This is a genomic window from Pseudomonas sp. DP-17 (genome assembly GCF_022380625.1).
Lineage (GTDB): Bacteria > Pseudomonadota > Gammaproteobacteria > Pseudomonadales > Pseudomonadaceae > Pseudomonas > Pseudomonas nitroreducens_A.
The window spans coordinates 1-56,215 of sequence record NZ_JAKSXG010000009.1 but is presented as its reverse complement, the minus strand read 5'-3'; the positions used below and the strand labels follow the sequence as shown (position 1 = coordinate 56,215).

General features: G+C 65.5%; 54 protein-coding genes. 41 read left to right on the top strand and 13 right to left on the bottom strand.

Going from position 1 to position 56,215, the window contains the following annotated elements; translation table 11 throughout:
• Window positions 1-400 precede the first annotated feature (400 nt).
• The 4 genes from MJ122_RS14715 to MJ122_RS14700 all read right to left on the bottom strand — a co-directional run bounded on the left by MJ122_RS14715 (window position 401) and on the right by MJ122_RS14700 (window position 3,335).
• Entirely contained in the window at window positions 401-991 is a 591-nt protein-coding gene (locus tag MJ122_RS14715) for a YigZ family protein (RefSeq protein WP_088420440.1), read from the bottom strand.
• Window positions 988-1,659: a TetR/AcrR family transcriptional regulator gene (locus MJ122_RS14710; RefSeq protein WP_088420442.1), complete on the bottom strand. Its 672-nt coding sequence runs from the start codon at window positions 1,657-1,659 to the stop codon at window positions 988-990. The genes MJ122_RS14715 and MJ122_RS14710 overlap by 4 nt, the downstream gene beginning before the upstream one ends.
• 161 nt (window positions 1,660-1,820) lie before the next feature.
• On the bottom strand, window positions 1,821-2,306 hold the full coding sequence (locus tag MJ122_RS14705; protein WP_239744655.1) for a hypothetical protein: 486 nt from the start codon (window positions 2,304-2,306) through the stop codon (window positions 1,821-1,823).
• A gap of 192 nt (window positions 2,307-2,498) precedes the next feature.
• On the bottom strand, window positions 2,499-3,335 hold the full coding sequence (locus MJ122_RS14700; RefSeq protein ID WP_017517835.1) for an outer membrane protein OmpK: 837 nt from the start codon (window positions 3,333-3,335) through the stop codon (window positions 2,499-2,501).
• Between the two features lie 571 nt (window positions 3,336-3,906).
• Between MJ122_RS14700 and MJ122_RS14695 the strand changes: the two genes are divergently transcribed.
• From MJ122_RS14695 to siaD, 16 genes are all read left to right on the top strand, one after another.
• Window positions 3,907-4,704 (top strand): helix-turn-helix transcriptional regulator, encoded by a 798-nt coding sequence (locus tag MJ122_RS14695; RefSeq protein WP_026078898.1) that lies wholly within the window; start codon window positions 3,907-3,909, stop codon window positions 4,702-4,704.
• A 407-nt stretch (window positions 4,705-5,111) separates the two neighbouring features.
• Window positions 5,112-6,419 (top strand): MFS transporter, encoded by a 1,308-nt coding sequence (locus MJ122_RS14690; protein WP_239744654.1) that lies wholly within the window; start codon window positions 5,112-5,114, stop codon window positions 6,417-6,419.
• A gap of 146 nt (window positions 6,420-6,565) precedes the next feature.
• Window positions 6,566-7,249: an SDR family oxidoreductase gene (locus MJ122_RS14685; protein ID WP_239744653.1), complete on the top strand. Its 684-nt coding sequence runs from the start codon at window positions 6,566-6,568 to the stop codon at window positions 7,247-7,249.
• A gap of 151 nt (window positions 7,250-7,400) precedes the next feature.
• On the top strand, window positions 7,401-8,759 hold the full coding sequence (locus MJ122_RS14680) for an 8-oxoguanine deaminase (protein ID WP_239744652.1): 1,359 nt from the start codon (window positions 7,401-7,403) through the stop codon (window positions 8,757-8,759).
• Between the two features lie 384 nt (window positions 8,760-9,143).
• Window positions 9,144-10,331 carry a methyl-accepting chemotaxis protein gene (locus tag MJ122_RS14675; RefSeq protein ID WP_239744651.1) on the top strand — a complete coding sequence of 396 codons (1,188 nt, stop codon included), beginning with the start codon at window positions 9,144-9,146 and terminating at the stop codon, window positions 10,329-10,331.
• A gap of 185 nt (window positions 10,332-10,516) precedes the next feature.
• Window positions 10,517-10,882 carry a response regulator gene (locus MJ122_RS14670; RefSeq protein WP_239744650.1) on the top strand — a complete coding sequence of 122 codons (366 nt, stop codon included), beginning with the start codon at window positions 10,517-10,519 and terminating at the stop codon, window positions 10,880-10,882.
• Between the two features lie 11 nt (window positions 10,883-10,893).
• Window positions 10,894-12,747: a chemotaxis protein CheW gene (locus MJ122_RS14665; protein WP_239744649.1), complete on the top strand. Its 1,854-nt coding sequence runs from the start codon at window positions 10,894-10,896 to the stop codon at window positions 12,745-12,747.
• Window positions 12,734-13,219: a chemotaxis protein CheW gene (locus MJ122_RS14660; protein ID WP_017517827.1), complete on the top strand. Its 486-nt coding sequence runs from the start codon at window positions 12,734-12,736 to the stop codon at window positions 13,217-13,219. Before MJ122_RS14665 ends, MJ122_RS14660 begins: the two co-directional genes overlap by 14 nt.
• Window positions 13,220-13,257: 38 nt before the next feature.
• Complete coding sequence (locus MJ122_RS14655; RefSeq protein WP_239744648.1) at window positions 13,258-15,282, top strand: methyl-accepting chemotaxis protein; 2,025 nt, start codon at window positions 13,258-13,260, stop codon at window positions 15,280-15,282.
• A gap of 211 nt (window positions 15,283-15,493) precedes the next feature.
• On the top strand, window positions 15,494-16,336 hold the full coding sequence (locus tag MJ122_RS14650) for a CheR family methyltransferase (RefSeq protein WP_239744647.1): 843 nt from the start codon (window positions 15,494-15,496) through the stop codon (window positions 16,334-16,336).
• Window positions 16,336-16,929: a chemoreceptor glutamine deamidase CheD gene (gene cheD / locus MJ122_RS14645; RefSeq protein WP_017517824.1), complete on the top strand. Its 594-nt coding sequence runs from the start codon at window positions 16,336-16,338 to the stop codon at window positions 16,927-16,929. Before MJ122_RS14650 ends, cheD begins: the two co-directional genes overlap by 1 nt.
• A 15-nt stretch (window positions 16,930-16,944) precedes the next feature.
• Window positions 16,945-17,997, top strand: a complete 1,053-nt coding sequence (locus tag MJ122_RS14640) for a chemotaxis response regulator protein-glutamate methylesterase (protein ID WP_088420462.1) — start codon at window positions 16,945-16,947, stop codon at window positions 17,995-17,997.
• Between the two features lie 190 nt (window positions 17,998-18,187).
• A complete protein-coding gene (gene siaA / locus MJ122_RS14635) occupies window positions 18,188-20,176 on the top strand; it encodes a biofilm regulation protein phosphatase SiaA (RefSeq protein WP_088420464.1) in 1,989 nt (662 codons plus the stop codon).
• Between the two features lie 10 nt (window positions 20,177-20,186).
• Window positions 20,187-20,729 (top strand): biofilm regulation protein kinase SiaB, encoded by a 543-nt coding sequence (gene siaB / locus MJ122_RS14630; RefSeq protein WP_026078895.1) that lies wholly within the window; start codon window positions 20,187-20,189, stop codon window positions 20,727-20,729.
• Window positions 20,730-20,754: 25 nt separating this feature from the next.
• Entirely contained in the window at window positions 20,755-21,135 is a 381-nt protein-coding gene (siaC, locus tag MJ122_RS14625) for a biofilm regulation phosphoprotein SiaC (RefSeq protein WP_017517820.1), read from the top strand.
• Window positions 21,136-21,140: 5 nt separating this feature from the next.
• Complete coding sequence (gene siaD / locus MJ122_RS14620) at window positions 21,141-21,929, top strand: biofilm regulation diguanylate cyclase SiaD (protein WP_206780669.1); 789 nt, start codon at window positions 21,141-21,143, stop codon at window positions 21,927-21,929.
• 55 nt (window positions 21,930-21,984) lie between these two features.
• On the opposite strand, the gene MJ122_RS14615 is transcribed toward siaD, so the two are convergent.
• Window positions 21,985-22,542, bottom strand: a complete 558-nt coding sequence (locus MJ122_RS14615) for a hypothetical protein (protein WP_088420466.1) — start codon at window positions 22,540-22,542, stop codon at window positions 21,985-21,987.
• A 190-nt stretch (window positions 22,543-22,732) separates the two neighbouring features.
• Between MJ122_RS14615 and MJ122_RS14610 the strand changes: the two genes are divergently transcribed.
• The 5 genes from MJ122_RS14610 to MJ122_RS14590 all read left to right on the top strand — a co-directional run bounded on the left by MJ122_RS14610 (window position 22,733) and on the right by MJ122_RS14590 (window position 26,689).
• Entirely contained in the window at window positions 22,733-23,539 is an 807-nt protein-coding gene (locus MJ122_RS14610; protein WP_088420468.1) for an NYN domain-containing protein, read from the top strand.
• Between the two features lie 74 nt (window positions 23,540-23,613).
• Entirely contained in the window at window positions 23,614-23,931 is a 318-nt protein-coding gene (locus MJ122_RS14605) for a DUF2845 domain-containing protein (RefSeq protein WP_239744646.1), read from the top strand.
• A gap of 105 nt (window positions 23,932-24,036) precedes the next feature.
• On the top strand, window positions 24,037-24,462 hold the full coding sequence (locus MJ122_RS14600) for a GNAT family N-acetyltransferase (protein WP_017517815.1): 426 nt from the start codon (window positions 24,037-24,039) through the stop codon (window positions 24,460-24,462).
• A gap of 1,035 nt (window positions 24,463-25,497) precedes the next feature.
• Window positions 25,498-25,878, top strand: a complete 381-nt coding sequence (locus tag MJ122_RS14595; RefSeq protein WP_239744645.1) for a BRO family protein — start codon at window positions 25,498-25,500, stop codon at window positions 25,876-25,878.
• A gap of 283 nt (window positions 25,879-26,161) precedes the next feature.
• A complete protein-coding gene (locus tag MJ122_RS14590) occupies window positions 26,162-26,689 on the top strand; it encodes a transposase (protein WP_239744644.1) in 528 nt (175 codons plus the stop codon).
• 127 nt (window positions 26,690-26,816) lie between these two features.
• On the opposite strand, the gene MJ122_RS14585 is transcribed toward MJ122_RS14590, so the two are convergent.
• The 3 genes from MJ122_RS14585 to MJ122_RS14575 form a co-directional block, all read right to left on the bottom strand.
• Complete coding sequence (locus tag MJ122_RS14585) at window positions 26,817-28,313, bottom strand: CoA-acylating methylmalonate-semialdehyde dehydrogenase (protein ID WP_239744643.1); 1,497 nt, start codon at window positions 28,311-28,313, stop codon at window positions 26,817-26,819.
• Between the two features lie 176 nt (window positions 28,314-28,489).
• Window positions 28,490-28,801 (bottom strand): cupin domain-containing protein, encoded by a 312-nt coding sequence (locus tag MJ122_RS14580; protein WP_054910633.1) that lies wholly within the window; start codon window positions 28,799-28,801, stop codon window positions 28,490-28,492.
• A complete protein-coding gene (locus tag MJ122_RS14575) occupies window positions 28,802-30,148 on the bottom strand; it encodes an aspartate aminotransferase family protein (RefSeq protein ID WP_239744642.1) in 1,347 nt (448 codons plus the stop codon). It lies immediately after the preceding gene.
• A gap of 153 nt (window positions 30,149-30,301) precedes the next feature.
• Here MJ122_RS14575 and MJ122_RS14570 point away from each other — a divergent pair, with 153 nt between their 5' ends.
• The 6 genes from MJ122_RS14570 to argE all read left to right on the top strand — a co-directional run bounded on the left by MJ122_RS14570 (window position 30,302) and on the right by argE (window position 36,189).
• Entirely contained in the window at window positions 30,302-31,222 is a 921-nt protein-coding gene (locus MJ122_RS14570; protein ID WP_239744641.1) for a LysR family transcriptional regulator, read from the top strand.
• Between the two features lie 162 nt (window positions 31,223-31,384).
• Window positions 31,385-32,074 carry an NYN domain-containing protein gene (locus MJ122_RS14565; protein WP_239744859.1) on the top strand — a complete coding sequence of 230 codons (690 nt, stop codon included), beginning with the start codon at window positions 31,385-31,387 and terminating at the stop codon, window positions 32,072-32,074.
• A gap of 233 nt (window positions 32,075-32,307) precedes the next feature.
• On the top strand, window positions 32,308-33,636 hold the full coding sequence (locus MJ122_RS14560; protein WP_088420484.1) for an NAD(P)/FAD-dependent oxidoreductase: 1,329 nt from the start codon (window positions 32,308-32,310) through the stop codon (window positions 33,634-33,636).
• Window positions 33,637-33,639: 3 nt separating this feature from the next.
• Window positions 33,640-34,050: a RidA family protein gene (locus MJ122_RS14555; protein WP_015474916.1), complete on the top strand. Its 411-nt coding sequence runs from the start codon at window positions 33,640-33,642 to the stop codon at window positions 34,048-34,050.
• Window positions 34,051-34,149: 99 nt separating this feature from the next.
• The gene (locus MJ122_RS14550; RefSeq protein WP_017517807.1) at window positions 34,150-34,824 is read left to right on the top strand and encodes a DUF1028 domain-containing protein; all 675 of its coding nucleotides are present in this window, start codon (window positions 34,150-34,152) and stop codon (window positions 34,822-34,824) included.
• A 213-nt stretch (window positions 34,825-35,037) separates the two neighbouring features.
• Window positions 35,038-36,189, top strand: coding sequence for an acetylornithine deacetylase (gene argE, locus MJ122_RS14545; RefSeq protein WP_239744640.1), 1,152 nt, complete (start codon window positions 35,038-35,040; stop codon window positions 36,187-36,189).
• Window positions 36,190-36,358: 169 nt separating this feature from the next.
• Here argE and MJ122_RS14540 read toward each other — a convergent pair whose 3' ends face one another.
• The 3 genes from MJ122_RS14540 to MJ122_RS14530 all read right to left on the bottom strand — a co-directional run bounded on the left by MJ122_RS14540 (window position 36,359) and on the right by MJ122_RS14530 (window position 38,992).
• Entirely contained in the window at window positions 36,359-37,003 is a 645-nt protein-coding gene (locus tag MJ122_RS14540) for an HAD family hydrolase (RefSeq protein ID WP_239744639.1), read from the bottom strand.
• Window positions 37,004-37,088: 85 nt separating this feature from the next.
• Window positions 37,089-38,228 (bottom strand): hypothetical protein, encoded by a 1,140-nt coding sequence (locus MJ122_RS14535; RefSeq protein WP_239744638.1) that lies wholly within the window; start codon window positions 38,226-38,228, stop codon window positions 37,089-37,091.
• Window positions 38,229-38,446: 218 nt separating this feature from the next.
• Window positions 38,447-38,992 carry a gamma carbonic anhydrase family protein gene (locus tag MJ122_RS14530; RefSeq protein ID WP_239744637.1) on the bottom strand — a complete coding sequence of 182 codons (546 nt, stop codon included), beginning with the start codon at window positions 38,990-38,992 and terminating at the stop codon, window positions 38,447-38,449.
• Window positions 38,993-39,068: 76 nt separating this feature from the next.
• Here MJ122_RS14530 and prlC point away from each other — a divergent pair, with 76 nt between their 5' ends.
• The 6 genes from prlC (at window position 39,069) to MJ122_RS14500 (ending at window position 47,111) form a co-directional block, all read left to right on the top strand.
• Window positions 39,069-41,114, top strand: coding sequence for an oligopeptidase A (prlC, locus tag MJ122_RS14525; protein WP_239744636.1), 2,046 nt, complete (start codon window positions 39,069-39,071; stop codon window positions 41,112-41,114).
• Window positions 41,114-41,383: a YheV family putative zinc ribbon protein gene (locus MJ122_RS14520; protein ID WP_088420490.1), complete on the top strand. Its 270-nt coding sequence runs from the start codon at window positions 41,114-41,116 to the stop codon at window positions 41,381-41,383. Before prlC ends, MJ122_RS14520 begins: the two co-directional genes overlap by 1 nt.
• Before the next feature lie 248 nt (window positions 41,384-41,631).
• Entirely contained in the window at window positions 41,632-43,236 is a 1,605-nt protein-coding gene (locus MJ122_RS14515; protein ID WP_239744858.1) for an inorganic phosphate transporter, read from the top strand.
• Between the two features lie 88 nt (window positions 43,237-43,324).
• A complete protein-coding gene (locus MJ122_RS14510; protein WP_239744635.1) occupies window positions 43,325-44,383 on the top strand; it encodes a PA0069 family radical SAM protein in 1,059 nt (352 codons plus the stop codon).
• A 279-nt stretch (window positions 44,384-44,662) separates the two neighbouring features.
• Window positions 44,663-45,379, top strand: a complete 717-nt coding sequence (locus MJ122_RS14505) for a carbonic anhydrase (RefSeq protein WP_088420494.1) — start codon at window positions 44,663-44,665, stop codon at window positions 45,377-45,379.
• A gap of 196 nt (window positions 45,380-45,575) precedes the next feature.
• Complete coding sequence (locus MJ122_RS14500; protein ID WP_239744634.1) at window positions 45,576-47,111, top strand: SulP family inorganic anion transporter; 1,536 nt, start codon at window positions 45,576-45,578, stop codon at window positions 47,109-47,111.
• A gap of 3 nt (window positions 47,112-47,114) precedes the next feature.
• On the opposite strand, the gene MJ122_RS14495 is transcribed toward MJ122_RS14500, so the two are convergent.
• Window positions 47,115-47,759, bottom strand: coding sequence for a hypothetical protein (locus MJ122_RS14495; RefSeq protein WP_088420498.1), 645 nt, complete (start codon window positions 47,757-47,759; stop codon window positions 47,115-47,117).
• A 417-nt stretch (window positions 47,760-48,176) separates the two neighbouring features.
• On the opposite strand from MJ122_RS14495, the gene coxB reads away from it, so the two are divergent.
• The 4 genes from coxB (at window position 48,177) to MJ122_RS14475 (ending at window position 52,458) form a co-directional block, all read left to right on the top strand.
• Entirely contained in the window at window positions 48,177-49,301 is a 1,125-nt protein-coding gene (coxB, locus tag MJ122_RS14490; protein ID WP_026078882.1) for a cytochrome c oxidase subunit II, read from the top strand.
• Window positions 49,302-49,311: 10 nt separating this feature from the next.
• Complete coding sequence (ctaD, locus tag MJ122_RS14485; RefSeq protein WP_017517728.1) at window positions 49,312-50,907, top strand: cytochrome c oxidase subunit I; 1,596 nt, start codon at window positions 49,312-49,314, stop codon at window positions 50,905-50,907.
• Window positions 50,908-50,990: 83 nt separating this feature from the next.
• Window positions 50,991-51,548, top strand: coding sequence for a cytochrome c oxidase assembly protein (locus MJ122_RS14480; protein WP_239744633.1), 558 nt, complete (start codon window positions 50,991-50,993; stop codon window positions 51,546-51,548).
• A gap of 22 nt (window positions 51,549-51,570) precedes the next feature.
• Window positions 51,571-52,458, top strand: a complete 888-nt coding sequence (locus MJ122_RS14475; protein WP_088420500.1) for a cytochrome c oxidase subunit 3 — start codon at window positions 51,571-51,573, stop codon at window positions 52,456-52,458.
• 39 nt (window positions 52,459-52,497) lie between these two features.
• Here the strand turns inward: MJ122_RS14475 and MJ122_RS14470 are convergent, their stop codons facing one another.
• Window positions 52,498-52,707: a twin transmembrane helix small protein gene (locus tag MJ122_RS14470; RefSeq protein ID WP_015474903.1), complete on the bottom strand. Its 210-nt coding sequence runs from the start codon at window positions 52,705-52,707 to the stop codon at window positions 52,498-52,500.
• 44 nt (window positions 52,708-52,751) lie between these two features.
• On the opposite strand from MJ122_RS14470, the gene MJ122_RS14465 reads away from it, so the two are divergent.
• The 4 genes from MJ122_RS14465 to cyoE all read left to right on the top strand — a co-directional run bounded on the left by MJ122_RS14465 (window position 52,752) and on the right by cyoE (window position 56,150).
• A complete protein-coding gene (locus MJ122_RS14465) occupies window positions 52,752-53,516 on the top strand; it encodes an SURF1 family protein (RefSeq protein ID WP_138519952.1) in 765 nt (254 codons plus the stop codon).
• Window positions 53,494-54,057, top strand: a complete 564-nt coding sequence (locus tag MJ122_RS14460) for a hypothetical protein (RefSeq protein WP_239744632.1) — start codon at window positions 53,494-53,496, stop codon at window positions 54,055-54,057. The genes MJ122_RS14465 and MJ122_RS14460 overlap by 23 nt, the downstream gene beginning before the upstream one ends.
• 42 nt (window positions 54,058-54,099) lie before the next feature.
• Window positions 54,100-55,173 (top strand): COX15/CtaA family protein, encoded by a 1,074-nt coding sequence (locus tag MJ122_RS14455; RefSeq protein ID WP_239744631.1) that lies wholly within the window; start codon window positions 54,100-54,102, stop codon window positions 55,171-55,173.
• 74 nt (window positions 55,174-55,247) lie between these two features.
• Entirely contained in the window at window positions 55,248-56,150 is a 903-nt protein-coding gene (cyoE, locus tag MJ122_RS14450; protein WP_239744630.1) for a heme o synthase, read from the top strand.
• Window positions 56,151-56,215: the final 65 nt, after the last annotated feature.

Genomic DNA, 56,215 nt, shown 5'->3' with positions numbered 1-56,215 from the left:
TGCCTTTTCGCCATGGCTGGTGGGCGGTGACGGCCGATCAGCGCACGAGGTGTCTCGCCGGCGAGACACCTTGCCCACAAGTTGCCCACAGATTGTCCAGAGACTTGCCCCCAGTCCTTCGGTCATTGCCCGCGCATTCACTGAAAAGTCCGAGCCCAGGCGCTGCAAGGCCTGCATCAATCCGATGAATAACTCACCGAAGGGTCAGAAGTGGAGCCTGAGGATATTTTGAGGAAATTTCACCCACACCTTTTCCACAGCTTGTTCATATTTTGCTCAACAGACTCACGGCCAATTGATCAGAAAATGAGCGACGCGCTGAAGCCTGCGGAGCACCTGGGCAGGAGAAGTCCGGCCACAGGTTATCCACAGGCGGTTCCACGAGGTTTGGGGGGAAGAATCAGGCGTCCAGCCGTTGCGCCTGCACGCGACCCCGGCTGAGGTCGCCCAGCAGCTTCTGCAGCGGCTCGACCTGGGTGGTTGGCAGGTTCAGCGTCATGCGCACGCCTTCCGCGCCAAAGGATTCGTCTTCGACGCTGGCGCCGAGCGTCAGCACCCGTGCCTTGAACAGCGCGTGTTCGGCGAAGCTGCAATCGAACGCCAGCCGGCTGCTGGGCACCAGTTCGATGCGTTCGGCGTCCTGCAGGCATTTCGCTGCGCAGCCGCCATAGGCGCGGGCCAGGCCACCGGTGCCAAGCTTGATGCCACCGAACCAGCGGCTGACCACGACCACCACGCGGTCCATGTCCTGCCCCTCGATGGCGACCAGCATGGGACGGCCGGCAGTGCCGCCGGGCTCGCCGTCGTCGCTGAAGCGGTACTGGCTGCCCAGCTTCCAGGCCCAGCAGTTGTGCCCTGCGCTGGGGTCGCGGTGTGCAGCGAGAAAGGCCTGGGCCTCGGTCTCGCTGGCGATGGGCGCGGCGACACAGTAGAAACGGCTCTTGCGGATGTCTTCCTGGTAAACCGCGGGGCCGGCGAGGGTGAAACTCATGCCGGAGTCGGCGGCGGCGTCAGCCCGCAACCCTTGAGGATGATGCGGATGAGGTTGTCGCTGGCCTCGCTGAAGTCCTGCTTGGACAGGCGCTTGCGGCCAGTGACGAAGCCGATCTGGGTGGCGAAATCGGCGTAGTGCTGGGTGCTGCTCCAGATCAGGAAGATCAGGTTCACCGGGTCCACCGCGTCCATCTTGCCGGCGTCGATCCAGGCCTGGAACACCGCGGCGCGGCCGGCGAACCAGCTGCGGTAGTCCTGGCTGAAATGTTCGGACAGGCATTCGCCCCCGCTGATGATTTCCATGGCGAAGACCCGCGAGGCCTGCGGGTAACGGCGGGAGAATTCCATCTTGGCGCGGATGTAGGTGGCCAGCGCAACGGCCGGGTCATCGTCCACGGTCAGGTGGTTGAAGGTGCTGTCCCACAGTTCGAGGATGTTGCTCAGCACCGCCACGTACAGCCCCAGCTTGTTGCTGAAGTAGTAATGCAGGTTGGCCTTGGGCAGGCCGACGCGCTGGGCGATGGTGTTCATGCTGGTGCCCTTGAAGCCGTGGCGGGCGAACTCCTCCTCGGCGGCGGCGAGGATGGCTTCCTCGTTCTTCTGGCGAATGCGACCGGCGGGCTTTTCGCCGTTGGGCGCCGTATGGGCGGGTACCTGAAGGGTCATGCGGGATGTCCGTGCATTGAGCGGTGGCGCTGCATGGATAACCCAGGCGGGTAGCGGGATTCAAGCACGATGCGTGAAAAAGGGCAGGAACCGGGTTCGCCAGGCGATCCGGCTCCCGCCCCCCTCACAACAGCCCCCGGAAGTGGGACGGGGGCAAGGCATCACTTGGTGGTGCCGGTGGTGCCGGAGCTGTGGTGGCCACCGCCGCCGCCGTGGTTGCCGATGGCAACGCCGGCAGCCACGACGGCGGCGCCGATGCCGACAGCCTCACCGACGGTCAGCTGGCCGTACAGCGGAGTGGCCAGGCCCATGCCGGAGCAGGTCGGCGGGAGCGGAACGATGGCGCCGGCCCGATCCTTGTCGTCCTTGTCGGCGGCATTCGCGGCCTGTGCCTGATCCTTCTGGTCCTTGGTGCCACCGCCCCACAGCGGAGCGCAGTCGTTGGTGGCGACCACGGCCTTCTCTTCCTTTTTCGGCTCCTCTTTCACGGGTGCCGGCTGGGAACGGGTGATGACATCCTGATAGAAGCCCCCCGCGTGGGTCTCATCGTGAACTTCGGTCGACGGAATGCTGTGGTGCCCGAGGGGCGCCGCCAGCACCGGGGTGCCCAGGCTCGCGGCGATGGCCGCGATCAACAGTTTCTTCATGGCTCACATCTCCTAGGTGAAGCAAAAGAGATGCAAAGCTAGAGGCGGCCAAGGGTTCGGCCAATGGGCAGGGAGCCGGATAGACTGTCGGCAATTTCCGAAAGATTTGCCGACATTGTCATCAGCTCACGAAATTGCCGTACGAAGCCTGAAACGACCGACCCCGCCAGGTGGCGGGGTCGGTGGTGAACATCAGAAGTGGTACTTGACCAGCGCGCTGACGGTGTTCTGGTCGGTGGTGAAGTACTGCGAATCCTTGATGCCGTACTTGTCGGACCAGTAGTCGTATTCGATACCCACGTACAGGTGCTTCGCCTCGTAACCCAGGGACTTGCCCAGGTCGTACTTGACCTGCGGGTTGAAGTGCAGGTTGGCGTGGTAGTCCGACTGGTTGCGGTGGCTGGAGCTGGCATCCTTGTTGTTCACGACCCAGTCCATGAAGCCGTCGAACAGGATGTCGGAATTGCCCACCGGGATGGTGATGGCCCAGGCCGGGGTGATCTGCCAGGCGCCGGACGGCACGCGGTTGCCGTCGGGCTTGCGGTAGTAGAAGTTCAGCTGGAAGTAATCGAAGCCCGGCAGCGCCAGGTCGAAGCCCGGGCCGACCAGGTAGGACTCGACGTCGCCTTCGCCAAACTCGTAGGTGGTTGCCAGCAACACGTCCTTGACCGGGCCGAAGGACAGGTCGGTGCCGGTGATCTTGCCGAACGACAGGCGCGGGCTGAACTCGCCGTAGTAGGTGTTCTTGCCGTTGGTGGCGCTTTCCTTGCCGTTGTAGTTGATCTGGTCGACGAAGAACCAGATGTCGCCCCAGGTCCAGGCGCTCGCACTCTCGAAGGTGAAGGTCTGCTGGATCGGCGGGTCTACCTTGAAGTTCTTGCCCCACAGGTAGGTCAGGCTTTCGTTGTGCCAGATCAGCGGGCCATCGTTGACGGCCGGGGCCGGGGTCAGGTCTTCACCGCCAGCCATGGCCTGCCCGGCCGCGAGCAGCCCGCCGGCGAGCAGCAGGGATGCGAGAGTGCGAGTCATGCGTTGCTCCTAATCAGTGCAGTCGTGTTGCGTTTTTAATTGTCGGTGGAACCTGTCCGGTCGGTCAGGCCTGGCGAGGAAAAGCAAGATTGGCGCCAATCCTGACCAGATGTTCCACTTTTATGACGAACCCCTTGGGATCCGCTCCTTTGGCAGGTAAGACGCAGGTGCGCGGGCCGAGCCATTTCCTGACTCACAGGACAACTTCGCCTGTTTCGAGGGCATCAGCCCCAGCATCAAGCACTGGAATGGCGATCTCCGACCAGAAGATTGGATACATGACAAACATGGGTTGAAATGAATCAACACAAATTGTGTATACAACTCTCTTGTGGGAAATCTACACAACAGCTGTCGGAACACACCACGCGTTTTTCCGGGCGCGGATAATGCCAGACAAGCCCCTTCACCACACCTGTCAGAGTGACTCGGCCCGCTGGGCGGTCGCGCTGTCGGATGCATCCTTCAGGGCCCGAACGCCGTCGTTCGGGCCGGTAACGTCCTTCAACCAGCTTGAGGCGAAGGAGGCGGCCTGCCAGACTCCGATGCTCCAGCGATACTTTCCAAAGTTATGCCGATGAAAGGACAAGCCCCCGAACTGCAACGCCTGATCCCGGTACTCGACCGCCTGCCGCGGCCGGTCTATGCGCGTGCCGAGCGTTTGCGCGCGGGCTCCTGGACCAGCAAGCACCATCACGCCTGGGTGCAGTTGTCCTACGCCATCACCGGGGTGCTGGGTGTACACACGGCCGAAGGCAGCTTCTTCGCACCACCGCAGCGGGCAATCTGGATTCCGGCCTTCCTCGACCATGAAGTGGTGACCTCGACCCAGGCGGAAATGCGCAGCCTGTACATTCGCGATGACGCCTGCCGGTGGGCGCCGGATCGCTGCCGGGTGCTGGAGGTGACGCCGCTGGCGCGTGAGCTGATCAAGAGCTTCTGCGAGCTGCCGGTGGATTACCCACAGGGCGACAGCGCCGAATCACGCATGGTGGAAGTGCTGCTGGACCAGCTGCGCGACCTGCCGGAAGTCGCCTTCTCCCTGCCGATGCCGCAGGAGGGCCGCCTGCTGCAGTTGTGCCAGACGCTGATCGACCACCCGACCGACAGCCACACCCTGGGCGACTGGGCCCAGCGCATCGGCACCTCGGAGAAGACCCTGTCGCGACTGTTCCAGCGCGAGACCGGGATGACCTTCCGCCTGTGGCGCCAGCGCCAGCGCCTGCTCGCTTCCCTCGGCTCGCTCGAAGCCGGAGACAGTGTGACGGCGGCGGCGCTGGATTGCGGGTACGACTCCACCTCGGCGTATATCGCGTCGTTCAAGGGGTTGTTCGGGTTTACGCCGGGGGATTTGTTCCGCCAGAGGTAGTCTGTGCCGGCGGATGTCATTCGCGGACGGAGTCCGCTCCTACCCAAAGCCCACCCTCGCGTAGGAGCGGACTCCGTCCGCGATTGGCTGAATCCCGCACCGTGGCCCTTTTGTCGGCGCGAGCTTGCCCGCGAACCCTGCCCCGCAGCGGAGATTGTTCGCGAGCAAGCTCGCTCCTACAGGCAGCCCAGCAATCGGCGGATTTCCGCTCACCACCCTCCTCCATCGGCATTCCTTCGCCTGCCGGCACACCTCCCCTAAACGCTGAAACCCTTCTGCCACGCGGCTTCCGTGCATTGGCACGCTGCCTGCTATCGCCCTCGACACTGCGCCGCCCTCGCGGCGCGCCGGCGTGACGTTTCGAGCAGTCCGCACGCCTGACGACAACAACGACAAGAGGAATACCCATGGATAGCGCAAGCGCCGTCTCCGCTTCTGCCGCACCCCGCACGACTTCCCAGCGCATCAAGTCGATCTTCAGTGGCTCGGTCGGCAACCTGGTCGAGTGGTACGACTGGTACGTCTACGCCGCCTTTTCGCTGTACTTCGCCAAGGCATTCTTCCCCCAGGGCGACATGACCGCCCAGTTGCTGAACACTGCCGCGATCTTCGCCGTGGGCTTCCTGATGCGCCCGATCGGCGGCTGGCTGATGGGCATCTATGCCGACCGCAAGGGCCGCAAGGCCGCCCTGCTGGCCTCGGTGCTGCTGATGTGCTTCGGCTCGCTGATCATCGCCCTGACTCCCAGCTATGAAACCATCGGCGTCGGCGCGCCGATCCTGCTGGTGCTCGCGCGCCTGCTGCAGGGCCTGTCGGTCGGCGGCGAATACGGCACGTCCGCGACCTACCTGAGCGAGATGGCCAACAAGGAGCAGCGCGGCTTCTTCTCCAGCTTCCAGTACGTGACCCTGATCTCCGGCCAGCTCATCGCCCTGGCGGTGCTGATCGTGCTGCAGCAGACCCTGACCGTCGAACAGCTGGAAAGCTGGGGCTGGCGTGTGCCGTTCTTCATTGGTGCGCTGTGCGCGGTCGTGGCCATGTTCCTGCGTCGCGGCATGGAAGAGACCGAGTCCTTCAGCACCAAGAAGCAAGAGCCCAAGGAAAGCCTGATGCGCGCCCTGCTGCGCCATCCCAAGGAAGTGCTCACCGTGGTCGGCCTGACCATGGGCGGCACCCTGGCCTTCTACACCTACACCACGTACATGCAGAAGTACCTGGTGAACACCGTGGGCATGAGCAAGACCGACTCGACCATGATCTCGGCGGCCACCCTGTTCCTGTTCATGCTGCTGCAGCCCATCGTCGGCGCGCTGTCGGACAAGATTGGCCGCCGCCCGATCCTGATCGCCTTCGGCGTACTGGGCACCGTCTTCACCTACCCGATCCTCAGCACCCTGCACACCATCGACACCTGGTGGGGCGCGTTCTTCCTGATCATGGCCGCGCTGGTCATCGTCAGCGGCTACACCTCGATCAACGCCGTGGTGAAGGCCGAGCTGTTCCCCACCGAGATCCGCGCCCTGGGCGTGGGCCTGCCCTACGCGCTGACCGTCTCGATCTTCGGCGGCACCGCGGAATACGTGGCGCTGTGGTTCAAGAGCATCGGCATGGAGAGCGGCTTCTACTGGTACGTCACCGCGTGCATCGCCTGCTCGCTGCTGGTCTACGTGACCATGAAGGACACCCAGAAGCACTCGAGGATCACCACCGACTGACTGGGCTTCTTGCCCGGGCCCCGGCGCACACTCTCCGGGGCTTTTTATCCACAAGGCCCGGCATCTGCCGGGCCTTGTCGTTTGCGCCGGCAGGCGCTGCGGCTGGGTTATCCTTGACCCTTCCCGTCACCTGCTGGAGCCTCGCCATGACCACCCCGAAATCCGCCCTGATCATCGGCGCCTCGCGCGGCCTCGGCCTGGGCCTGGTGCGCGAGCTGCTGGACCGCGGCTGGGACGTCACCGCCACCGTGCGCGATGCTGCCCATCCCGGCGAGCTGGCCAACCTGCCGGTACGGGTGGAAGCCCTGCTGCTGGACGACGTCCACTCCCAGGACCGCCTCGCCGAAGCCCTGGCCGGCTCGCGCTTCGACCTCGTCTTCATCAACGCCGGCATCTACGGCCCGGCGCACCAGTCGGCCATCGACGCCAGCCTTGCCGATATCGGCCAGTTGTTCATGGTCAACGCCATCGCCCCGCTGCGCCTGGCCGAGCGCCTGCTGCCGCGGCTGAACGCCGACAGCGGCGTGCTGGCTTTCATGACCTCCGAGCTGGGCAGCGTGGCTGGCAACGTCTCCGGCGGCATGGCGCTGTATCGCGCGAGCAAGGCCGCGCTGAATTCGCTGACCCGCAGCTTCGTCGTCGAGCTGGGGGATACCGGTATCACGGTACTCAACCTGCATCCGGGCTGGGTGCGCACCGACATGGGCGGTGAGTCCGCGCCGCTGGACGTGCAGACCAGCGTCAAAGGCCTCGTCGATCAGGTCGAAGACCACGCCGGCCGTGGTGGGCAGTTCTACCTGGATTACCAGGGAGCGACGATCGACTGGTGACGAGCAGCACCGTGGGCGCTACCATGCGCCCACGCCTGACTTCCGAGTCAGCGAACCTGGATCAGCAGACAGGGTGAACACTGAGCTGGCTTCCCATGAACCCATGGAGCCGACTCGAACGAACGGCTCCGTCCGTTTGGAGAATTCATCCATGTCCTCCCCGCGTCTCTGGCTGCGCAACCCGCTGGCCATCTTCACCGCTAACGATCAGGACGCCCGCGGCGGCATCGTCGTCCAGGACGGCCGCATCGTCGAACTGGTCGCCGCTGGCCAACATCCCGCCGCTCCCGTGCAGCAGACCTTCGACGCCAGCCAGCACGTGCTGACGCCCGGCCTGATCAACACCCACCACCACTTCTACCAGACCCTCACCCGCGCCTGGGCGCCGGTGGTGAACCAGCCGCTGTTCCCCTGGCTGAAGACCCTCTATCCGGTGTGGGCGCGCCTGACTCCCGAGCAACTGGGCGTAGCCACCAAGGTCGCCCTGGCCGAGCTGCTGCTGTCGGGCTGCACCACCGCCGCCGACCACCACTACCTGTTCCCCGACGGCCTGGAGCAGGCCATCGACGTGCAGGCCGGCGTGGTCCAGGAACTGGGCATGCGCGCCATGCTCACCCGCGGCTCGATGAGCCTGGGCGAAGCCGATGGCGGCCTGCCGCCGCAACAGACCGTGCAGAGCGCCGAGGCGATCCTCGACGACAGCCAGCGCCTGATCCGCGAGTATCACCAACGCGGCGAAGGCGCCCAGGTGCAGATCGCCCTGGCGCCCTGCTCGCCGTTCTCAGTGACCCCGGAAATCATGCGCGCCAGCGCCGAGCTGGCCGAGCGCGAGGACGTGCGCCTGCACACCCACCTCGCCGAAACCCTCGACGAGGAAGACTTCTGCCTGCAGCGCTTCGGCCAGCGCACCGTGGACTACCTGGACAGCGTCGGCTGGCTCGGCCCGCGCACCTGGCTGGCTCACGGCATCCACTTCAACGACGAGGAAATCCGCCGCCTGGGCGAAGCCGGCACCGGCGTCTGCCATTGCCCCAGCTCGAACATGCGCCTGGCCTCGGGCATCTGCCCCACCGTGGCGCTGGAAGCCGCCGGCGCGCCGGTGGGCATCGGCGTGGACGGCTCAGCCTCCAACGATGCCTCCAACATGATTCTCGAAGCCCGCCAGGCCCTGTACATCCAGCGCCTGCGCTATGGCGCCGAGCAGATCACCCCGGAGCGCGCGCTGGGCTGGGCGACCAAGGGCTCGGCCAAGCTCATCGGCCGCAGCGACATCGGCGAGCTGGCGGTCGGCAAGCAGGCCGACCTGGCGCTGTTCAGGCTCGACGAACTGCGCTTCTCCGGCAGCCATGACCCATTGTCCGCGCTGCTGCTGTGCGGCGCCGACAAGGCCGACCGGATCATGATCGGCGGCACCTGGCGCGTGGTGGACGGTGAAGTCGAAGGCCTCGACCTCAAGCGCCTGATCGCCGACCACACCCAGGCGGCGCGCAAGCTGCTCGGTACGCTGTAAGCACCGGCACTCGTAGGAGCGGACTCCGTCCGCTCCTACGCATTCGTCGACACCTGCAGGAGCGGCACCCACTCTCCCCTGTCCGCCGACAACGTGGCTCCGGATGCCATTCCGGCGGGCACGTTTTGTCATCGAAAAATCGCCACAACCCGCGCCACACAAGGGCTGCGCGCTACCGCCCGTCGCCATCCAGGCAACCAAGATGAACGGTCATTCACTGAAAACCCCTCTAGATCAAGGGTCTATCCCTGTGACGGGAATATGCCGTCAGTTTGACATCACGCTTTAGCCCTCTAGTTTTAAATCGCCAGGCCGAATTCCTGCTCAAGATGCTGTCAGCAGCCGTTTGGCCCGGTTACCGGCGCCCGGCAATGGAGTGCATGCATGCGCGATTCACAGTTGAACCCTCAGGCGGTTCAAGGGACCGGCCCGGATTGGCCGCGGCGCCTCGTCATCCAGTCACTGCCATGGATAGTCGTGGCGGCGCTCTGCGCGGTCGGTGTGCCCTTCTGGTGGATGTTGCCGGTGGGCTGGGTCTCCAGCCTGGTATTGAGCAGCCTGCTGCGCGGCGCCGGCAGAACCGGCACCGATGCGCCTGCAGCCGCCCCGCACAGCGACGAGCTGCCGCAATGGCGCCCCGTGCAGGAAGCCGTGGAAGGCCACCTGGGCTCGCTCAACGGCCACGCCCATCAGATCGACAACCTCCTGCACCAGGCCATCCGCCAGCTGACCGACAGCTTCCACGCCCTCGCCGAGCGCATCGACACTCAGCGCGGCTTGTCTCACTCGCTGATCGAACGCTACGACGGACGCGGCCACCTGGATGACGACATCGACTTCCAGCGCTTCATCCATGCCACCCAGGAAACCCTCGGGCTGTTCGTCGAAGCCACCCTGGAGACCAGCCGCACCTCGCAGCAGCTGGTGGAGCGCATGGATCGCGTGACACACAAGATCGCCGAGATCCTGCAATCCACCCAGGACATGGACGCCATCGCCAAGCAGACCAACCTGCTGGCCTTGAACGCCGCCATCGAGGCCGCCCGCGCCGGCGAAAGCGGCCGCGGCTTCGCCGTGGTAGCCGACGAGGTGCGCGCACTGTCGACCCGCTCCACGCACTTCTCCCAGGCCATCCGCGAGCACGTCGACGTGGTCTACCGCGAGATCAAGGACGCCGAAGGCGCCATCAGCCAGCTGGCCGACAAGGACATGACCTTCGCCCTGGACTCACGCAAGAAGATCCAGACCATGCTCGACGACCTCGACGCCATGAACCAGCACACCGTGAAGGTGGTGCAGGAGCTGGACCGCATCTCCCTGGAAGTGGGCGAGGGCGTCAACGCCGCGGTCACCGCCCTGCAGTTCCAGGACATGAGCAGCCAACTGATCGGCCAGATCGGCAAGCACAGCGCCCGCCTCGGCGCCCTCGCCGTCGGCCTCGGCGCGCTGGATGGCCGCCCGCCCGGCGAGTGGGGCGAGCGCCTGCGCAAAGAAGTCACCGAGCTCGGCCGCCCCCTGAGCAACCCGGTTGCCCAGACCAGCCTCAGCGCCGGCGAAGTAGAACTGTTCTGACGTGATCCGAGCCCAGGAGGCATCGCCATGCTGCAGTCCGTCATCGCCCGCTTTAACAAACACTGGCTCGCCAACCTCGCCCTGATCGGCTGAGCCCCACACCACTTTCAGCGCGCCGGGATGGCGCGAGCGAGCGCGCGCCTGGCGCCAAGCAAACGCATTGCAATCCGAGGAGAACCAACGCAATGGGAAAGCAGATTCTGATCGTCGATGACTCAGCCTCCATCCGGCAGATGCTCAGCTTCACGCTCAAGTCCGCCGGCTACGAGGTGGACGAGGCCGTGGACGGCAAGGACGGCCTGGGCAAGGCCCAGCGCAAGATTTACAGCCTGGTATTCACCGACCAGAACATGCCGAACATGGACGGCCTGACGCTGATCCGCAGCCTGCGCGACATGGCCGGCTACCGCGGTACGCCGATCCTCATGCTGACCACCGAATCCAGCGACGCCATGAAGCAGCAGGGCAGGAGCGCGGGTGCCACCGGGTGGCTGGTCAAGCCGTTCGACCCGCCGAAACTGCTGGAAGTGACCCGCAAGGTCCTGCCCTAGGGGAACCACCAATGGCGACTGGTATGGAGCAGTTCCTCCAGGTGTTCTTCGAGGAAACCGACGAACACCTGGCGACCCTCGAACTCCTGCTGATCGGGCTCGACCTCGATCAGCCGGACGCCGAGACGCTCAATGGCATTTTCCGCGCCGCCCACTCGATCAAGGGTTCCAGCGGCATGTTCGGTTTCGACGACCTGACCGCCGTGACCCACGAGCTGGAAACCCTGCTGGACCGCATCCGCTGCGGGCAGACCGCTCTGCACGTGGACATGATCGGCGTGTTCCTCGAGGCCCGTGATGTCCTGCAGCGCCTGCTCGACGCACACCGCAGCCAGGTGCCCGACCCGGACGCACCGGTGGCGGCCACCGTCGAGCGCCTGCGCGCCTGGCTGGCGGAGCCTGTCACGGCGGTCGCCGATGACGACTTCGGTCTGTTCGACGACGCCCCCGTGGCAACTCAAAACAGCGCCAGCGACGACGATGCGTTCGGCTTCTTCGACGATGCACCCGGCACCCCCGTCGCCAGCGAGGCCCGCACCCGCAGCGACGACGATTTCGGTTTCTTCGACGACGCTCCCGGCGCCCCCATTGCCGCAGCGCCCACTCCGGTCAGCGAAGCGCCCAAGGCGCCGCCGCCCGCCAGCAGACCTGCCGCCGCGCCGCGCACCGACAGCGAATCCAGCTCCATCCGTGTCAGCGTCGAGAAGATCGACAGCCTGATCAACCTGGTGGGCGAGCTGGTGATCACCCAGGCCATGCTCAGCCAGCTCAGCGAGGACCTCGACCCCACCCACTTCGAACGTCTGCAGCAGGCCCTGGCGCAACTGGAACACAACACCCGCGACCTCCAGGAATCGGTGATGTCGATCCGCATGCTGCCGATCAGCTTCATCTTCAGCCGCTTCCCGCGCCTGGTGCACGACACCTCCGCGCGGCTGGGCAAGCAGGTCGAGCTGATCCTCCAGGGCGAGCACACCGAGCTGGACAAGAGCGTCATCGAGAAGCTCAGCGACCCGCTCACCCACATCGTCCGCAACAGCATCGACCACGGCATCGAGACGCCCGCCGAACGCCTGGCTGCCGGCAAGCCGGCCCAGGGCTCGGTGAAGCTCGCCGCCAGCCACCAGGGCGGCAGCGTGGTGGTGGAAATCTCCGATGACGGCCGCGGTCTGTCCCGCGAGCGCATCCTCGCCAAGGCCCGCGAGAAGGGCTTGGCTGTGCACGACGGGATGAGCGATGCGGAGGTCTGGCAACTGATCTTCATGCCCGGTTTCTCCACCGCCGAAGCGGTTACCGAGCTCTCCGGCCGCGGCGTGGGCATGGACGTGGTGCGGCGCAACATCCAGGCCATGGGTGGGCGCATCGACATCGACTCCGCGCCCGGCATGGGCACGCGCATGTGCATCCGCCTGCCGCTGACCCTGGCCATCCTCGATGGCCTGATCGTCGCCGTGGAGCAGGTCAACTACGTGGTACCGCTGACCTACATCGTCGAGTCGCTGCAGGCCCGTGCCGACGACGTGCGCGGCCTGGCCGGCGAGGAATCGACGGTGATCCGCGTGCGCGGCGAATACCTGCCGCTGTTCTCCCTCAACCAGCTGCTGCGCATCGGCGCGGAACCCGTGCCGCCGGAGCAGGGGATCGTGGTCATCCTCGAATCCGAGGGCAGGAGCTTTGCCCTGCAGGTGGACGAACTGGTCGGCCAGCAGCAGGTGGTGATCAAGAGCCTGGAACAGAACTTCCGCCGGATCGACGGTATCGCCGGCGCCACCATCATGGGTGACGGCAGCGTCGCCCTGATCCTCGATGTCGACGCCCTGCCGCGCCTGGCAGCACAAGGAGAACCCACCCATGAGCGCAGCTGAAGCCACTGCGGCGAGCAGCCCGGTGCAGGAATACCTCACCTTCACCCTGGGCCGCGAGGAATACGCCATCGACATCCTGCGCGTGCAGGAAATCCGTGGCTACGACCAGGTCACGGCAATCGCCAATGCCCCCGCCTTCATCAAGGGCGTGATCAACCTGCGCGGCGCCATCGTTCCCATCGTCGACCTGCGCATCAAGTTCAACCTGGCCGACATCAGCTACGACCAGTTCACCGTGGTGATCATCCTCAACGTCGGCCGGCGCATCGTCGGCGCAGTGGTGGACTCGGTTTCCGACGTGATCGCCCTGGCCGGCGAGGAGATCAAGCCGCGCCCCGAATTCGCCGCCAGCTTCGATACCGAATACCTGCTCGGCCTGGCCACCGCGGGCGAGCGCATGCTGATCCTGGTGGACATCGAAAAACTCATGACCAGCCGCGAGATGGCGCTGGTCGATGAAACCGCAGCCTGATTGCGACACGACAAGAAGAATCAGCCGAGGAAACCACAATGGGTCTGTTCAACGCACACGCCGTGGCGCAGCAACGCGCCGACCGCATCACCGCCCTCCTCCACAGCCTGGTGGACGGCAACCTCGACGTCGCCATCGGCGAAGCCCCCGCGCCCGGCTATGAGCGCCTCTACGACGGGCTGCGCAGCGTCCAGCGCTGCCTGCGTGAACAACGCACGGAGCTGGCCCAGGCCGAAGCCCTGGAAATCGGCCTGATGGAGATGACCCGCCAGCACGAACTGGGCTGGATCGACGAGGTGATCCCGGCGGACAAGTTCGCCGGTCGCACGGCGCGCATCGCCAAGGGCGTCAACGACCTGGTCGCCGCGCATATCGCGGTGAAGATGAAGGTCGTCGCCACCGTCACTGCCTACGGCAAGGGCGATTACTCGGTGGACATGGACCGCCTGCCCGGCAAGAAGGCCATCATCACCGAAGCCATCGACGGTGTGCGCGACAGCCTCAAGGCCGGCGCCGATGCCGCCGAGTACAACGCGCGAATCAAGAGCGCGCTGGATAACGTCTCGGCCAACGTGATGATCGCCAACAACGACCTCGAGATCATCTACATGAACCGCACGGTGAGCGAGATGCTCGGCAACGCCGAGGCCGACATCCGCAAGCAGCTGCCGAACTTCAACGCCAGCCGCCTGATGGGCGCCAACATCGACATGTTCCACAAGAACCCGGCGCACCAGCGCGGCATGCTCGCCCACCTGACCACGCGGCACAAGGCCGAGCTGAACCTGGGCGGCCGCCGTTTCGCCCTCGACGTGGTGCCGGTGTTCAACGATGCCGGCGAGCGCCTGGGCTCGGCCGTGCAGTGGACCGACCGCACCGAGGAGTTCCGCGCCGAGCAGGAGGTCTCGCAACTGGTGGACGCCGCCGTCGCCGGTGACTTCAGCAAGCGCATCGAGGCTGAGAATAAGGAAGGCTTCTTCCTCAAGCTCGCCACCGGCCTGAACAGTCTGGTGGACACCGCCGACAAGGGTCTGCGCGACGTCACCCGCATGCTCGGTGCGCTGGCCCAGGGCGACCTGACCCAACGCATCGACGCCGACTACCAGGGCACCTTCGGCGAGCTCAAGGACTACGCCAACGAGACCGCCCAGAGCCTGTCGCGCATGCTCGGGCAGATCCGCGAAGCGGCCGGCACCATCCACACCGCCGCCAGCGAGATCGCCAGCGGCAACGCCGAGCTCTCCACCCGTACCGAGCAGCAGGCCTCCAGCCTGGAAGAAACCGCGTCGAGCATGGAGGAGCTGACCAGCACCGTGAAGCTCAACGCCGAGAACGCACGCCAGGCCAACTCGCTGGCGGTGAACGCCTCCGAGGTCGCCACCGAAGGCGGCAGCGTGGTGCAGAAGGTGGTGGGCACCATGTCCGCGATCAACGACTCGGCGCGCAAGATCGCGGACATCATCGGGGTAATCGACGGCATCGCCTTCCAGACCAACATCCTCGCGCTCAACGCCGCGGTGGAGGCAGCGCGCGCGGGCGAACAGGGCCGCGGCTTCGCCGTGGTGGCCGGTGAGGTGCGCACCCTGGCGCAGCGCTCCGCCGCCGCCGCCAAGGAGATCAAGACGCTGATCAACGACTCGGTGGACAAGGTCGAGAGCGGCAACACCCTGGTCGCCCAGGCCGGCCAGACCATGAGCGACATCGTGGTGGCGATCAAGCGCGTCACCGACATCATGGCCGAGATCGCCGCCGCTTCTGCCGAGCAGAGCAGCGGCATCGAGGAAGTGAACGGCGCCGTGTCGCAGATGGACGAGATGACCCAGCAGAACGCCGCGCTGGTGGAAGAAGCCGCCGCCTCGGCCGAGGCCCTGCAGGAGCAGGCCGGCATGCTCAACCAGCAGGTCGGGGTGTTCAAGCTCGAATCCATTGCGGCCACCGTCGTACCGCTGGCCTCGGCCCGCCCGGCCCGCGCCGAGCCGGCCGCGCACACCTCGCGCGCCGCCCGTGGCGTGGCCAAGGCGGTGCGCGCCAAGGGTAAAGAGGACGACTGGGAAGAGTTCTGATCGGGCGGGGCTGAAGGATGGCGGTGGCCGGAGCAATGGGAGGGTCGGCCGCCGCGCGCGGGCCAGGGATGGCCGGGTGATATCTGCTGCGCCGAACGACAAATGCCCCTCTCCCTAACCCTCTCCCTGAAGGGAGAGGGCGGGGGAGAGGGCAACGCCCAGCACCGGACCATCCCGTCCCACCGAAATCCGCTACCACCGAGACCCACCAATGCCCATCCACCTGCCCGCCCCCGAGCACGAATTCCACTACACCCGCCGGGACTTCCAGCAGGTGCGCGAGCGCTTGTACCAGCATGCCGGCATCAGCCTCTCGGAGAACAAGCAGCAGCTGGTCTACAGCCGCCTGTCGCGGCGCCTGCGCAGCCTGCGGCTGGGCAGCTTCGCCGAGTACTTCGCCTACCTGGAAAGCCACGAGGAAGAGTGGCAGCAGTTCGTCAACGCACTGACCACCAACCTCACCGCCTTCTTCCGCGAGAAGCACCACTTCGACCATCTCGGCCGCTTCGCCGCCGAGCAGGTGCAGGACCATCAGCCGCTGCGCTTCTGGTCCACCGCCTCGAGCACCGGCGAGGAGCCCTACTCCATGGCCATGACCCTGGTGGACGCGCTCGGCAGCTTCGCCCCGCCCGTGGAGCTGATCGCCTCCGACATCGACACCGGCGTGCTCGGCCAGGCGCGCCAGGGCATCTACCCGCTGGAGCGCATCGAGGCCCTGAGCCCTGCGCAGAAGAGGCGCTTCTTCCTCCGTGGCACCGGCGGCAATACCGGCAAGGCGCGGGTGGTGCGCGAGCTTCGGCAGATGATCGACTACCGGCAGATCAACCTGCTCGACCGCGACTGGGGCATCCCCGGCGGGCTGGACGCGATCTTCTGCCGCAACGTGATGATCTATTTCGACAAGCCGACCCAGACCCGCCTGCTCGAGCGCATGGTGCGCCTGCTGCGGCCCGGCGGGCTGTTCTTCGCCGGGCATTCGGAAAACTTCGTCCACGCCGGCCACCTGGTGCGTTCGGTGGGGCGTACGACCTACCAGGCGGTGGAGAGCCACTGATGGGCGCAGCCCTGGACCAACCCAACCGCTACTACGATCCACGCTTCGGCATGGAGGCCGTGAAGCTGCTGCCCGGCGAGTGCTACGTCACCGCCGAGCCGCTGATGCTGGTCACGGTGCTCGGCTCCTGCGTGTCCGTCTGCCTGCGCGACCGCAGCAGCGGGCTGGGCGGCATGAACCACTTCATGCTGCCCGGCGACACGGGGGTGCAGGGTCTGCTGTCCAACTCCGGGCGCTACGGCGTGCACGCCATGGACCTGCTGATCAACGGCCTGATGCGTCGCGGCGGCCAGCGCCGGCACTTCGAGGCCAAGGTATTCGGCGGCGGCTCGGTGCTGAAGAACCTCAGCGCCGACGTCGGCCAGCGCAACGTCGAGTTCGTCCTGCATTACCTGGAGAGCGAAGGCATCCCGCTGGCCGCCCAGGACCTGCTCGACGTCTACCCGCGCAAGGTCTATTTCTTCCCCGCCAGCGGCCGCGTGCTGGTGCGCAAGCTGCGCACCCTGGCCAACGACACGGTACTGCAGCGCGAGCGGCAGTACTGCCAGCAACTGTCCCGTCGGGAGCGCGGCGGGAGTATCGACCTGTTCTGAACGGAGGGATGCCCGATGGCCGTCAAGGTCCTGATCGTCGACGACTCGGCGCTGATTCGCAGCCTGCTCAAGGACATCATCCACAACGACCCGGAGCTGCAGCTGGTGGGCGCCGCGCCCGACGCCTTCGTCGCCCGCGACCTGATCAAGCAGCACGCGCCGGACGTCATCACGCTGGATGTGGAAATGCCGCGCATGGACGGCCTGACCTTCCTCGACAAGCTGATGAAGGGCCGGCCCACCCCGGTGCTGATGATCTCCTCGCTCACCGAGAAGGGCTCCGAGGCCACGCTGCGCGCTCTGGAGCTGGGCGCGATCGACTTCATCGCCAAGCCGCGACTGGGCATCGCCGAAGGCATGCAGGCCTACGCCGAGGACATCTGCGCCAAGCTCAAGGCCGCCGCCCGCGCGCGCTTGCCTCGCGCACGCCCCACGGCAACCGCCGCCAGCGAAACCAGCGGCGGACCGCTGCTGAGCACCGAGAAGATCTTCGCCATCGGCGCCTCCACCGGCGGCACCGAGGCGATCAAGGAAGTGCTGCTGGGCCTGCCTCCGGATTGCCCGGGCACCGTCGTCACCCTGCACATGCCGCCGGGCTTCACCAAGTCCTACGCTGAAAGATTGGACCGTCAGACACGCCTGTCAGTACGCGAAGCCCGCGACGGCGACCGCATCCTCCCCGGCCACGTACTGCTCGCCCCCGGCGACTATCACATGGAAGTGCAGCGCAGCGGCGCCAACTACGTGGTCCGCCTGCACCGCGAGGCGGCGGTGAACGGCCACCGGCCGGCAGTGGACGTGATGTTCAACTCCCTCGCCCGCTGCGCCGGACGCAATCTCATCGCCGCCTTGCTCACCGGTATGGGCAAGGACGGCGCGCGCGGCCTGCAGGCGATCCGCCAGGCCGGTGGCCACACCGTCGCCCAGGACGAAGCCACCTGCGTGGTCTACGGCATGCCCCGCGAAGCAGTGGAACTGGGCGCGGCGAAGGAAGTCCTGCCGCTGGAGCGCATAGCAGGCTCTCTCCTACAGCAGGCGCGCCAAAGCGGAAGTGGGAACCGCGTCTAGTTCTGCAGGAATCGTCCTCCTGGGCTGAGCACCATTTCCCACAGGGTCTAGACTCCGGCCAATCGAGTGGCGCCAATAATATGGCGATTCGATAGCAATTTGGTTTGATTGTGCCCGTATACAAAATGCACAATTGAGCTTTCGCCAAAAGACCGGCACACGGCGGGCGGCACGGGGAATCGAGATAGCCATGGCGGCAAGATGGGGGTTGCGCGGCAAATCGGTGGTGGCACTGCTCATCGCCTGTCTCCTGGCGCTGGTACCGGCAGTCCTGCTGGGCTGGAAGGCCATGGAAGACATCCGCACGCATTTCGGCCTCGCCTTCGCGAGGAACTTCACGCTGCTCAATCAGCAGAAGATCATCGCACCGGTGATCCGCGAACTGGCGCTGTCGCGGCGCCTGGCCGAGTCCGTGGTGACCCAGGACTGGCTGCTGGCCGAGAACGATCCGGCGCGCCGCTCGCTGTTCTTCCGCGAAGCCGAAGGTTTCCGCGCCGACCAGCACAACTACTCCTACTTCGTGGTGGTCGACTCCTCGCGCCATTACTACTTCAACGACTCCAGCTCGCCACTCTCCAATTCGCCGCGCTATACCCTGAGCCGGGATGATCCGAAGGATTCCTGGTACTTCGACACCCTCGCGCGCGACGAGCTGTACAACATCAACGTCGACTACAACGAGAAGCTCAAGGTCACCAAGGTCTGGTTCAACATGGTGGTGCGCGCCGGCAACGAGAAGGTCGGGCTGGCCGGCGGTGGCCTCGACCTCACCGAGTTCCTCGACCAGTTCATCTCGCGCCGCGAGGCCGGGGTGACGCCGATGATCGTCGACCCCGAGGGCGCCATCCAGGCGCACCCGGACACCCGCCTGATCGCCTTCAACTCCGGCTCCAGCGGCCAGGCCAAGCACCACGTGTACGACCTGCTGGCCAATGACCAGGAACGTACCGCGCTGCGCCAGACCCTGCGCCAGGCGGAGGTCAACCCCGGCGAAGTGGAAAGCATGTGGGCGACTCTCGATGGCAAGGAGCAGCTGATCGCCACCGCCTACATCCCGCAGCTGCGCTGGCACGTGCTCAGCGCCATCGACCTGCATGCCGCGCAGGTGCTCGACAGTCGCTGGATCTGGCCGCTGGTGGGCACCCTCGCCGGGCTGCTGGCGATCCTGCTGATCGGCTTCGCCTACACCGTCGACCTGCTGGTGCTGCGCCCGCTGCGCGGCCTCAAGCAATCGGCCAAGGCGATTGCCGCCGGGCAATACGACAGCCCGCTGCCGCGCACCCGCCCGGACGAGATCGGCGAACTCTCCAGCGCCTTCGCCAGCATGGCCGACCAGGTCCGCCGGCACACCGAGGAACTGGAAGACAAGGTCCAGCAGCGCACCCAGGCGCTGGAAGCGGCCAACCGCGAGATGGCCGCGGCGCAGAAGAAGATCGGCGACTCCATCGACTACGCCAGCCTGATCCAGCGCGCCATCCTTCCCGACCGCCAGTTGCAGGCGTCCCTGGGCGAGCACCATTTCGTCCTGTGGAAACCGCGCGACGTGGTCGGCGGCGACTTCTACATCTACCGCGAAGGCCCGCTGGACAGCCTGATCGGCGTGGTGGACTGCGCCGGCCACGGCGTACCCGGCGCGCTGATGACCATGCTCGCCCTGGCCGCCATCGACCACGCCATCGACAGCGTGAAGAGCCACGACCCGGCCGCCATCCTGCGCGAAACCGACCACGTGATGCGCGGCATGCTCGGCCAGGAAGAGTTCACCCACTCGCTGGCCACCAACATGGACGCGGGCCTGGTGCGCGTCGACCACCAGCGCAAGCGGCTTCACTTCTCAGGGGCGAAGATTTCCCTGTTCGCCTGCGACGGCAGCGACGTGCGCGAATACAAAGGCGCGCGCCGCGCCATCGGCGACAAGCGCCAGGGCGACTATCAGGACGTGGAAATCCCGATGGAAGCCGGCTGGACCTATTACCTGTGCACCGACGGCTTCCTCGACCAGGCCGGCGGCGAGCACGGCTTCGGCTTCGGCAACAGCCGCTTCGCCGACCTGCTGCGCAACCACGCGCGCCGACCGCTGGCCGAGCAGGCCGACGTGTTCGCCGCTACCCTCGCCCACTACCAGGGTGAGCAGCCGCAGCGCGACGACATCACCATTCTCTCTTTCCGCTTCGACTAGGGGTTAATCCATGGAATCGCTAGATCTGTTGGCCATGCGCGAGAGCTTTACCCGGCAACGCATATTGCTCTGCTTCAACGGGCCCATCTCGCGCAGCCTGATCGAGGAGATCGGCCACGCGCTGCGCAACTACATGCAGGCCGAGCAGGCGCATCCCAGCGAAGCAATGGACGTGTTCGCGGTCTACATCGAGATGACCCAGAACATCCGCCACTACGCCACCCAGCGCGGCTACAACGAGCAGGAAGCCTCGGCCACCGTGGCGATCGCCCGCAACGACGAAGGCCACTACGTGGTCTCCGCCGGCAACCTGGTGGAACTGGCCGACGGCCAGGGGCTGGTGCGCAGTATCGAAGCCATCGCCGGGTTCGACAAGGCCCAGCTCAAGGCTGCCTACAAGGAACAGCTGCGTCGCCCGCGCGACGCCGAAGCCTCCACCGGCGCGGGTCTTGGCCTGCTGGATATTGCCCGCAAGTCCAGCGCGCCGCTCAAGACCTCCCTCACCGAACAACCCGACGGCCGCGCCTTCTTCAGCCTGCGCGCCGTGATCTGAACCGCGAAATTCAGGAAGACCCGACATGAGCGATCTCAACGTCACCGGAACCCAGTCCACCCCACAGATCCACGGCGATTGGCAGGCCGGCATCCTCGCAATGCAAGGCGACTCCTACCCGGAGAACTCCTATGAGCTGTTCGGCCAGGTCATCGAGTGGGTCGAACGCTTCCTCACGCAGGAACAGCGGCCGCTGGAACTCGACCTGCGCCTTCTGTACCTCAACACCAGCTCGATCAAGGCCATGATGGACATCTTCGACCTGCTCGAAGAAGCCCACTGCCAGGGCCGCAGCACCCGCGTGGCGTGGCACTATGACCGGCGCAATGAACGCGTCGCCGAACTGGCCGAGGAATTCCGCGAGGACTGTACCTTCCCGTTCGTCATCCAAGCCTACGACGAGTAAGTGCCATGACTAGCGAGCGCGAGCTGGACCTGCTGATCGAAGAACTGCTGGCCGACCCCCAGTACCAAGGGCACCCCCTGCGCGAGGCCCTGTACCAGAAGCACCAGCAATCCCTCGACCAGCTCGCGCGCCTGGAACGCATCGCAAGGATTTCCGACGGCTTCCAGTCCATGGCCCGGCAGCAGAACAGCACGCTGTCCGAGCGCTACCACAAGCAGCTGCGGCAGCTGGAAAAGGTCGCGCGCATCTCCGACCGCTACCAGGACATGATGCGCGACCTGAACATCGCACTGAAGGAAGCCTCGACCCACGACACCCTCACCGGCATCGCCAACCGCCGCCTGCTGATGGAGCGTCTGCGCGAAGAAAGCGAGCGCGCCCAGCGCCACGGCGATCCGTACGTACTGGCCATGCTCGACGTCGACCGTTTCAAGCAGGTCAACGACACCTGGGGCCACGAAGTCGGCGACCGCGTGCTGGTGGAAATCGGCCGCGCCATGGAAGCCGCCCTGCGCCAGTACGACCTCTGCGGCCGCTGGGGCGGCGAGGAATTCCTGCTGATCCTCCCCGACACCCGCCTGGCCGATTCCGCCGTCATCATCGAGCGCGTGCGCAACGACATCCGCTGCCTGGCCGTGCGTGTAGGTACTGACGCCCTGTCCGTTACCGCCAGCTTCGGCGTCGCCGAACACCAGCCGGGCGAGAGCTACTCCCAGACCCTGAGCCGCGCCGACGCCGCCCTGCTGGACGCCAAGCGCAGCGGGCGCGACAAATGCGAGTTCGCCTCCGCGTAACGGCGGCACCCGGAAAAATGCCCGGCCAAGGCCGGGCTCTTCCTGCAGCGCGAGATCAGTTCTGCAGCGACACCTGACCGGCACCCAGCTTCAGGCCACCCAGGCGTTGCAGCAGGGTGTTGATGTTGGCGCGGGCCGAGCCTTCGTTGGCCAGGCGCAGACGGGTCACGCCGTAGAACGCATCACCCACGCCAGCGGTGAAGGGCTCCTTGACGGTTTCCTGCCAGACCACGCGGCCACCGGCGTTTTCCACCAGGCTGTACTCGACGGTCGAGGTCACGGTGAAGTTGAAGCCGAAGACCGGCTGGTCGAGGCTGACCAGCTTGGTGCGCAGCGAATACGCCGCCTTGTCGCCCTGGCCGAGCAGCCCGGCCTTGCCCAGGGATTGCTCCAGTGCAGCGCGGAAGTCGGCGCCGTCGATCTGCGAGGTCCACATCGGGTTGGTCTTCTTGCCGCCCTCGACGTCGGCGACCTGGAGATTGTTGCGCAGCGCGGCATCGTAGCCCTGGGTATGCGCCTGCTGGTCATTGACCTGCATGTTCTCGACCTTCGCCGAAGAGGCGCAGCCGGTCAGCAGGATCGCGAAAAGGGAAACGCAGAGAAAGCGAAGCATGGTCATTCCTTCGATGGCAGATGGGACGCCCAGGCAGTTCGCGATCGAATGATGGCGCCACGTTCCTCCCTGAACGGGGGCGGAGGATATGCCTGCTCCGATGATGGCGCAATGACTCCATTGGTGCATCCGGGTTGTCGCGCCCGGCATCGCGCACTAAGGTCGTCTGAACCCCAGCAAAGGATGCAGCATGGCCAACAAGTCCCCCGCCACTCGCCAGCAGACCCACCTCGCCGTGCTGATCGACGCCGACAACGCCCCTGCCGCCATCGTCGAGGGCCTGTTCGAGGAGATCGCCAAATACGGCGTCGCCAGCGTCAAGCGCATCTACGGCGACTGGACCAAGCCCAACCTGGGCAAGTGGAAGCAGGTGCTGCTCGACCACTCCATACAACCCATGCAGCAGTTCGCCTACACCAGCGGCAAGAACGCCACTGACAGCGCGTTGATCATCGACGCCATGGATCTGCTCTACACCCGCCGCTTCGACGGTTTCTGCCTGGTCTCCAGCGACAGCGACTTCACCCGCCTCGCCGCGCGCCTGCGCGAAGAGGGCCTGACCGTCTATGGCTTCGGCGAAGAGAAGACGCCCAAGCCCTTCGTCTCCGCCTGCGACAAGTTCATCTACACCGAGATCCTGCGCGCTGCGCCCGAGGCACCTGTCGAGCCGATCATTGTGGCCGACAAGAGTGCCGCCCCGAGCGCCAACGACACGCCCAAGCCTGCCGCCAAGCCCAAGTCGCAGAAGGTCCCGCTGGACTTCATCGCCAAGGTGCTCGACGACCTCGACGGCGACGATGACGACTGGGTGCAGCTGGGCGCCCTCGGCCAGAACATCAGCAAGCTGCAGCCCGCGTTCGATCCGCGCCTGTATGGTTTCAAGAAGCTCAGCGACCTGATCAAGGGCCACCCCAAGCGCTTCGAACTGCAGGCGCGGGGCGGCAGCGGCAATGGTGGCAAGGACCTGTACGTGCGCAATGTGGGCCCCGTGCGCTGACATTGCATCAGCGCAATGAAACGGCTGATTCCCGGGCATTAGACTGGGCAGCGAACCCGCACCGGAACCGACCCATGCGCCCCTGGCTGACTACAGCACTCCTCCTCACCCTGGCCGCCGGAACCGCCCAGGCCGGCACGCTGCGTTGCGGCACCAGCCTGATCAACGAAGGCGACCCGATGGACGAAGTGCTCGCCAAATGCGGGCAACCGGACAAGCGCGTGGTCACGCCTCCCACCCAACCGCGTCGCGGGCCCGACGGAAAGTTCGTCCCGGGACAGCCACAGCTGGAAACCTGGATGTATGGCCCCAGCAACGGCGCCTATCGCTACCTGTTCTTCCGTGACACGCAGCTCCAGCTGATCAACACCACGCGCAAGGAACTGCTCTGAGCTTCCCGCGCAGTTCGTCCCAGCACGCCCGCCGCTACCAAAGGCGCCTACCCATCGCGCTGGCATCTCCCTAGACTGGTGCCCTTCGCCAATCCGGAGGGCACCATGCAAACCCCATTCGAATTCACCCTCGGCATCGACCCGCAGGCGCGCGACATCGTGGTCAAGGGCCTGCTCGCCTACAACCTCGGGCAGATGGGCCGCAGCAACACCTATGACGACTTCGAACTCTACGCGCGTAACGCAGAGGGTGAAGTGGTCGGCGGCATGTTCGGCCAGTCCGGCATGGGCTGGCTGTACATCGACTACCTCTGGCTGCAGGACGACCAGCGCGGCAGCGGCCTGGGCAGCCAGCTCATCGCCCTGGCCGAAGACGAAGCCCGTCGCCGCGGCTGCGTCGGCCTGTTCCTCTACACCTACAGCTTCCAGGCCCCCGGCTTCTACGAGAAGCAGGGCTTCGAACGCATGGGCGTCCTTGAAGACTGCCCGCCGGGGCATCAGCGGATCTACCTGAAGAAACATTTGGGCTGATTGCAACTCCGCTTTTTGTAGGAGCGAGGGGGACGCCTAGCCCTTGCTCGCGAATCCGCCCCACGCAGTCCTCGCCGGATCAATCAGAGTCCGCGCCGACAAGATCAAAGGCCCCTCTCCCTAACCCTCTCCCTGAAGGGAGAGGGGACCGTCCGGAACAGGATGAAACCTCAGCGTCAGCCGGCACGGTCGGCTCCCTCTCCTAGGGGAGAGTGCTGGGGTGAGGGGACGGCGCTGGCACGGCCCCATCGGCAGAAAACCATTGTCGGCGGATAACCCGTTCCGGGTTATTCGCCCTACGTCCCTGGCTCCGGCTCTGGCTCCGGCCCCCGCTCTTGAAGACTTCCAGAGAAACATCCGCGCACGCCGAACGGCCCCGTTCAGGAGGCCCCGTTGAATTGGAGTTTCAGGGGTTGAGCGACATGGATGTCGCGAGAGCCGCGATGGGCCAGGGATGGCCCTTCGCGGCGGGCCCCTGAAACTTCGATTCAACGGGGGCATTTTTCGCCCCAAGCGAAAAACCGGATGTCCGGGGCAAGACCTTTTGGTTCCTTTTGGGGCGTATGCCAAAAGGGACTCGCCCGAGGGGGCGAAACCAGAAGTCCGCGCGCATGCCTAAGCGGCGCTGAACACCCAAACGAAACGCAGCCAGACCTGGGCCGCGCAGCCCGCTCCTACGAACAAGCACCGTGCCACAGCAGGTTCGCGACCAAGCTCGCTCCTACACGCACGCCGGAAACGGCTTCTTGTTGGGTATCTCTACCCTTCCTATCCTCGCCCCGTCACATCCGTGACCTGGGTTTGGCGACCCAGAGACGTCAGGCGCGATAGCGCCCACAGGTGCTTACGAAAACAGCGAATGTTTTTGTAGGCCCCCGCGCACCCTGCAGAAATTTCTGCAACGCTTATGGCGGATCGCGCGGGGAGACCTCCGGGTCTGCCGGGACCTGACGTCCGGTTCGCCAACCCCGCGCGGTCCGCCTCCTATGTTTGGCGACATGGGTGCGGCTCCTTTACTCGTTAGGAGTTCCACTTATGCACAGCACCTACACCCCAACCTTCTTCACCCGCCACAACCGCCCCCTGCGCGGCGTGATGATCGACAACCAACCCTGGTTCGCCGCCCGCGACATCGCCCGCCTCGTCGCCTACCGCTTCCCCCACAGCATCCAGCACCGCTTCTACCCCCACGAAGTCCGCACCGTCCGCCTCGCCTACAGCACCGGCAGCGACGAAGAAACCGTGATGCTCAGCGAAGCCGCCCTCTACAAGGCCCTGCTGCGCTTCGGCCACCCGAACTCGAATCCCTCGACCGCTGGCTCACCCAGGACGTCCTCCCCACCCTGCGCGACCAGCACTCCCCAGAATCCGACACACCCCGCCGCGTCCTCCTCACCTGGGACGCCCGCCGGCTGATGCTGCTGAACTGGCAAGGCGACCTGTGGATGCGCTGGGACGAAATCCCTCGGATGCTCAGCTACTCCTGAGCCGCAGCATGGGTATCGCTTCGCTCCACACCATCCTACAAAGGTTTCAGCCTCCTCCCGCAGAGCCGGAACGGACCTCGAACGTAGGATGGCGTGGAGCGCAGCGATACCGATCAACAAAGCTTCAGCCGGCCCCGCAGAGCCAGAACGGGCCCCGAACGTAGGATGGCGTGGAGCGCAGCGATACCCATCAATAATTCCCAGGACATGTGATGACCGCTTACCGCCGCGACAGAACTGATGGCGCCACCTGGTTCTTCACCCTTGCTTTAGCGGACCGTCGCTCCTGCCTGCTCGTGGAACACATCGACCTGCTCCGCGCAGCTTTTCGCTACACACAACAGCGTCACCCCTGGCGAATCGACGCCATCGTTATCCTGCCCGACCACCTGCACACCATCTGTACCCTGCCGGCCGACGACGCCAATTACGCTCTGCGCTGGCGGCTGATCAAGACCGAATTCTCACGTGCGCTCCCCAGAACGGAAGTCGTCTCCAACAGCCGTCAGACAAAGGGCGAACGTGGCATCTGGCAACGCCGTTACTGGGAGCACCGGATTCGCGATGACGTCGATCTCGCACGGCACGTGGACTACATCCACTTCAATCCGTGCAAGCACGGCCACGTTTTGCGCGTAGTGGATTGGAGATGGTCTTCGTTTCATCGCTACGTGCGCGAAGGGCTGCTGGCGAAGGACTGGGGCGGCGGCTCGATGGGGGAGATCGACGCAGGGGAATGATGGGTATCGCTGCGCTCCACGCCATCCTACGAATACGCTCCCGGGGGGCTGGAGTATTGGGCAATTGCGTCTGAAAACAAAAAAGGCCGGTCACTTGGACCGGCCTTTCCTTACCGCTTACTCGCCATCAACCATTGCTGGGGAAGGCGAACTGCGCCGCTTCGTGCGACTTGCGCTGCGGCCAGCGCTGGGTGATGGCCTTGCGCTTGGTGTAGAAGCGCACGCCATCCGGGCCGTAGGCGTGCAGGTCGCCGAACAGCGAACGCTTCCAGCCGCCGAAGCTGTGGTAGGCCACCGGTACCGGCAGCGGCACGTTGACACCGACCATGCCGACTTCGATCTCGTCGCAGAACAGGCGGGCGGCCTCACCGTCGCGGGTGAAGATGCAGGTGCCGTTGCCGTATTCGTGGTCGTTGATCAGTTGCATGGCTTCTTCCAGGCTGTTCACGCGCACGATGCACAGCACCGGGCCGAAGATTTCTTCCTGGTAGATGGTCATGTCCGGGGTCACCTTGTCGAACAGGGTGCCGCCTACGAAGAAGCCGTTCTCGTGACCGGCGACCTTGTAGTTGCGGCCGTCGACCAGCAGCTGGGCGCCCTGCTCGACGCCGGCGTCGATGTAGCCGGTGACTTTCTGCTGGGCAGCGCCGGTGACCAGCGGGCCCATGTCCAGGCCGCAGGAGGTGCCGGCGCCGATCTTCAGGGCCTTGATCTGCGGAACGATCTTCTCGACCAGCGCGTCGCCGATCTGGTCGCCCACGCAAACGGCGACAGAGATGGCCATGCAGCGCTCGCCGCAGGAGCCGTAGGCCGCCCCCATCAGGGCGCTGACGGCGTTGTCCAGGTCACAGTCGGGCATCAGCACGGCGTGGTTCTTGGCGCCGCCCAGGGCCTGCACGCGCTTGCCGCGCTTGGTGCCTTCGGAATAGATGTACTCGGCGATCGGGGTCGAACCGACGAAGCTCAGGGCTTTGACTTCCGGGGCCTCGATCAGCGCGTCCACGGCGGTCTTGTCGCCGTGCACGACGTTCAGCACGCCCTTGGGCAGGCCGGCTTCTTCGAAGAGTTCGGCGATCAGCAGGGTGGAGCTCGGGTCACGCTCGGACGGCTTCAGCACGAAGGTGTTGCCGCAGGCGATGGCCAGCGGGTACATCCACAGCGGCACCATGGCCGGGAAGTTGAACGGGGTGATGCCGGCGACCACGCCGATCGGCTGGAAGTCACTCCAGGCATCGATGTTCGGGCCGACGTTGCGGCTGTATTCGCCCTTGAGGATTTCCGGGGCGGCGCTGGCGTACTCGACGTTCTCGATGCCGCGCTTGAGTTCACCGGCGGCGTCTTCCAGGGTCTTGCCGTGTTCTTCGCTGATCAGCTGGCTGATGCGCGCTTCGTTGGCTTCGAGCAGTTGCTTGAAGCGGAACAGCACCTGGGCACGCTTGGCCGGCGGGGTGTTGCGCCAGGCCGGGAAGGCGGCCTTGGCGGCGTCGATGGCCTGCTGCACGGTTTCGCGGCTGGCCAGCGGGACCTTGCGGATGGCCTCGCCGGTGGACGGGTTGAAGACGTCGGCGGTGCGGCCGGTGTCGGCGATCATCTCGCCGCCGATCAGGTGCTTGACGGTGGTCATGGGAAGTCTCTTCTCGCTGAAAGTGTGGGGCGGGGTTCTTTCAAGAGCCCCTCTCCCTTGCCCTCTCCCTGAAGGGAGAGGGGATTTGTACGGTGCCCGGGTCGGGCGTCGAGGCTCGCCGGGAAGGTCACTCTACGGTGCCATCCGCCGGCATGCCTTCTCGCGTGCCCGCGCGCTCAGTGGCTGTGCGGGTGGTCGTCGCTCTTGAGCTCGATCTCGATGAAGGCCACTTCGTGATCGCAAGGGTTGATCACGTTGTGCTCGGTACCGATCTGGCGGGTGTAGCTCGCGCCCAGGACCAGCGGCGCACGGCGCTCCCCCTCGGGGGTTTCCAGCAGCAGTTCGCCGTTGGTCACCGGGACCACGACGTACTCCATGCCGTGGCGGTGCCAGCCGGTCTCGGCACCGGGGGCGAAGCGCCACTCGGTGACCAGGACCTTGTCGTTGTCGATCTGTACCGTCGGGACGGCCTTCGGACGCTCGCTCACTTACGCCACCCCGTTGAGGGCGTCGCCCACGGCGCTGAACAGGCGGTCCAGGTCCTCGGGCTTGGCGTTGAAGGTCGGGCCGAACTGCAGGGTGTCGCCGCCGAAGCGCACGTAGAAGCCTTCTTTCCACAGCTTCATGCTGGCCTCGAACGGACGCACGATGGCGTCGCCGTCACGGGCGCCGATCTGGATGGCGCCGGCCAGGCCGCAGTTGCGGATGTCGACGACGTTCTTCGCGCCCTTCAGGCCGTGCAGGGCCTTCTCGAAGTGCGGAGCCAGTTCCAGGGACTGCTGGATCAGGTTCTCTTTCTCCAGCAGGTCCAGGGCGGCGATACCGGCGGCGCAGGCGACCGGGTGCGCGGAGTAGGTGTAGCCATGGCCGAACTCGACGGCGTATTCCGGCAGGTTCTGGCCCATGAAGGTGTCGTAGATTTCGCTGCTGGCGATCACCGCGCCCATGGGGATGGCGCCGTTGGTGACCTGCTTGGCGACGTTCATGATGTCCGGCTTCACGCCGAAGAACTCGGCGCCGGTGGCCTTGCCCATGCGGCCGAAGGCGGTGATCACTTCGTCGAAGATCAGCAGGATGTTGTGCTGGTCGCAGATTTCGCGCAGGCGCTGCAGGTAGCCCTTCGGCGGTACCAGCACGCCGGCGGAACCGGACATCGGCTCGACGATGACGGCGGCGATGTTGGAAGCGTCATGCAGCTCGATCAGTTTCAGCAGTTCGTTGGCCAGCTCGACGCCGCCAGTCTCGGCCATGCCCCTGGTGAAGGCCATGCCCGGCTGCAGGGTGTGCGGCAGGTGGTCGACGTCCATCAGCTGGCCGAACATCTTGCGGTTGCCGCCGATGCCGCCCAGGGCGGTGCCGGCGACGTTCACCCCGTGGTAACCGCGGGCGCGGCCGATCAGCTTGGTCTTCTGCGCCTGGCCTTTCAGGCGCCAGTAGGCGCGGGCCATCTTGATCGAGGTGTCGGCGCACTCGGAGCCCGAGCCGGTGAAGAACACGTGGTCGAGGCCGGCCGGGGTCAGCTGGGTGATCTTCTCGGCCAGCTTGAAGGACAGCGGGTGGCCGTACTGGAAGGCCGGGGAGTAGTCGAGGGTGGTCAGCTGCCTGGCCACCGCGTCGGCGATTTCCTTGCGCGAGTGACCGGCACCGCAGGTCCACAGGCCCGACAGGCTGTCGTAGATCTTGCGGCCCTTGTCGTCCGTCAGCCAGCTGCCTTCGGCGGCCACGATGATGCGCGGGTCCTTGTGGAAGTTGCGGTTGGCGCTGAAGGGCATCCAGTGGGCCTTCAGGTTCAGTTCGCTGGCCACCGACGGGGTGACGTTCACTTGCTGGTTCATGCAGCTTGTCCTCGAAGACAGTCTTGTTGGGCGCGCAGGCCGCATCGTTCTAAGGGGCGATGGGAGCTGCTCTTGTGGACTAAGAGTGGGCCTGACTAAACGTGAGTTAAAGCTTATTCTTCTTACGTTCAGTTTCGGATTGGTAAAACTAAAATGGCGAAACCCCGCGCACCTTCCCTGGGCCAGGTCAGCGACTTCGAGATCCGCCTGCTGCGCATCTTCAAAACCATAGTCGAGTGCGGCAGCTTCTCGGCCGCCGAGAGCACGCTGGGCATCAGCCGCTCGGCGATCAGCCTGCACATGGGCGACCTGGAAAAGCGCCTGGGGATGCGCCTGTGTCAGCGCGGCAGGGCGGGCTTTGCGCTGACCGACGAGGGCCGCGAGGTATACCGCGCGACCCAGTCGCTGCTGGCGGCGCTGGAGGGTTTCCGCGCCGAGGTCAACGAGCTGCACCAGCACCTGCGCGGCGAGCTGAACATCGGCATCATCAACAACCTGGTGACCCTGCCGCAGATGCGCATCACCCACGCCCTGCGCGCGCTGAAGGCCAGCGGGCCGGGCGTGCGGATCAACATCGGGATGACCACGCCCAACGAGATCGAGCTGGGAGTTCTCGACGGACGGTTGCATGTCGGGGTGGTGCCGCTCATCAGCCCGCTGTCGGGACTGGAGTATTCCGCCCTTTATGAAGAACGCTCGCTGCTGTTCTGCAGCCAGGAGCACCCGTTGTTCGAGCGCGACGATACAAGCATCACGGTGGAGGAGATCCACGCCTGCGACGCCGTGGAGCCCAGCTACCGCATCCCCGCCGAAGCCCAGGAGCGCCACCAGGAACTGCGCGGCAGCGCCAACGCCTCCGACCGCGAGGGCATGGCCTTCCTGATCCTCACCGGCAGCTACATCGGCTACCTGCCCGACCACTACGCCGCCGACTGGGTCGCCCAGGGCCGCCTGCGCGCGCTGCGGCCGGAGCGCTTCCACTACGACATCCCGCTGACCGTGGTGACCCGCAAGGGCCGCCGGCCGAACCTGGTGCTGGAGCGGTTCATCGAGGCGGTGGCGGAGAGTCGCTGACCCGACGATTTTGTCGACCCCGTCCGATTGACAGCCACGCCATCGTTTCCCTAGCATCTTCTTTACGACTCAACCTCGTACGCAGCGATTCAGTTCGCTGGCCGTTGGGGTGAAGAAACCGGCCAAATGGCCGGTTTTTTCGTTTCTAGGGATTGGAAAGTCGTGCGCACCGCCTTTTTCGTCGATGGTTACAACCTTTTCTACGGTCTCCTGGCTGGCACACCCTTCAAATGGCTCGATCTTCCGGCCCTGCTTCAGCATGTACTGCAAGTGCAGCAGCCAGAGTCCCAAACGACCTCCATCAGCTACTTCACGGCCGGCGTAAAGCCGAATCTCGCCTCACGCGGCATTCTGTCCAAGCAGGCCCAGGACACCTACATAAGAGCCCTCAAGGCGCGAGGCGTAGATGTCTATTTCGGTCGGCATCGCCTGGAACCTGGACGAGCTCCCCGCTTCGTGGACAAACGCACGCCGGCCTCCAGAGCAGATCAAGTCGATATCTGGCAATTGGAGGAGAAGGAGACCGATGTCCACCTCGCCATCAGCATGTATCGACTGGCCACAAAGCAGACCCACGCTCCAGCGGGAGAACGTATTGACCAGATTGTGCTGGTTTCGGCGGATACCGATATGGCGCCAGCGCTCAGGGCTCTGCGTGAAGACTTCCCGGAACTGTGGATCGGCGTGATCCTGCCCCACCGCGAGGGCATAAGGCGCGAACCACCAGGCTCTTTGCTGGAGTGCGCCCATTGGACCCGGCGCTTGATCACTCTCGAAGAATTGCGCATTTACCAATTTCCTCCGCGCGTTCCAACCCGCAAGAAGCCTGCCTGCAAGCCCGAGTACTGGTAACGCACGGCGAAAACGCCTTCTGCCTATCCAATTTGTCGCCCCAGCCACCAAAAATCCTATACCCCCTCCCCTGCAGCCCGCGGGCCGCGGGGTTTGCGTGGGTGCAGCTTTTCCCTAGCCTGCGACTACAAAAAACATAATTTCGCTATTCCCAGCCTCTGAACAGAATGCGGCCAACAGCTCACCGCAGCCGCAACAAGAACAAACGTGATCAGAGTCTGAGGAAGCAAGCCATGACCGACCTGAATCCAGGCGCCTTCGGCAAGAAGTCGCTTGATAACCTGGAAATCGACACGCTGGTCGTTGGCGCCGGACAAGCCGGCGTCGCCATGAGCGAGCACCTGACCCAGCAGGGCGTGCCGCACATCGTGCTGGAAAAGAGCCGCATCGCCGAAGCCTGGCGCACCGGGCGCTGGGACTCCCTGGTCGCCAACGGCCCGGCCTGGCATGACCGCTTCCCGAACATGGAATTCCCGGTCGGCCCGGACGACTTCCCGCACAAGGAGCAGGTCGCCGACTACTTCGTCGCCTACGCCAAGCAGTTCAACGCGCCGATCCGCACCGGCGTGGAAGTGAAGAAGGTCACCCGCAACGAAGGCCGCCCCGGCTTCAGCGTGGAAACTTCCGAGGGCACCCTTCAGGCCCTGCGCATCGTCTCCGCCACCGGCCCGTTCCAGCGCCCGGTGATCCCGGCCATCGCACCGAAGAACGAGGGTCTCTACCAGATCCATTCGGCCAAGTACTTCAACCCGCAGCAGCTGCCCGAGGGCGCCGTGCTGGTGATCGGTGCCGGCTCCTCCGGCGTGCAGATCGCCGACGAGCTGAACCGCGCCGGCAAGAAGACCTACCTCTCCGTGGGCGCCCATGACCGTCCGCCGCGCTCCTATCGCAACCGCGACTTCGTCTGGTGGCTGGGCGTGCTCGGCCTGTGGGACGCCGAGGAAGTGCAGCCGGGCCGCGAGCACGTGACCATCGCCGTCAGTGGCGCCCGCGGCGGCGAGACCATCGACTTCCGCCGCCTGGCCAACGAGGGCATCACCCTGACCGGCCTGACCAGGTCCTTCGCTGACGGCAAGGTGGACTTCCAGGACGACCTGGTGGCCAACCTGAAGGCCGGTGACGACAACTACCTCGGCCTGCTGGATGCCGCAGACGCCTACATCGAGCGCAACGGCCTGGACCTGCCGCTGGAGCCGGAAGCGCGCAAGGTCTACCCGGACGCCGAGTGCATCCGCAACCCGATCCTGCAGCTGGACCTGGCCGAGGCCGGCATCACCTCGATCATCTGGGCCACCGGCTACGCCGTGGACTTCAACTGGCTGCAGGTGGACGCCTTCGACGACAAGGGCAAGCCCAAGCATCAGCGCGGTGTTTCCCGCGAGCCGGGCGTGTACTTCGTCGGCCTGCCATGGCTGTCGCGCCGTGGTTCTTCGTTCATCTGGGGCGTGTGGCACGACGCCAAGCACGTGGCCGGCCACATCGCCACCCAACGCCGTTATGTCGAATACCGGGACGCTTCGCAGCGCGAAGCCTCCGTTCAGAAAGCCGCTTCCTGGGAGTAAGAGATGCCTACCCACACTCGCATCCGCATGTTCAACACCAAGGACACCTACCCGAACCAGACCCTGGACAACGACCTCTGCCAGGCCGTGCGCGCCGGCAACACCGTGTACGTACGCGGCCAGGTCGGCACCGACTTCGAGGGCAACCTGGTCGGGCTGGGTGACCCGCGTGCCCAGGCCGAGCAGGCGATGAAGAACGTCAAGCAACTGCTGGAAGAAGCCGGCAGCGACCTGTCGCACATCGTCAAGACCACCACCTACCTGATCGACCCGCGCTACCGCGAGCCGGTGTACCAGGAAGTGGGCAAGTGGCTGAAGGGCGTGTTCCCGATCTCCACCGGCCTGGTGGTCTCGGCCCTCGGCCAGCCGCAGTGGTTGATGGAGATCGACGTCATCGCGGTCATTCCGGACTGATTGATGACCTGAAAATCGATGCGGCGACGCGGGATTTCCTGCCTCGCCGCTTCGTCGTTTGTGCAGGTTTGCGCTGATAGAACAAGCAAAGGAGCCACCATGACCTTCTCCATCGTCGGCCGCTGCGCCGAAACCGGCCAGCTGGGTATCGCCATCAGCTCCTCGAGCATCGCCGTGGGCGCCCGCTGCCCCTGGGTACGCGCCGGCGTCGGCGCGGTGGCCACGCAGAACATCACCCTGCCGGCCCTCGGCCCGCAGATCCTCGACCGGCTCGAAGCCGGCCTGGAGCCGGGCGCGGCGCTGGACCAGGCGCTCTCCAGCAACGGCTACAGCCAGTACCGCCAGGTGACGGTGATCGACCAGCACGGCAAGGTCGCGCTGTTCACCGGCAGCGAGGCGCTGGGCGTACACAACGCCGTTGCCGGGGAGAACTGCGTGGCGGCAGGCAATCTGCTGTCTTCCACTGCGGTGATCGAGGCCATGACCCAGGCCTTCGAAAGCGCCAACGGCTGCCTGGCCGAGCGCCTGCTGGCGGCGATGCAGGCGGCGATGGCCGCCGGTGGCGAAGCGGGCCCGGTGCATTCGGCCGCGCTGAAGGTGGTCGGCGACCTGGTCTGGCCGATTGTCGACCTGCGCGTGGACTGGGCGGACGAAGCGCCCATCGATGAGCTGGAGAAGCTCTGGGTGGCCTACAAGCCGCAACTGGAGGACTACCTCGTGCGCGCACTCGACCCGACCAAGGCACCGAGCTACGGTGTGCCAGGCGACGAGTGACGCCATGCCTGACCTGCGAGAGCCCCCTCTCCCTAACCCTGGCTGCGCGCCCCGCTCCGAAGGGAGAGGGAACCATTCGTCGCAGGATGAAACCATGCTGTCAGCCGGCACGGACAGCCCCCTCTCCCTTCAGGGAGAGGGCTGGGGAGAGGGTATTCACCCAAACACCGAAACCGCGCATTGACAATGAAAGCCCCAATGCAGGACCCAACCATGCCCACCAGCCGTGAAATCCTCGCCGACCTGATCGCCTTCGACACCGTCAGCCGCAACTCAAACCTGGCGCTGATCCACTACATCCGCGACTACCTCGCAGGCTTTGGCATTGCCTGCGAACTGTTCCACGATGCCGAAGGCGGCAAGGCCAACCTCTACGCCACGCTGGGCCCGCAGGATCGCGGCGGCGTGTGCCTGTCCGGCCACACCGACGTGGTGCCGACCGATGGCCAGCCGTGGACGGTCCCGCCGTTCGAACTGACCGAGCGCGACGGCCGCCTCTACGGGCGCGGCACCGCGGACATGAAGGGCTACATCGCCTGCGTACTGGCGGCGGTACCGGCGTTTCTCGCCCAGCCACTGCGCCTGCCGGTGCATCTGGCATTTTCCTACGACGAGGAAGTCGGCTGCCTCGGCGTGCGCTCACTGCTCGCCGCGCTGGAGCACCGCGAGCACAAGCCGATGCTGTGCATCATCGGCGAGCCCACCGAACTCAAGCCTGTGCTCGGCCACAAGGGCAAGCTCGCCATGCGCTGCCAGGTGCACGGCGCGCCGTGTCACTCGGCCTACGCGCCACAGGGGGTGAACGCCATCGAATACGCGGCGAAGCTGATCGGTCGCCTCGGCGAGATCGGCACCCGCCTGGCCGCTCCAGAGCGCCATGACCCGCGCTTCGACCCGCCCTATTCCACCGTGCAGACCGGCGTGATCAGCGGCGGCCGCGCGCTGAACATCGTTCCTGCCGAGTGCCAGTTCGACTTCGAGGTACGTGCGCTGCCCAGCGACGACCCGCAACAGGTCGCCGATGACCTGCGCGCCTTCGCCGAGGCCGAGCTGTTGCCGAAGATGCGTGCCGTAAAGGCAGAGACGGAGATCCGCTTCAGCGAAATTTCCGCCTACCCGGCGCTGGTGACCGACCAGCAGGCCCAGGCCGCCGAGCTGATCGCACTGCTCAGCGGCTCACGCGACTTCACCACCGTTGCCTACGGCACCGAGGGCGGGCTGTTCCACCAGGCCGGCATCCCCACCGTGGTCTGCGGCCCGGGCAGCATGGACCAGGGCCACAAGCCGGACGAATTCGTCAGCCTGGAGCAATTGGCCAAGTGCGATGAAATGATGGGCCGGCTGGCAGAGTGGTTGCGCAGCTGAGTCAGCGCGCGATGCATCGGTTAGCGTCGGAGCGGACTTTGTCCGCGATGTGCCACCGGCCTGCTCCGAGCGCCCGGAAATCGATCGCGGATGAATCCGCTCCAACAAAGGCCGTCAGCGCGGACCTGTAGGAACGAGCTTGCTCGCGAACAGCCCGGCCACGTAGCTATCAGGCAAAGGCCGCGCGCAGCTCGTCCAGGCTGGCGAAGTAATGTGCCGGGCTTTCCGCCATCAGTTCCTCGTGGCTGCCGAAGCCATAGCCGACGCCGGCGGCGGACAGCCCGTTGCGGTGCGCGCCGATCAGGTCGTGCTTGCGGTCGCCGATCATCAGGGTCTGCTCGAGGTCCAGTTGCTCGATGCCCAGCAGGTGCCCGATCAGCTCGACCTTGTTGGTGCGCGTGCCATCCAGCTCGCTGCCGTAGATCACCTTGAAGTGCCGGGCGAAGTCGAAGTGCCGGGCAATCTCGGCGGCAAATACCGTCGGCTTGCTGGTGCAGATGTACAGCGTGCGACCCTGGCTGCCGAGCAGGTCCAGCAGCTCGGCGACGCCGTCGAACACCTTGTTCTCGTATAGCCCGGTGTCCTTGAAGCGCACGCGGTAGTGGTTCACCGCTTCCCAGGCTCGCGCCTCGTCGAAGTCGTAGGTGCTCATGAAGCACTGCAGCAGCGGCGGGCCGATGAAGTGTTCCAGCTGGCGCATGTCGGGCTCGTCGATGCCCAGTTGGGCGAGCGCATACTGGATGGAGCGGGTGATGCCCTCGCGCGGGTCGGTGAGGGTGCCGTCGAGGTCGAAGAGGATGTTCTGGTAATGCATGAGGTCAGCGTCCGGCCGCGAAAGTCGGGCGGGAAGGATACTGCGCAAGGCCGCCTGCGCGAAGCGCGGATCGCCGAACGACACCTCAGGGCGCCGAGCCCCGGCCCTGCCTGAGCACCCGGAAGCCACCGCTGACGCTCACCGGCTCTGCCTCGCCGGCACCGTAGGCCTGGGCCGCGGAATCGTCCTCGGGCTCGTCCTGCGGCTGCGCCAGCCGACCGGTCAGGCTCTGCTGCACGCGTGCGCCGAGGTGATCGACGCCGGACATCACCCCGCCGTCCGGATCACGCATCAGCGCCAGCCACTGTTCGTCGAAGGCGGCGTTGATCTCCTTGCGCAACTGCGTTTCCACCTCCGGCCGCGCCTGATCGTTGCCGGCCATGCTGAATAGCGTGAAGGCCACCGAGATGACCGAGCCGGCGACCTTGCCCGCCGCTCCGGCCACGACGCCGACGATGCTGCGGTTGCGCAGTTCGTCGACCAGCTTGGCGCTGGTGCGCTGGGCCACCGGCGAGACGCCGCTGACCTTGGTGCCGGCGCCCGCCTTGCCCGAGGCGGTACGGATTTCCTGCATCAGGGCGGCGAAGGCCGGCAGCTTGCCGATGTCTTTGGCACGGGCCACATCGTACAGGGAGGCATCGCGGCTGGAGGGTGGGCCAAGGCGGATCGCCGGGATAGCCATCAGGTGCTCATCGAACGCCTTCTGCGGGATACCGCGACGCTGGGGAATTTCCTTCAGCGCCACGCTGAGCAATTCGACGTAACGCCGAGTGGCCTTCTCCATCACCGAGTCGGGGTCGACTTGTTTCGCGACGGGGACCAGTACCTGCTTGCGATATTGCTCCTGCAGGTAAGCGGCGAGTTTGTCGACGGTGGGGTCGAGGTCGCCGTGGGAGCCCATCTTGTACCAGGCGACCTTCATGCCCAGCCATTGCTGGGTCCAGTAGCTGGAGAACCAGGGAATGAATTTCTCGTCGGTGCGTTGGTAGACCAGGTCCATCCACTGCTGCATGGCTTCTTCAGCGTAAGCACGAGCCTGGGACGTCGCGGCGAGCGACGCGGCGCCGATGTCGGCGTCGACCTGGTGCCAGGTGGCTTCTGTGATCGGGGCAGCCGGTTGAGCGGGATGTTGGGCGCAACCGCCCAGCGCCAGCAAGAGCAGGACGATGACACCGCCACGCCGCCAGGGCGAAACGGTGGCGCTGGAAGAACACAGACTGTTCATGGCCGCTCGCCGGCTCGGCGGCGCCGGGATGGCAGGCCGCCCGCTGCTGAACCCGGCCGGGCACGCGCTGGCGTCCGGTCACCTCAGGTCAGTATAGGGCCCGGGGTTTCGCACAATGGTGCGGGGTGATCAACGTATGGCGCATAACGCCACAGGCGTTATCCGCCGTTCGGATATCGGCGGATAAAGCGTTCCGCTTTATCCGCCCTACGGGACAATCACTCGCCCGCATAGCCCTCGGCGATATGCTGGTCCTTCAACTTCACGTAATTCCCGGCGGTATAGCTGAAGAACGCCCGCTCCTTGTCGGTCAGCGGCCGGACCTTCTTCACCGGGCTGCCGACATACAGGAAGCCGCTCTCCAGCGTCTTGCCCGGCGGCACCAGGCTGCCCGCGCCGAGGATCACCTCGTCCTCGATCACCGCGCCGTCCATGACGATGGAGCCCATGCCCACCAGGATGCGGCTGCCGAGGGTGCAGCCGTGCAGCAGCACCTTGTGGCCGATGGTCACCTCGTCGCCGATGGTCAGCGGGAAGCCGTCCGGGTTGAAGGGGCCGGCGTGGGTGATGTGCAGCACGCTGCCGTCCTGCACGCTGGTGCGCGCGCCGATGCGGATGCGGTGCATGTCACCGCGGATCACCACCAGCGGCCAGACCGAGCTGTCCGCGCCGATCTCCACGTCGCCGATGACTACGGAGCTGGCGTCGACGAAGACGCGCTCACCGAGGGATGGCGTTTTGCCCTGATAGGTTCGAATCGTCACGATAGCTTTCCTGTGGCTGCGGATGGGTCCGATTGTATTTAAGATGGCCGGGTGTTTCTTCAGCCAAGGTGCCACCGTGAGCGCGAATCCTCTTCTGCAGAGCTACGACCTGCCGCCCTTCTCCTCCATTCGCCCCGAGCACGTGAAGCCGGCCATCGAGCAGATCCTCGCCGACAACCGCGCCGCCATCGCGCGCCTGCTCGCCCAGCAGAACGGCACCCCGACCTGGGCCGGCCTGGTGCTGGCCATGGACGAGCTGCATGACCGCCTGGGCAAGGCCTGGAGCCCGGTCAGCCACCTAAACGCGGTGTGCAACAGCGCCGAACTGCGCGAAGCCTACGAAGGCTGCCTGCCGCTGCTGTCCGCCTACTGGACCGAACTGGGCCAGAACCGCGAGCTGTTCAAGGCCTACGAAGCGCTGGCCGCAAGCCCCGAGTCGAAGGACTTCGACATCGCCCAGAAAACCATCCTCGAACACGCCCTGCGCGACTTCCGCCTGTCGGGTATCGACCTGCCGGCCGAGCAGCAGCAGCGCTACGCGGAAATCCAGACGCGCCTGTCCGAGCTGGGCAGCCGCTTCTCCAACCAGCTGCTGGACGACACCCAGGCCTGGACCAAGCACGTCACCGACGAAGCAGCCCTCGCCGGCCTGACCGAATCGGCCAAGGCGCAGATGCAGGCCGCCGCAGAGGCCAAGGAGCTGGACGGCTGGCTGATCAGCCTGGAATTCCCCAGCTACTACGCCGTGATGACCTATGCCGAGGACCGCGCGCTGCGCGAAGAGGTCTATGCCGCGTACTGCACCCGCGCTTCTGATCAGGGCCCGAACGCCGGGCAGAACGACAACGGCCCGGTGATGCAGGAAATCCTCGACCTGCGCCAGGAACTGTCGCGCCTGCTGGGCTTCAAGAACTTCGCCGAGCTGTCCCTGGCCACCAAGATGGCCGAGACGCCCGAGCAGGTGCTGAACTTCCTCCGCGACCTCGCCGTGCGCAGCAAGCCCTTTGCTGCCCAGGACCTGGAGCAGCTCAAGGCCTACGCCGCCGAGCAGGGTTGCCCGGACCTCGCCAGCTGGGACGCCAGCTACTTCGGCGAGAAGCTGCGCGAGGCGCGCTACAGCGTGTCCCAGGAAGCCCTGCGCGAATACTTCCCGATCGACAAGGTGCTCTCCGGCCTGTTCGCCATCGTGCAGAAGCTCTACGGCATCCAGATCCGCGAGCTGAACGACTTCGAGCGCTGGCATCCGGACGTGCGCCTGTTCGAGATCGAGGAAAACGGCCAGCATGTCGGCCGCTTCTACTTCGACCTCTACGCCCGCGCCAACAAGCGTGGCGGCGCCTGGATGGACGGCGCCCGCGACCGTCGCCGCACCGCCGGTGGCGAACTGCAATCGCCGGTGGCCTACCTGGTGTGCAACTTCACCCCGGCGGTCGGCGGCAAGCCGGCGCTGCTGACCCACGATGAAGTCACCACCCTGTTCCACGAATTCGGCCACGGCCTGCACCACCTGCTGACCCGCGTCGAGCACGCCGGCGCTTCGGGCATCAACGGCGTGGCCTGGGACGCGGTGGAGCTGCCGAGCCAGTTCATGGAGAACTGGTGCTGGGAGCCCGAAGGCCTGGCGCTGATCTCCGCTCACTATGAAACCGGCGCGCCGCTGCCCCAGGACCTGCTGGAGAAGATGCTCGCCGCGAAGAACTTCCAGTCCGGCCTGATGATGGTCCGCCAGCTGGAGTTCTCGCTGTTCGACTTCGAACTGCACGCCACCCACGGCGACGGCCGCAGTGTGCTCGACGTGATCGAAACGATCCGCGACGAAGTCGCGGTGATGCGCCCGCCGGCGTACAACCGCTTCGCCAACAGCTTCGCGCACATCTTCGCCGGCGGCTACGCGGCTGGTTACTACAGCTACAAGTGGGCCGAGGTGCTGTCCGCCGACGCCTTCTCGCGCTTCGAGGAAGAAGGCGTGCTCAACCCGGCGACCGGCGCGGCCTTCCGCGACGCGATCCTGGCCAAGGGCGGTTCCCAGGAGCCGATGGCGCTGTTCGTGGCCTTCCGTGGCCGAGAGCCGTCCATCGATGCCCTGCTGCGCCACTCGGGCCTGTCCGAGGAGGCGGCGTGATGAGCGAGGTGAAGAAGCGCTTCATCGCCGGGGCCGTCTGCCCGGCCTGCAGCGAGCAGGACAAGATCGTCATGTGGGACGTCGACGGCGTACCGCACCGCGAATGCGTGGCCTGCGGCTACTCCGACACGCTCAACGCCCAGGGCCAGTCGGTGCCGAAAGAGCTGTCCACCCGCGTCAACACCAGCGCGCTGGAAAAGCCCAAGGACCCGAAGGTGCAGGGGGTGCAGTTCTTCCCCAATCCGAAGCTGAAGAAGCCGCAGGAATAGCGCCCGCGTGACGCCCAGCAATGCCCCGGCTTGCCGGGGCATTGCTTTTTACGGCGCCGAAATGCCGAACATCCCCACCAACATCAAGGATTGTGGAAGCAGCCTCGCCCTGGCATGACGCTCCGCCCCGCTCGCGCCATCGGCCCATGATCGCCATCGCCGGCTAGTCTGTAGGGCATCGCCGCAAGGAATCCGCCCGATGCCGCCATTGACCCCAAGGAAGCCCTCCTGTGCTTGACCGCTTTGGCATGCTCGAGGTGATGCGCGCCTCGCGCCTGACGCAGTTCCCGATCAGCCCTGTGCTGCGCGAGACTCACGGCTTCAAGGGGCGCCTGACCTTCTTCCTGCTGCTGACCGCCGCGCTGGTGTTCACCTTCGCCGCGCTGGGGCACGACATCCACGCCAGCGGCACGCACCTGGAGCCGGGCTGGTCGGTGCTGGTGCTGGTGGTCGCACTGCTGATCGCCCTGAGCTTCGAGTTCATCAACGGCTTCCACGACACCGCCAACGCGGTGGCCACGGTGATCTACACCAACGCCTTGCCGCCGCGCCTCGCCGTGGCCTGGTCGGGTGTGTGGAATTTCCTCGGCGTGCTCTTCTCCAGCGGCGCGGTGGCCTTCGCCATCGTCTCGCTGCTGCCGCTGGACCTGCTGCTCAAGGTCGACAGCAGTGCCGGGCTGGCGATGATCTTCGCCCTGCTGATCGCCTCGATCCTGTGGAACCTGGGCACCTGGTGGCTGGGGCTGCCGGTGTCCTCCTCGCACACGCTGATCGGCTCCATCGTCGGTATCGGCCTGGCCCACGGCGCCATGGCAGGGCATATCGGTCTGTCGGGCAACGCCTGGTCGCAGCTGCTGACGGTGGGGTATGCGCTGTTCCTTTCGCCGCTGGTGGGCTTCTTCGCCGCCTTCGTGCTGCTGCGAGTGGCGAGCTCGACCATCCGCAACCGCGCACTGTTCCACGCACCGGAAGGCCGCACGCCGCCGCCCCGGTGGATTCGCGCGATCCTGATCCTGACCTGTACCGGCGTGTCCTTTGCCCATGGTTCCAACGACGGGCAAAAAGGCATCGGGCTGATCATGCTCATACTGATCGCCACCGTTCCCCTCGCGTTCGCGGTGGATCGCGCTCATTCCCCCGAGCAGACCCGCCAGTTGCTCGCCCTCACCCAGGCCAGCCAGCAGCAGCTGCACCGTGCTGGCGGCAACCCGGCAGCGGAGCCGCGGCAGGCGCTGTTGAGCTACCAGGAAGACGAGGTGCTGAAGCCGGAACTGCTGCCCTCGCTGGGCAGCGTGATCGGCGACGTCAGCGCGCGGCTGGAGCGTTACGGGCAGTTGGACAAGGTGCCGGCCGAGGAGGTGCAGGCCCTGCGCAACGACCTCTACCTGAGCCTGGAAACCATCCGCCTGCTGGACCGCAGCGACCAGCATTTCGAGCTGGAAACCTGGAGCAGCCTGCAGGCGCTGCGCCAGGGCGGCGAGCAGGCAATCCGCTTCATTCCCATCTGGGTAAAGGTCGCGGTCGCCCTGGCGCTGGGCCTGGGTACGCTGGTGGGCTGGCGGCGTATCGTCACCACCGTAGGCGAGGGCATCGGCAAGACACCGCTGACTTATGCACAGGGCGCCTCGGCGCAACTGGTGGCCATGCTCACCATCGGCGCGGCGGACGGTTTCGGCCTGCCGGTATCGACGACCCAGGTGCTCTCCTCGGGCGTAGCCGGCACCATGGCGGCCAATGGCAGCGGGCTGCAGTGGCCGACCATCCGCAACATGCTGCTGGCCTGGGTGCTGACCCTGCCGGCGGCCATCGGCCTGGCGGCAGGCCTGTACTGGCTGTTCACCCGGCTGCTCTGAAGGACAACCGCCGAGCAGGTAGTGCTGGCTGTGGAAAACCCGGTGAATTACTGTATCCATATACAGTATCGATTCAGAGCTTTCCCACATGAGCACTTCCCTTCCGCCCCGCGGCCGGGGCACCGCCAGCAATCCGCACAACCGCTTTGCGCCAACCACTTCGGTACCTGTGGATAACGATTGGTACGACGAGGTGCCCAAGCCCCAGGTGACCGAGATCCGCAGCGAGCGCGCGAAGTCGGTGATCTCGCGCAACCAGTCGCCGGACCTGCCCTTCGACCGTTCGATCAACCCCTATCGCGGCTGCGAGCACGGCTGCATCTACTGCTACGCCCGGCCGAGCCACGCCTACTGGGACCTGTCCCCGGGGCTGGATTTCGAGACCAAGCTGATCGCCAAGACCAACGCCGCCGAGGTGCTGGAGGAAGAGCTGAGCCGCAAGGGCTACGTCTGCGCGCCGATCAACCTGGGCGCCAATACCGATCCGTACCAGCCCATCGAGCGCCAGCAGCGGCTGACCCGGCAGATCCTCGAGGTGCTGCTGCGTTACCGCCATCCGGTGACCATCGTCACCAAGGGTTCGCTGATCCTGCGCGACCTCGACCTGCTGGCGGAACTGGCGAAGCAGAACCTGGTGGCCGTGATGATCAGCCTGACCACCCTGGATGACGAACTGAAACGCATCCTCGAACCCCGCGCCGCGGCTCCCTCCGCGCGCTTGCGGGCGATCCGGGTGATGCGCGAACAGGGCATCCCGGTGGGGGTGCTGTGTTCGCCGATGATCCCCATGGTCAACGACCGCGAGCTGGAAGCGCTGCTCGAAGCCGCCCATGAAGCCGGCGCGCAGAGCGCCAGCTACATGATGCTGCGCCTGCCGCGGGAGGTCGGGCCGTTGTTCGAAGAGTGGCTGGCAGCGCACTACCCGCAACGGGCGAGCCATGTGATGAGCCTGATCCGGCAGGTGCGCGGAGGGGAAATCTACGACAGCCGTTTCGGCCACCGCTTTCGCGGCGAAGGCCCGTTCGCCGACCTCCTGGCCAAGCGCTTTGAGGTTGCCCTGCGCCGCCTGGGCTTGAACCGGCGCGGCAACTTCGGCCTGGACTGCACGGCGTTTGCCCCGCCGCGCAGCCAGATGAGCCTGTTCTGACTGTTGTCTGTCGGAAGTTTCGACAAGAGCGGTCCAATCGCCGCAATATCGCATCGCCATGATAGCTTGCCGATATCATCTTGAAATTTCGGCGAAACATCGTGCAAAAGCTCATCACAGAGCGGTTTTTTAATTTTGGTTTAATCTTCGTTGTCTAGGGTTTGAGCACAAAGTGACTAACCGGTCACGACAGATTTTTCCTCACGGCTGTGCCTTTTCTCCCCAGGGAGAGCGTCGGCTGACGTGGGAAAATTCTTCGTCATTCTTCGAGGCTGATACATGAACGACAAAACGCACGGTGAGGAACACGCCCACGAATCTGCCGACGAGGCGCTGCGCCATATCGTCGAGGGCTTCCGCCAGTTCCGCCATGAAGTCTTCCCGCAGCAGGAAGAGCTGTTCAAGAAGTTGGCCCACGCGCAGAACCCGCGCGCCATGTTCATCACCTGCGCCGACTCGCGCATCGTTCCCGAGCTCATCACCCAGAGCTCGCCGGGCGACCTGTTCGTCACCCGCAACGTCGGCAACGTGGTGCCGCCGTACGGCCAGATGAACGGCGGCGTGTCCACTGCCATCGAGTTCGCGGTGATGGCCCTGGGCGTACAGCACATCATCGTCTGCGGCCACTCCGATTGCGGCGCGATGAAGGCGGTGCTGGCTCCGCAGACCCTGGAGGGCATGCCGACGGTCAAGGCCTGGCTGCGCCATGCCGAAGTCGCCCGCACCGTGGTCGCGCAGACCTGCGGCTGTGCCACCCAGGAACACCTGGGCGTGCTCACCGAAGAGAACGTCGTGGCCCAGCTGGATCACCTGAAGACCCACCCGTCGGTGGCCGCGCGCCTGGCTTCCGGCCAGCTGTTCATCCACGGCTGGGTGTACGACATCGAGACCAGCGCCATCAAGGCCTACGACGCCCAGGAAGGCCGCTTCCGCCCGCTCGACGGCGAAGGCCCGACGCCCAGCGCCACTCCTCGCGCACGCTACTCTCCGCAGTAAGCTGCCAGCAGCAGTAACTCCCGGGGCGCGGCGGCCCAGCAGAACAAACGCCGCGCCCCGCTTCTGACTTGATCCCTGCCTGAGGCGTACGCCCCCACCGCGTTCGCCATCCCTCTGAACTGCGCGTGTCGATGCGGCCGAGGCCAGCGTCGTGGGCTTTCGCGCGCCCGAAAAATGCTCGAAGGAGAACAGCGCCATGTCGGCCTCCCACTCTGTTCCATCCGGATTTTCCCAGCTGCGCCAAGTGCTGCCGCGCGACCTGCTCGCGTCGGTGGTGGTTTTTCTCGTTGCCCTGCCGCTGTGCATGGGCATCGCCATCGCCTCGGGCATGCCGCCAGCCAAGGGCCTGGTGACCGGGATCATCGGCGGCCTGGTGGTCGGCTTCCTGGCCGGCTCGCCCCTGCAGGTCAGCGGCCCGGCGGCGGGCCTGGCGGTGCTGGTCTTCGAACTGGTGCGCACCCATGGCATGGCCATGCTCGGGCCAATCCTGCTGCTGGCCGGCGCACTGCAACTGCTGGCGGGAAGACTGCGCCTGGGCTGCTGGTTCCGCGTGACCTCGCCGGCCGTGGTCTACGGCATGCTCGCCGGCATCGGCATTCTTATCGTGCTGTCGCAGGTCCACGTGATGCTCGACTTGAAGCCGCAGGCGTCGGGGCTGGATAACCTGCTGGCCTTCCCGGCGGCGCTGCTCTCCGAGACCAGCGGCTTCGATGCGGCGCTGCTCGGGCTGGGCACCATGGCCTGCATGGCGCTGTGGGACCGCTTCAAACCGAGCCGGCTGCGCATGCTGCCCGGCGCGCTGATCGGCGTCAGCCTGGCAACCCTGGCGAGCATCGCGCTGCAACTGAACGTGCTGCGGGTGAGCGTGCCGGAGAACCTCGGCGACGCCATCGACTGGGTTCGCCCGAGCGAGCTTGCCGCGCTGCTCGACCCGACGCTCTTGCTGGCCGCCGTGGTGGTGGCCTTCATCGCCAGCGCCGAGACGCTGCTCTCCGCCGCAGCGGTGGACCGCATGCACACCGGCCCGCGCTCGGACATGGACCGCGAGCTGAGCGCCCAGGGTGTGGGCAACATGCTCTGCGGGCTGGTCGGCGCGCTGCCGATGACCGGGGTGATCGTGCGCAGCTCGGCCAACGTGCAGGCGGGCGCGCGCAGCCGCGCCTCGGCAATCTTCCATGGGTTGTGGCTGCTGGCGTTCGTCGTGCTGCTGGGCGGGTTGCTGCGGCAGATCCCCATCGCCAGCCTGGCTGGCGTGCTGGTCTACACCGGGATCAAGCTGGTGGATATCAAGGCCCTGCGTTCGTTGGGCCGCTACGGGCGCATGCCGGTACTGGTGCACGCGGCGACCGCGCTGGCCATCGTCGCCACCGACCTTCTGACCGGCGTGCTGCTGGGTTTTGCGCTGACGGTATTGAAGCTGGTGTTCAAGGCCGCGCGATTGAAGATCAACCTGCGCTACGACGAGGAGGGCAACGGTGCAGAGCTGCGGCTGGTGGGCGCGGCGACATTCCTCAAGGTGCCGGCGCTGTCCCGGGTCTTGCAGTCGATAAACCCCGGGACGCACCTGCGCGTACCGCTGCAGCACCTGAGCTACATCGACCACGCCTGCATGGAACTGCTGGAAGACTGGGGCCGCAGCGCCGCGGCCAACGGCTGTCGGCTGTCCATCGAAGGCAACGGTCTTCGTCGCCGCGTGGAGGGCCGGGTGCGGGCGCTGCAGGGTGCGGGCTGAACCTCAGTCGCGGCCCAGCTCCAGCTCCACGCCGAACTGCCGTGACAGGCACGGCCACTGCTGCCAGGCCATGACGACCTGCGGGTCGTTGAGGCTGGCGCGATAGCTGACGGCGGATTCGGCGCTGAAGGTGCTGTCGTCAAGCATGCCGTCGACCGCGTGGTGCACTGCTTCATCCAGCTGGTTGGCGAAGGGTTCGCCGATCAGCTGGTGCGCCACCAGGTTGGCCACCGTGGTGTCCAGCGGGATCAGCGGCTGGTTGAAGTGGGCGATGTAGCGGTCGTTCACCTCTTCCACCAGGCGGTGGGCGAGGTAAGCCTCGTCCAGCAGCGCGTCGAGGCCATCGTGGCCATCGAGCAGCGCAGGCGGTGTGAGGAAGAACTGCTCGGCGAGCTTGAGCACCGGCTTGATGCGATCTTCGATGCCGGCCGCGCGGGCCACCGAGTTGGCGGCGTCGAGGAAGTCCGGCACCTGCTCGATGTAGGCGTGGACGAAACGTGTCAGCGTGCCGTTGGGGTCCTCTCCCGTCAGCGCGATGCTCTTGTGCAGGCTTTGCAGTTGGCTCTGGATCAGGCGGGCGAGATGGCCATGGCGGGATTCGAGCAGGTGGGCATTCCGGATCAGCTCACGCAGTGCAGCGGTGTTCATGACAGCTCCAAGACAACGGGTTTGGAAAGTGAAGAAAGACCTTAGCCGCACCCCGGGCGTAGCTAAGACGCGATTGTCATATTCATGAACTGGTTATGCCGGCACGGCATATCAGACCGCCAGCATGGTACTCCAAAGCCGCGCCGTCCGTGGCTTTGAGATCGCACTTCGGTCTTTCAAACACAGTTTTTACTCTGCGTTGTTATGTCGCAACCCGTGGCTATACTCCGCTTCGACACACCGAAAACCTGATGGACCCGGCCTGCCCTGCGTGCTGCCGAGGTAAGACGTCAAAGTAAGTTGTCTTGGCGGTCACTCCCTTGGCCGTTGGCTTGTTCAGGCTCGAACCCCCTGGAATGGGGTTCGTGGCCAGGGCGCTATGCCGGCGGGATAAAAACAACGATAAGGGGAACCCGAATGCTGCGACATCCACGAGTCTGGATGGGCTTCCTTTTGCTCTTGGCTTTCAGCCAGGCAAACGCCGCCTGGACGGTCAACATGGCCCCCGGTGCGACAGAAGTCAGCCGTAACGTTTTCGATCTTCACATGACGATCTTCTGGATCTGCGTGGTCATTGGCATCGTCGTCTTCGGCGCGATGTTCTGGTCGATGATCGTCCACCGTCGGTCCACCGGGCAGCAGCCCGCGCATTTCCACGAGAGCACCACGGTGGAAATCCTCTGGACCGTCATTCCCTTCCTGATCCTCGTAGTGATGGCCGTTCCGGCCACCAAGACGCTGATCCACATGTACGACACCTCGGAGCCCGAGCTGGACGTGCAGGTCACCGGCTACCAGTGGAAGTGGCAGTACAAGTACCTGGGCCAGGACGTGGAGTTCTTCTCCAACCTCGCTACGCCCCAGGACCAGATCCACAACAAGGCCGACAAGGACGAGCATTATCTGCTCGAAGTGGACAACCCGCTGGTGCTGCCGGCCGGGGTCAAGGTCCGTTTCCTGGTCACCTCCAGCGACGTGATCCACTCCTGGTGGGTGCCGGCCTTCGCGGTCAAGCGCGACGCCATTCCCGGCTTCGTCAACGAGGCCTGGACCAAGGTCGACCAGCCCGGCGTCTACCGCGGCCAGTGCGCCGAGCTGTGCGGCAAGGACCACGGCTTCATGCCCATCGTGGTGGACGTGAAGTCCAAGCCCGACTTCGACAAGTGGCTGGCCGAGCGCAAGGAAGAAGCCGCCAAGATGAAGGAGCTGACCAGCAAGGAGTGGACGAAGGAAGAATTGGTCGCCCGTGGCGACAAGGTCTACCACACCATCTGCGCCGCCTGTCACCAGCCCGAGGGCCAGGGCATGCCGCCGATGTTCCCGGCGCTCAAGGGTTCGAAGATCGTCACCGGACCCAAGGAGCACCACCTGGAGACCGTGTTCAACGGCGTCCCGGGCACGGCCATGGCGGCCTTCGGCAAGCAGCTCTCGGAAGTCGACATCGCCGCGGTGATCACCTACGAGCGCAACGCCTGGGGCAACAACGACGGCGACATGGTGACCCCGCAGGACGTGGTCGCCTACAAGCAGAAACAACAATAAGGAGGCCGCGATGAGTACAGTGATCGATCACCCCGACCATTCTCACGCCGGCGACCACCACCACGGCCCCGCCAAGGGCCTGATGCGCTGGGTACTGACCACCAACCACAAGGACATCGGCACGCTGTACCTGTGGTTCAGCTTCTGCGCCTTCCTGCTCGGCGGCTCCTTCGCCATGGTGATCCGCGCCGAACTGTTCCAGCCGGGCCTGCAGATCGTCGAGCCGGCGTTCTTCAACCAGATGACCACCATGCACGGCCTGGTGATGGTCTTCGGTGCGGTGATGCCGGCTTTCGTCGGCCTGGCCAACTGGATGGTGCCGCTGATGATCGGCGCGCCGGACATGGCCCTGCCACGGATGAACAACTTCAGCTTCTGGCTGTTGCCGGCGGCCTTCGGCCTGCTGGTGAGCACCCTGTTCATGCCCGGCGGCGGCCCGAACTTCGGCTGGACCTTCTACGCGCCGCTGTCCACCACCTTCGCGCCGCACAGCGTGACCTTCTTCATCTTCGCCATCCACCTAATGGGCATGAGTTCGATCATGGGCGCGATCAACGTGATCGCCACCATCCTCAACCTGCGCGCCCCGGGCATGACGCTGATGAAGATGCCGCTGTTCGTCTGGACCTGGCTGATCACCGCCTTCCTGCTGATCGCGGTGATGCCGGTGCTGGCGGGTTGCGTGACGATGATGCTGATGGACATCCACTTCGGCACCAGCTTCTTCAGCGCGGCCGGCGGCGGCGACCCGGTGCTGTTCCAGCACGTGTTCTGGTTCTTCGGCCACCCCGAGGTGTACATCATGATCCTGCCGGCGTTCGGCGCCGTCAGCTCGATTATCCCGGCCTTCAGCCGCAAGCCGCTGTTCGGCTACACCTCGATGGTCTACGCCACCGCGTCGATCGCCTTCCTGTCCTTCGTCGTGTGGGCGCACCACATGTTCGTGGTGGGCATCCCGCTGGTGGGCGAGCTGTTCTTCATGTACGCGACCATGCTGATCGCCGTGCCCACCGGGGTGAAGGTGTTCAACTGGGCGTCGACCATGTGGCAGGGCTCCCTGACCTTCGAGACGCCGATGCTGTTCGCCGTGGCCTTCGTCATCCTGTTCACCATCGGCGGCTTCTCCGGGCTGATGCTGGCCATCGCCCCGGCGGACTTCCAGTACCAGGACACCTACTTCGTGGTGGCGCACTTCCACTACGTGCTGGTGCCCGGTGCGATCTTCGGCATCTTCGCCTCGGCCTACTACTGGCTGCCGAAGTGGACCGGCCACATGTACGACGAGACCCTGGGCAAGCTGCACTTCTGGATGAGCTTCATCGGCATGAACCTGGCGTTCTTCCCGATGCACTTCGTCGGGCTGGCCGGCATGCCACGGCGGATTCCGGACTACAACCTGCAGTTCGCCGACTTCAACATGGTCTCGTCCATCGGCGCCTTCATGTTCGGCACCACGCAGCTGTTGTTCCTGTTCATCGTCATCAAGTGCATCAAGGGCGGCAAGCCGGCACCGGCAAAGCCGTGGGATGGCGCGGAGGGGCTGGAATGGACCATTCCCTCGCCGGCGCCCTACCACACCTTCACGACTCCGCCCGAGGTGAAGTGACGAGGCTCTCGTAGGAGCGGACTCCGTCCGCGATCGGCTTCCGCCACGGCCGGAGCCCGCCCCTGCGAAACGAGGAGGACGAGATGAGCGAAGGCAACATCGAAACGCGCAAGCTGGTGACCCGACTGGTCATTGCCGTGGTCGCCATGTTCGCCTTCGGCTTCGCCCTGGTGCCGCTGTACGACGTGATGTGCAAGGCACTGGGCATCAACGGCAAGACCTCCGGCAGCGCCTACCAGGGCGACGGCCAGGTAGTCGATCAGTCGCGCGAGGTGAAGATCCAGTTCGTCGCCAACAACAACATCGACATGGTCTGGGAGTTCCACCCCGAGGCCGAGCAACTGGTGGTGCATCCGGGCGCGGTGAACCAGATGCTGTTCGTCGCCTACAACCCCACCGACAAGCCGATGACCGCCCAGGCGATCCCGAGCATCGCGCCGTCGGTGGCGGCCACCTACTTCCACAAGACCGAATGCTTCTGCTTCACCCAGCAGGTGCTGCAGCCGGGCGAGCGCATCGAAATGCCGGTGCGCTTCATCGTCGACCGCGACCTGCCCAAGGATGTGCGTCACCTGACGCTTGCTTACACGCTGTTCGACATCACTGCCCGCAAGCCACCCGTGGCCAGTAACGAGCGCTGAAGGGCAAAGGAGAACAAGAGAGATGGCAACCCACGATCCCTATTACGTCCCCGCGCAGAGCAAGTGGCCGATCATCGCCACCATCGGCATGCTGGTGACGATGTTCGGCGTCGGCACCTGGATGAACGATATGAGCGCCGGCAAGGACCACTCCCACGGCCCGTGGATATTCTTCGCCGGCGGGCTGATCCTGGCGTACATGCTGTTCGGCTGGTTCGGCAACGTCATCAAGGAAAGCCGCGGCGGGCTCTACAGCCCGCAGATGGACCGCTCCTTCCGCTGGGGCATGAGCTGGTTCATCTTCTCCGAGGTGATGTTCTTCGCCGCCTTCTTCGGCGCGCTGTTCTACGTGCGCCACTTCGTCAACCCGTGGCTGGGCGGCGAAGGCCACCACGGCATCTCGCACATGCTCTGGCCGCAGTTCGAAGCCGGCTGGCCGCAGCTGAGCAACCCGGACAACAAGCTCTTCCCGCCGCCCAAGGAAGTGATCGACCCGTGGAAGCTGCCGCTGATCAACACCCTGCTGCTGGTCAGCTCCAGCTTCACCGTGACCTTCGCCCACCACGCGCTGAAGAAGAACCACCGTGGCCCGCTGAAGCTGTGGCTGGCGGCGACCGTGGCACTGGGCGCGTGCTTCATCGTGCTGCAGGCCTATGAGTACCACGAGGCCTACAGCGAACTGGGCCTGACCCTGGGCTCGGGCATCTACGGCGCGACCTTCTTCATGCTCACCGGTTTCCACGGCGCCCACGTGACCATCGGCGCGATCATGCTGAGCATCATGCTGATCCGCATCATTCGCGGGCACTTCGACGCCGACAAACACTTCGGCTTCGAGGCGGCCAGCTGGTACTGGCACTTCGTCGACGTGGTGTGGATCGGGTTGTTCATCTTCGTTTACGTGCTGTGAGGCGCGGTGGCGCGGGCTGCGGCCCGCGCCTTTTTCAGATCAGAAATGCCAGGGGGCGGAACTGCCGAGTTGGCCGCTGAAGAACCCCCAGGCGATGAGAGCGACGGTCAGGGCAGTCAGGGTGACACGCACGGTCAGCGCGTTGACCACCCGCGAACCGTGACCCTCGTCCTTGACCAGAAAGAACAGGCCACTGAACAGACTGACGACGGTCGCCAGCAACAACAGAACGATCGCAGCTTTGAGCACTACCGGCCTCCTGTCCGCAGGGGACTGGGGTTGAGGGGGATGTCTTGCAGTATAGCCAGCACGCATCTGAGCACCGTCAAGGCCGCGCCACGCGCGCCTTCCGGCCCGGCATCGCGCCGACCCTGGTGGTCCTCGCACTGCTGCCGGTGCTGATCGGCCTGGGCTTCTGGCAACTGTCCCGCGCCGCCGAAAAACGCACCCTCCTCGCCGCCGCCGAAGTGCAACGCCAGCAGGACCCGATCAGCATTGCCGAGCTCGAACGCCAACCGCCGCGCAGCTACGTTCGTGTACGCCTGCAAGGCCAGCTTGATGCCGAGCATACCGCCCTGCTCGACAACCGCACCCGCAACGGCCAGGCCGGCGTCGAGGTGTTGCAACCCTTCTTCGACCGCGTCGGCCACCAGTGGCTGCTGGTCAACCGCGGCTGGGTGCCCTGGCCCGACCGGCGCGTGCCGCCAAAGATCGATACGCCCAGTCACGACCTGTTGCTGGACGCCTGGACCTACGTCCCGCTGTCCGCCGGCCCGAGCGCTCCGCTCGCCGGTTGGCCGCGCCTGATCACCCAGGTGGACGCCCCGTTCCTGTGGGATCAGCTGGGCCGCGAAGGCAGCCCGCTGGAAATCCGCCTGGAGCCGGGCGACGCCGCCTTCGACACCGACTGGCCGATCGTCGCCATGCCGCCGGAGCGTCACGTCGGCTACGCCGTGCAGTGGTTCGCCCTGGCCATCGCACTCTCCGCCCTCTACCTCTACCTCGGCATCCGTCGCGCACGGGAGACCTTCGACCATGACCGCCATGACTCTGCCTGACTCCTCCGCCCGCCGCCGCGGGCGCGTGCAACTGCTGCTGATCCTCGGCATGGTACTGGGACCGATGCTGCTTGCCACCGCCATGTACAAGCTGCAGTTCTGGGTGCCGGATGGCCGCAGCTACCACGGCGACCTGATCGCCACCGGACAGACTCCGGCCGACCTCGGCGTGCAGGACGACAAGGCCAGCGACCAGTGGCAACTGCTGGTGACCGCGCCGGAAACCTGCACCAGCGACTGCCAGCAACTGGTCTACCTGGCGCGCCAGATCAACATCGGCCTGGGCCGCGAGGCCAGCCGTGCAGAACACGCTCTGGCCTTCGCCAAGCCGCTGTCGGCCGAGTTCACCGGCCTGCTCGACAAGGACTACCCGCGCCTGCAGCGCCTGGGCCTGACACCCAACCCGCACACCGGCGCCCAACCGCAGCTGTGGATAGTCGACCCCCACGGCAACCTGGTGCTGCGCTACGACGCCAAGGCCAACGGCAAGTCGATCCTCAAGGACCTGCAGCTGCTGCTGAAGCTGTCGAACATCGGTTAAGTCGGTCGAGCCCCACGACAACAACAAGATCGGGAGCGACGCATGATCCAGGCAAGACGCAAACCCGCCTTCTACCTCGCCGTGCTGGCCACGGCGCTGGCCTTCGTGGTCATCCTGCTGGGTGCCTACACCCGCCTCACCCACGCCGGCCTCGGCTGCCCGGACTGGCCCGGCTGCTATGGCTTCGTCCACGTGCCGCTGAACGAGGCGCAACTGGCCCACGCCGAGATGCACTTCCCCGACTCGCCGGTGGAGGTGCAGAAGGGCTGGAACGAGATGATCCACCGCTACTTCGCTGGCAGCCTCGGCCTGCTGATCCTCGGGCTGGCGGTGCACGCACTGGTGCGTCGCGGCCGCGACGGCCAGCCCATGCGCCTGCCGCTGGTTCTACTCGCGGTGGTGATTGCCCAGGCGGCGTTCGGCATGTGGACCGTCACCCTCAAGCTATGGCCGCAGGTGGTCACCGCGCATCTGCTTGGTGGCTTCACCACGCTGTCGCTGCTGTTCCTGCTCAGCCTGCGCCTGTCCGGCGCCTTCGCCCCACTGCAACTGCCTTCGAAGCTGCGGGCACTCGCGGCGCTGGCCTTGCTGATGGTGATCGGACAGATCGCCCTGGGCGGCTGGGTCAGCAGCAACTACGCGGCGGTAGCCTGCATCGACCTGCCGATGTGCCACGGCGAGTGGTGGCCGAACATGGACTTCGCCAACGGCTTCCACCTTACCCAGCACATCGGCCCGAACTACCTCGGTGGCCAACTCGACAGCGACGCCCGTACGGCCATCCACATGACCCACCGCATGGGCGCGCTGTGCGTGACCGCCGTGATCCTGCTGCTGGCCTGGAACCTCCAGCGCCACGGCCTGATCGGCATTACTGCGCTGATGCTGCTAGGGCTTTCCCTGCAGATCGGCCTGGGCATCAGCAACGTGCTGCTGCACCTGCCGCTGCCGGTGGCAGTGGCGCATAACGGCGGCGGCGCCTTCCTGCTGCTGATGCTGGTGCTGGTGAACTACCGGGTGCGCGCGCCTGCGGCTAAGCGCGTCGAGCTGCCCGCCAGTAGCCCGATCGGCCTGGACGCGATGGAGCGCCCGGTGGCCTACCCCTCGCAGGGATGACTTTGCACCGTTGAGCAAGACGGACAGCCGGCGCCAGGGCGCGCCGGCCCCATTCACCCGATGGAGAAATGACCATGGCCAGCGTCATCAGCACTTCCAGCCAAGCCAGCTGGCGCGACCTGCTCGAACTGACCAAACCCAAGGTCGTGCTGCTCATGCTGATCACCTCGCTGATCGGTATGCTGCTCGCCACCAAGGCCGGCGTGCCGTGGCAGGTACTGGTCTTCGGTAACCTCGGCATCGGCCTGTGCGCCGGCGGCGCGGCAGCGGTGAACCATGTGGTGGACCGGCGCATCGACTCGATCATGGCGCGCACCCACAAGCGCCCGCTGGCCGAAGGACGCGTCTCGCCGCCCCTCGCGCTGGGCTTCGCCATGCTGCTGTCGGTCGCTGGAATGGCGGTGCTGCTGGTGTTCACCAATGAGCTGACGGCCTGGCTGACGCTGGCTTCACTGCTGGGCTATGCGGCGCTTTACACCGGTTTCCTCAAGCGTGCCACGCCGCAGAACATCGTCATTGGCGGCCTCGCCGGCGCCGCCCCGCCGCTGCTGGGCTGGGTCGCAGTGACCGGGCAGGTTTCCGCCGAACCGCTGCTGCTGGTGCTGATCATCTTCGCCTGGACCCCGCCGCACTTCTGGGCCCTGTGCCTGCACCGCAAGGACGAATACGCCAAGGCCGACATCCCGATGCTGCCGGTGACCCACGGCGAGCACTACACCAAGCTGCACATCCTGCTCTACACCCTGGTGCTGTTCGCCGTGACGCTGATGCCCTTCGCCATCCACATGGCCGGGCTGGTCTACCTGTTCGCCGCGCTGGCCCTGGGCGCGCGCTTCCTCGACTGGGCCTGGGCGCTGTACTGCGGCAGCCGACCCCATGCGGCGATCAAGACCTTCAAGTACTCTATTGCCTACCTGTTCCTGCTGTTCATCGCGCTGCTGGTGGACCACTACCTGCCGCTGCACCTGAACTACTGAGGCCGGTTCGCGAGCAAGCTCGCTCCCAGCCGGGGGTTTGAGGGAGGTTGGGGGGTTAGACCGCC

What these genes read in the sequence shown, in the direction of transcription:
- siaA (WP_088420464.1), top strand. Translation starts at nt 18,188, where the DNA reads ATGGCGGCAAGATGGGGGTTGCGCGGCAAATCGGTGGTGGCACTGCTC.
- MJ122_RS14690 (WP_239744654.1), top strand. Translation starts at nt 5,112, where the DNA reads ATGGATAGCGCAAGCGCCGTCTCCGCTTCTGCCGCACCCCGCACGACT.
- argE (WP_239744640.1), top strand. Translation starts at nt 35,038, where the DNA reads ATGCCCACCAGCCGTGAAATCCTCGCCGACCTGATCGCCTTCGACACC.
- MJ122_RS14685 (WP_239744653.1), top strand. Translation starts at nt 6,566, where the DNA reads ATGACCACCCCGAAATCCGCCCTGATCATCGGCGCCTCGCGCGGCCTC.
- MJ122_RS14605 (WP_239744646.1), top strand. Translation starts at nt 23,614, where the DNA reads ATGCGCCCCTGGCTGACTACAGCACTCCTCCTCACCCTGGCCGCCGGA.
- MJ122_RS14665 (WP_239744649.1), top strand. Translation starts at nt 10,894, where the DNA reads ATGGCGACTGGTATGGAGCAGTTCCTCCAGGTGTTCTTCGAGGAAACC.
- siaC (WP_017517820.1), top strand. Translation starts at nt 20,755, where the DNA reads ATGAGCGATCTCAACGTCACCGGAACCCAGTCCACCCCACAGATCCAC.
- MJ122_RS14535 (WP_239744638.1), bottom strand. Translation starts at nt 38,228, where the DNA reads ATGAACAGTCTGTGTTCTTCCAGCGCCACCGTTTCGCCCTGGCGGCGT.
- MJ122_RS14540 (WP_239744639.1), bottom strand. Translation starts at nt 37,003, where the DNA reads ATGCATTACCAGAACATCCTCTTCGACCTCGACGGCACCCTCACCGAC.
- MJ122_RS14575 (WP_239744642.1), bottom strand. Translation starts at nt 30,148, where the DNA reads ATGAACCAGCAAGTGAACGTCACCCCGTCGGTGGCCAGCGAACTGAAC.
- MJ122_RS14510 (WP_239744635.1), top strand. Translation starts at nt 43,325, where the DNA reads ATGAGCACTTCCCTTCCGCCCCGCGGCCGGGGCACCGCCAGCAATCCG.
- MJ122_RS14560 (WP_088420484.1), top strand. Translation starts at nt 32,308, where the DNA reads ATGACCGACCTGAATCCAGGCGCCTTCGGCAAGAAGTCGCTTGATAAC.
- ctaD (WP_017517728.1), top strand. Translation starts at nt 49,312, where the DNA reads ATGAGTACAGTGATCGATCACCCCGACCATTCTCACGCCGGCGACCAC.
- MJ122_RS14640 (WP_088420462.1), top strand. Translation starts at nt 16,945, where the DNA reads ATGGCCGTCAAGGTCCTGATCGTCGACGACTCGGCGCTGATTCGCAGC.
- coxB (WP_026078882.1), top strand. Translation starts at nt 48,177, where the DNA reads ATGCTGCGACATCCACGAGTCTGGATGGGCTTCCTTTTGCTCTTGGCT.
- MJ122_RS14595 (WP_239744645.1), top strand. Translation starts at nt 25,498, where the DNA reads ATGCACAGCACCTACACCCCAACCTTCTTCACCCGCCACAACCGCCCC.
- MJ122_RS14455 (WP_239744631.1), top strand. Translation starts at nt 54,100, where the DNA reads ATGATCCAGGCAAGACGCAAACCCGCCTTCTACCTCGCCGTGCTGGCC.
- cheD (WP_017517824.1), top strand. Translation starts at nt 16,336, where the DNA reads ATGGGCGCAGCCCTGGACCAACCCAACCGCTACTACGATCCACGCTTC.
- MJ122_RS14585 (WP_239744643.1), bottom strand. Translation starts at nt 28,313, where the DNA reads ATGACCACCGTCAAGCACCTGATCGGCGGCGAGATGATCGCCGACACC.
- cyoE (WP_239744630.1), top strand. Translation starts at nt 55,248, where the DNA reads ATGGCCAGCGTCATCAGCACTTCCAGCCAAGCCAGCTGGCGCGACCTG.
- MJ122_RS14710 (WP_088420442.1), bottom strand. Translation starts at nt 1,659, where the DNA reads ATGACCCTTCAGGTACCCGCCCATACGGCGCCCAACGGCGAAAAGCCC.
- MJ122_RS14590 (WP_239744644.1), top strand. Translation starts at nt 26,162, where the DNA reads ATGACCGCTTACCGCCGCGACAGAACTGATGGCGCCACCTGGTTCTTC.
- siaD (WP_206780669.1), top strand. Translation starts at nt 21,141, where the DNA reads ATGACTAGCGAGCGCGAGCTGGACCTGCTGATCGAAGAACTGCTGGCC.
- MJ122_RS14480 (WP_239744633.1), top strand. Translation starts at nt 50,991, where the DNA reads ATGAGCGAAGGCAACATCGAAACGCGCAAGCTGGTGACCCGACTGGTC.
- MJ122_RS14715 (WP_088420440.1), bottom strand. Translation starts at nt 991, where the DNA reads ATGAGTTTCACCCTCGCCGGCCCCGCGGTTTACCAGGAAGACATCCGC.
- MJ122_RS14705 (WP_239744655.1), bottom strand. Translation starts at nt 2,306, where the DNA reads ATGAAGAAACTGTTGATCGCGGCCATCGCCGCGAGCCTGGGCACCCCG.
- MJ122_RS14655 (WP_239744648.1), top strand. Translation starts at nt 13,258, where the DNA reads ATGGGTCTGTTCAACGCACACGCCGTGGCGCAGCAACGCGCCGACCGC.
- MJ122_RS14475 (WP_088420500.1), top strand. Translation starts at nt 51,571, where the DNA reads ATGGCAACCCACGATCCCTATTACGTCCCCGCGCAGAGCAAGTGGCCG.
- MJ122_RS14650 (WP_239744647.1), top strand. Translation starts at nt 15,494, where the DNA reads ATGCCCATCCACCTGCCCGCCCCCGAGCACGAATTCCACTACACCCGC.
- MJ122_RS14550 (WP_017517807.1), top strand. Translation starts at nt 34,150, where the DNA reads ATGACCTTCTCCATCGTCGGCCGCTGCGCCGAAACCGGCCAGCTGGGT.
- MJ122_RS14500 (WP_239744634.1), top strand. Translation starts at nt 45,576, where the DNA reads ATGTCGGCCTCCCACTCTGTTCCATCCGGATTTTCCCAGCTGCGCCAA.
- MJ122_RS14615 (WP_088420466.1), bottom strand. Translation starts at nt 22,542, where the DNA reads ATGCTTCGCTTTCTCTGCGTTTCCCTTTTCGCGATCCTGCTGACCGGC.
- MJ122_RS14670 (WP_239744650.1), top strand. Translation starts at nt 10,517, where the DNA reads ATGGGAAAGCAGATTCTGATCGTCGATGACTCAGCCTCCATCCGGCAG.
- MJ122_RS14505 (WP_088420494.1), top strand. Translation starts at nt 44,663, where the DNA reads ATGAACGACAAAACGCACGGTGAGGAACACGCCCACGAATCTGCCGAC.
- MJ122_RS14600 (WP_017517815.1), top strand. Translation starts at nt 24,037, where the DNA reads ATGCAAACCCCATTCGAATTCACCCTCGGCATCGACCCGCAGGCGCGC.
- siaB (WP_026078895.1), top strand. Translation starts at nt 20,187, where the DNA reads ATGGAATCGCTAGATCTGTTGGCCATGCGCGAGAGCTTTACCCGGCAA.
- MJ122_RS14680 (WP_239744652.1), top strand. Translation starts at nt 7,401, where the DNA reads ATGTCCTCCCCGCGTCTCTGGCTGCGCAACCCGCTGGCCATCTTCACC.
- MJ122_RS14555 (WP_015474916.1), top strand. Translation starts at nt 33,640, where the DNA reads ATGCCTACCCACACTCGCATCCGCATGTTCAACACCAAGGACACCTAC.
- MJ122_RS14700 (WP_017517835.1), bottom strand. Translation starts at nt 3,335, where the DNA reads ATGACTCGCACTCTCGCATCCCTGCTGCTCGCCGGCGGGCTGCTCGCG.
- MJ122_RS14515 (WP_239744858.1), top strand. Translation starts at nt 41,632, where the DNA reads ATGCTCGAGGTGATGCGCGCCTCGCGCCTGACGCAGTTCCCGATCAGC.
- MJ122_RS14660 (WP_017517827.1), top strand. Translation starts at nt 12,734, where the DNA reads ATGAGCGCAGCTGAAGCCACTGCGGCGAGCAGCCCGGTGCAGGAATAC.
- MJ122_RS14610 (WP_088420468.1), top strand. Translation starts at nt 22,733, where the DNA reads ATGGCCAACAAGTCCCCCGCCACTCGCCAGCAGACCCACCTCGCCGTG.
- MJ122_RS14520 (WP_088420490.1), top strand. Translation starts at nt 41,114, where the DNA reads ATGAGCGAGGTGAAGAAGCGCTTCATCGCCGGGGCCGTCTGCCCGGCC.
- MJ122_RS14695 (WP_026078898.1), top strand. Translation starts at nt 3,907, where the DNA reads ATGCCGATGAAAGGACAAGCCCCCGAACTGCAACGCCTGATCCCGGTA.
- MJ122_RS14495 (WP_088420498.1), bottom strand. Translation starts at nt 47,759, where the DNA reads ATGAACACCGCTGCACTGCGTGAGCTGATCCGGAATGCCCACCTGCTC.
- MJ122_RS14460 (WP_239744632.1), top strand. Translation starts at nt 53,494, where the DNA reads ATGACCGCCATGACTCTGCCTGACTCCTCCGCCCGCCGCCGCGGGCGC.
- MJ122_RS14675 (WP_239744651.1), top strand. Translation starts at nt 9,144, where the DNA reads ATGCGCGATTCACAGTTGAACCCTCAGGCGGTTCAAGGGACCGGCCCG.
- MJ122_RS14570 (WP_239744641.1), top strand. Translation starts at nt 30,302, where the DNA reads ATGGCGAAACCCCGCGCACCTTCCCTGGGCCAGGTCAGCGACTTCGAG.